Source organism: Propionigenium maris DSM 9537 (assembly GCF_027925155.1).
GTDB lineage: Bacteria > Fusobacteriota > Fusobacteriia > Fusobacteriales > Fusobacteriaceae > Propionigenium > Propionigenium maris.
On record NZ_BSDY01000009.1, the window covers coordinates 115343 to 173013 of the forward strand.

At 41.3% G+C, this 57671-nt stretch carries 59 protein-coding genes and 1 riboswitch (2 of these 60 running past the window's edge); of the genes, 18 read left to right on the top strand and 41 right to left on the bottom strand.

What is annotated here, in order from left to right; translation table 11 throughout:
- Positions 1–758, top strand: partial view of an IS91 family transposase gene (locus QMG11_RS10925; protein ID WP_281835950.1) — the 3' portion only. 403 nt of this gene lie to the left of the window's left edge; 758 of the gene's 1161 nt are visible here — the last part of the coding sequence; its start codon lies beyond the left edge, outside the window; the stop codon is at positions 756–758.
- Between the two features lie 192 nt (positions 759–950).
- Here the strand turns inward: QMG11_RS10925 and QMG11_RS10930 are convergent, their stop codons facing one another.
- Both QMG11_RS10930 and QMG11_RS10935 read right to left on the bottom strand, forming a co-directional pair.
- Positions 951–1448, bottom strand: coding sequence for a PTS sugar transporter subunit IIA (locus tag QMG11_RS10930; protein WP_281835952.1), 498 nt, complete (start codon positions 1446–1448; stop codon positions 951–953).
- Positions 1449–1623: 175 nt separating this feature from the next.
- Positions 1624–2628, bottom strand: a complete 1005-nt coding sequence (locus QMG11_RS10935; RefSeq protein ID WP_281835953.1) for an OmpA family protein — start codon at positions 2626–2628, stop codon at positions 1624–1626.
- A gap of 215 nt (positions 2629–2843) precedes the next feature.
- Here QMG11_RS10935 and QMG11_RS10940 point away from each other — a divergent pair, with 215 nt between their 5' ends.
- Positions 2844–4043 (top strand): radical SAM protein, encoded by a 1200-nt coding sequence (locus QMG11_RS10940; protein ID WP_281835954.1) that lies wholly within the window; start codon positions 2844–2846, stop codon positions 4041–4043.
- Positions 4044–4074: 31 nt separating this feature from the next.
- On the opposite strand, the gene QMG11_RS10945 is transcribed toward QMG11_RS10940, so the two are convergent.
- The 3 genes from QMG11_RS10945 to QMG11_RS10955 all read right to left on the bottom strand — a co-directional run bounded on the left by QMG11_RS10945 (position 4075) and on the right by QMG11_RS10955 (position 6545).
- Entirely contained in the window at positions 4075–4731 is a 657-nt protein-coding gene (locus QMG11_RS10945; RefSeq protein WP_281835955.1) for a Crp/Fnr family transcriptional regulator, read from the bottom strand.
- A 15-nt stretch (positions 4732–4746) separates the two neighbouring features.
- Positions 4747–5910, bottom strand: coding sequence for a hypothetical protein (locus QMG11_RS10950; protein WP_281835956.1), 1164 nt, complete (start codon positions 5908–5910; stop codon positions 4747–4749).
- 197 nt (positions 5911–6107) lie between these two features.
- Complete coding sequence (locus tag QMG11_RS10955) at positions 6108–6545, bottom strand: galactokinase (protein ID WP_281835957.1); 438 nt, start codon at positions 6543–6545, stop codon at positions 6108–6110.
- Between the two features lie 235 nt (positions 6546–6780).
- Between QMG11_RS10955 and QMG11_RS10960 the strand changes: the two genes are divergently transcribed.
- Complete coding sequence (locus tag QMG11_RS10960; RefSeq protein ID WP_281835958.1) at positions 6781–6903, top strand: hypothetical protein; 123 nt, start codon at positions 6781–6783, stop codon at positions 6901–6903.
- Between the two features lie 14 nt (positions 6904–6917).
- Here QMG11_RS10960 and rnmV read toward each other — a convergent pair whose 3' ends face one another.
- From rnmV to QMG11_RS10975, 3 genes are all read right to left on the bottom strand, one after another.
- Positions 6918–7472, bottom strand: a complete 555-nt coding sequence (gene rnmV, locus QMG11_RS10965) for a ribonuclease M5 (protein WP_281835959.1) — start codon at positions 7470–7472, stop codon at positions 6918–6920.
- A gap of 34 nt (positions 7473–7506) precedes the next feature.
- Complete coding sequence (locus tag QMG11_RS10970) at positions 7507–8229, bottom strand: hypothetical protein (protein WP_281835960.1); 723 nt, start codon at positions 8227–8229, stop codon at positions 7507–7509.
- 460 nt (positions 8230–8689) lie between these two features.
- A complete protein-coding gene (locus tag QMG11_RS10975) occupies positions 8690–9334 on the bottom strand; it encodes a YiaD family glycine zipper/OmpA-like lipoprotein (protein WP_281835961.1) in 645 nt (214 codons plus the stop codon).
- A gap of 130 nt (positions 9335–9464) precedes the next feature.
- Here QMG11_RS10975 and trhA point away from each other — a divergent pair, with 130 nt between their 5' ends.
- From trhA to QMG11_RS10990, 3 genes are all read left to right on the top strand, one after another.
- Positions 9465–10094 (top strand): PAQR family membrane homeostasis protein TrhA, encoded by a 630-nt coding sequence (gene trhA / locus QMG11_RS10980; protein ID WP_281835962.1) that lies wholly within the window; start codon positions 9465–9467, stop codon positions 10092–10094.
- A gap of 381 nt (positions 10095–10475) precedes the next feature.
- Entirely contained in the window at positions 10476–10670 is a 195-nt protein-coding gene (locus QMG11_RS10985; RefSeq protein WP_281835963.1) for a hypothetical protein, read from the top strand.
- A 105-nt stretch (positions 10671–10775) separates the two neighbouring features.
- Complete coding sequence (locus QMG11_RS10990; protein ID WP_281835964.1) at positions 10776–11459, top strand: Crp/Fnr family transcriptional regulator; 684 nt, start codon at positions 10776–10778, stop codon at positions 11457–11459.
- A gap of 210 nt (positions 11460–11669) precedes the next feature.
- Here QMG11_RS10990 and adhE read toward each other — a convergent pair whose 3' ends face one another.
- Entirely contained in the window at positions 11670–14318 is a 2649-nt protein-coding gene (gene adhE / locus QMG11_RS10995; RefSeq protein WP_281835965.1) for a bifunctional acetaldehyde-CoA/alcohol dehydrogenase, read from the bottom strand.
- A gap of 505 nt (positions 14319–14823) precedes the next feature.
- Here adhE and QMG11_RS11000 point away from each other — a divergent pair.
- Positions 14824–15600 carry a YdcF family protein gene (locus QMG11_RS11000; RefSeq protein WP_281835966.1) on the top strand — a complete coding sequence of 259 codons (777 nt, stop codon included), beginning with the start codon at positions 14824–14826 and terminating at the stop codon, positions 15598–15600.
- A 146-nt stretch (positions 15601–15746) separates the two neighbouring features.
- On the opposite strand, the gene QMG11_RS11005 is transcribed toward QMG11_RS11000, so the two are convergent.
- The 6 genes from QMG11_RS11005 to QMG11_RS11030 form a co-directional block, all read right to left on the bottom strand.
- Entirely contained in the window at positions 15747–15989 is a 243-nt protein-coding gene (locus QMG11_RS11005; RefSeq protein WP_281835967.1) for a hypothetical protein, read from the bottom strand.
- A gap of 107 nt (positions 15990–16096) precedes the next feature.
- Positions 16097–16339, bottom strand: a complete 243-nt coding sequence (locus QMG11_RS11010; protein ID WP_281835968.1) for a hypothetical protein — start codon at positions 16337–16339, stop codon at positions 16097–16099.
- A gap of 129 nt (positions 16340–16468) precedes the next feature.
- Positions 16469–17281, bottom strand: a complete 813-nt coding sequence (locus tag QMG11_RS11015; protein WP_281835969.1) for an AAC(3) family N-acetyltransferase — start codon at positions 17279–17281, stop codon at positions 16469–16471.
- Between the two features lie 84 nt (positions 17282–17365).
- The gene (locus QMG11_RS11020) at positions 17366–18178 is read right to left on the bottom strand and encodes a TrmB family transcriptional regulator (RefSeq protein WP_281835970.1); all 813 of its coding nucleotides are present in this window, start codon (positions 18176–18178) and stop codon (positions 17366–17368) included.
- Positions 18179–18308: 130 nt separating this feature from the next.
- Positions 18309–19052, bottom strand: a complete 744-nt coding sequence (locus QMG11_RS11025; protein ID WP_281835971.1) for an ABC transporter ATP-binding protein — start codon at positions 19050–19052, stop codon at positions 18309–18311.
- A gap of 582 nt (positions 19053–19634) precedes the next feature.
- Positions 19635–20417: an HAD family hydrolase gene (locus tag QMG11_RS11030; RefSeq protein ID WP_281835972.1), complete on the bottom strand. Its 783-nt coding sequence runs from the start codon at positions 20415–20417 to the stop codon at positions 19635–19637.
- 192 nt (positions 20418–20609) lie between these two features.
- On the opposite strand from QMG11_RS11030, the gene QMG11_RS11035 reads away from it, so the two are divergent.
- Positions 20610–20849 (top strand): hypothetical protein, encoded by a 240-nt coding sequence (locus tag QMG11_RS11035; protein ID WP_281835973.1) that lies wholly within the window; start codon positions 20610–20612, stop codon positions 20847–20849.
- Position 20850: 1 nt separating this feature from the next.
- Positions 20851–21165, top strand: coding sequence for a hypothetical protein (locus tag QMG11_RS11040; protein ID WP_281835974.1), 315 nt, complete (start codon positions 20851–20853; stop codon positions 21163–21165).
- 40 nt (positions 21166–21205) lie between these two features.
- On the opposite strand, the gene QMG11_RS11045 is transcribed toward QMG11_RS11040, so the two are convergent.
- From QMG11_RS11045 to QMG11_RS11080, 8 genes are all read right to left on the bottom strand, one after another.
- Positions 21206–22144, bottom strand: coding sequence for a DMT family transporter (locus QMG11_RS11045; RefSeq protein WP_281835975.1), 939 nt, complete (start codon positions 22142–22144; stop codon positions 21206–21208).
- A gap of 79 nt (positions 22145–22223) precedes the next feature.
- Positions 22224–22343, bottom strand: a riboswitch (FMN riboswitch).
- 90 nt (positions 22344–22433) lie between these two features.
- Entirely contained in the window at positions 22434–23420 is a 987-nt protein-coding gene (locus tag QMG11_RS11050) for a hypothetical protein (protein ID WP_281835976.1), read from the bottom strand.
- Positions 23413–26142, bottom strand: a complete 2730-nt coding sequence (gene pelG, locus QMG11_RS11055; RefSeq protein ID WP_281835977.1) for an exopolysaccharide Pel transporter PelG — start codon at positions 26140–26142, stop codon at positions 23413–23415. Before pelG ends, QMG11_RS11050 begins: the two co-directional genes overlap by 8 nt.
- Positions 26130–27563, bottom strand: a complete 1434-nt coding sequence (gene pelF / locus QMG11_RS11060; protein ID WP_281835978.1) for a GT4 family glycosyltransferase PelF — start codon at positions 27561–27563, stop codon at positions 26130–26132. Before pelF ends, pelG begins: the two co-directional genes overlap by 13 nt.
- 1 nt (position 27564) lies before the next feature.
- The gene (locus QMG11_RS11065; RefSeq protein WP_281835979.1) at positions 27565–28491 is read right to left on the bottom strand and encodes a hypothetical protein; all 927 of its coding nucleotides are present in this window, start codon (positions 28489–28491) and stop codon (positions 27565–27567) included.
- Positions 28491–30314, bottom strand: a complete 1824-nt coding sequence (locus QMG11_RS11070) for a DUF2194 domain-containing protein (RefSeq protein WP_281835980.1) — start codon at positions 30312–30314, stop codon at positions 28491–28493. Before QMG11_RS11070 ends, QMG11_RS11065 begins: the two co-directional genes overlap by 1 nt.
- Positions 30304–31539 (bottom strand): hypothetical protein, encoded by a 1236-nt coding sequence (locus tag QMG11_RS11075; protein ID WP_281835981.1) that lies wholly within the window; start codon positions 31537–31539, stop codon positions 30304–30306. The genes QMG11_RS11070 and QMG11_RS11075 overlap by 11 nt, the downstream gene beginning before the upstream one ends.
- A gap of 47 nt (positions 31540–31586) precedes the next feature.
- Complete coding sequence (locus QMG11_RS11080; RefSeq protein WP_281835982.1) at positions 31587–32552, bottom strand: endo alpha-1,4 polygalactosaminidase; 966 nt, start codon at positions 32550–32552, stop codon at positions 31587–31589.
- 103 nt (positions 32553–32655) lie between these two features.
- Between QMG11_RS11080 and htpX the strand changes: the two genes are divergently transcribed.
- From htpX to QMG11_RS11095, 3 genes are all read left to right on the top strand, one after another.
- Positions 32656–33501: a zinc metalloprotease HtpX gene (gene htpX / locus QMG11_RS11085; RefSeq protein ID WP_281835983.1), complete on the top strand. Its 846-nt coding sequence runs from the start codon at positions 32656–32658 to the stop codon at positions 33499–33501.
- 40 nt (positions 33502–33541) lie between these two features.
- Positions 33542–34249 (top strand): hypothetical protein, encoded by a 708-nt coding sequence (locus QMG11_RS11090; RefSeq protein WP_281835984.1) that lies wholly within the window; start codon positions 33542–33544, stop codon positions 34247–34249.
- A 150-nt stretch (positions 34250–34399) separates the two neighbouring features.
- A complete protein-coding gene (locus QMG11_RS11095) occupies positions 34400–35176 on the top strand; it encodes a hypothetical protein (protein WP_281835985.1) in 777 nt (258 codons plus the stop codon).
- A 44-nt stretch (positions 35177–35220) separates the two neighbouring features.
- Here the strand turns inward: QMG11_RS11095 and QMG11_RS11100 are convergent, their stop codons facing one another.
- On the bottom strand, positions 35221–36273 hold the full coding sequence (locus tag QMG11_RS11100; protein WP_281835986.1) for a LysM peptidoglycan-binding domain-containing protein: 1053 nt from the start codon (positions 36271–36273) through the stop codon (positions 35221–35223).
- 82 nt (positions 36274–36355) lie between these two features.
- Positions 36356–36553: a hypothetical protein gene (locus QMG11_RS11105; protein WP_281835987.1), complete on the bottom strand. Its 198-nt coding sequence runs from the start codon at positions 36551–36553 to the stop codon at positions 36356–36358.
- Between the two features lie 122 nt (positions 36554–36675).
- Here QMG11_RS11105 and QMG11_RS11110 point away from each other — a divergent pair, with 122 nt between their 5' ends.
- The 3 genes from QMG11_RS11110 to QMG11_RS11120 are packed head-to-tail and all read left to right on the top strand — an operon-like array spanning position 36676 to position 38087.
- Complete coding sequence (locus QMG11_RS11110; RefSeq protein WP_281835988.1) at positions 36676–37086, top strand: hypothetical protein; 411 nt, start codon at positions 36676–36678, stop codon at positions 37084–37086.
- Between the two features lies 1 nt (position 37087).
- On the top strand, positions 37088–37249 hold the full coding sequence (locus QMG11_RS11115) for a hypothetical protein (RefSeq protein ID WP_281835989.1): 162 nt from the start codon (positions 37088–37090) through the stop codon (positions 37247–37249).
- A gap of 31 nt (positions 37250–37280) precedes the next feature.
- Positions 37281–38087 carry a hypothetical protein gene (locus tag QMG11_RS11120; RefSeq protein WP_281835991.1) on the top strand — a complete coding sequence of 269 codons (807 nt, stop codon included), beginning with the start codon at positions 37281–37283 and terminating at the stop codon, positions 38085–38087.
- A 555-nt stretch (positions 38088–38642) separates the two neighbouring features.
- Here the strand turns inward: QMG11_RS11120 and QMG11_RS11125 are convergent.
- Entirely contained in the window at positions 38643–38900 is a 258-nt protein-coding gene (locus QMG11_RS11125; protein WP_281835993.1) for a hypothetical protein, read from the bottom strand.
- A 317-nt stretch (positions 38901–39217) separates the two neighbouring features.
- Here QMG11_RS11125 and QMG11_RS11130 point away from each other — a divergent pair, with 317 nt between their 5' ends.
- Complete coding sequence (locus tag QMG11_RS11130; RefSeq protein WP_281835994.1) at positions 39218–39892, top strand: metal-dependent hydrolase; 675 nt, start codon at positions 39218–39220, stop codon at positions 39890–39892.
- 348 nt (positions 39893–40240) lie between these two features.
- Here the strand turns inward: QMG11_RS11130 and QMG11_RS11135 are convergent, their stop codons facing one another.
- Both QMG11_RS11135 and QMG11_RS11140 read right to left on the bottom strand, forming a co-directional pair.
- Complete coding sequence (locus QMG11_RS11135; RefSeq protein ID WP_281835996.1) at positions 40241–40579, bottom strand: arsenate reductase family protein; 339 nt, start codon at positions 40577–40579, stop codon at positions 40241–40243.
- An 11-nt stretch (positions 40580–40590) separates the two neighbouring features.
- Positions 40591–41214, bottom strand: a complete 624-nt coding sequence (locus QMG11_RS11140; protein WP_281835998.1) for a MarC family protein — start codon at positions 41212–41214, stop codon at positions 40591–40593.
- A 271-nt stretch (positions 41215–41485) separates the two neighbouring features.
- Between QMG11_RS11140 and QMG11_RS11145 the strand changes: the two genes are divergently transcribed.
- Complete coding sequence (locus QMG11_RS11145) at positions 41486–42844, top strand: MATE family efflux transporter (protein WP_281836000.1); 1359 nt, start codon at positions 41486–41488, stop codon at positions 42842–42844.
- A gap of 126 nt (positions 42845–42970) precedes the next feature.
- On the opposite strand, the gene QMG11_RS11150 is transcribed toward QMG11_RS11145, so the two are convergent.
- Entirely contained in the window at positions 42971–43624 is a 654-nt protein-coding gene (locus QMG11_RS11150; RefSeq protein WP_281836002.1) for a helix-turn-helix domain-containing protein, read from the bottom strand.
- 215 nt (positions 43625–43839) lie between these two features.
- Between QMG11_RS11150 and kdsB the strand changes: the two genes are divergently transcribed.
- On the top strand, positions 43840–44577 hold the full coding sequence (kdsB, locus tag QMG11_RS11155) for a 3-deoxy-manno-octulosonate cytidylyltransferase (RefSeq protein WP_281836004.1): 738 nt from the start codon (positions 43840–43842) through the stop codon (positions 44575–44577).
- A gap of 28 nt (positions 44578–44605) precedes the next feature.
- On the opposite strand, the gene QMG11_RS11160 is transcribed toward kdsB, so the two are convergent.
- The 12 genes from QMG11_RS11160 to QMG11_RS11215 form a co-directional block, all read right to left on the bottom strand.
- Positions 44606–44935, bottom strand: a complete 330-nt coding sequence (locus tag QMG11_RS11160; RefSeq protein WP_281836006.1) for a DUF1904 domain-containing protein — start codon at positions 44933–44935, stop codon at positions 44606–44608.
- Between the two features lie 8 nt (positions 44936–44943).
- Complete coding sequence (locus QMG11_RS11165; RefSeq protein ID WP_281836007.1) at positions 44944–45588, bottom strand: alpha/beta hydrolase family protein; 645 nt, start codon at positions 45586–45588, stop codon at positions 44944–44946.
- Between the two features lie 12 nt (positions 45589–45600).
- Positions 45601–46194, bottom strand: a complete 594-nt coding sequence (nadD, locus tag QMG11_RS11170) for a nicotinate-nucleotide adenylyltransferase (RefSeq protein WP_281836009.1) — start codon at positions 46192–46194, stop codon at positions 45601–45603.
- Positions 46195–46197: 3 nt separating this feature from the next.
- Complete coding sequence (locus QMG11_RS11175; RefSeq protein WP_281836011.1) at positions 46198–46644, bottom strand: PTS sugar transporter subunit IIA; 447 nt, start codon at positions 46642–46644, stop codon at positions 46198–46200.
- 17 nt (positions 46645–46661) lie between these two features.
- Positions 46662–47468 (bottom strand): hypothetical protein, encoded by an 807-nt coding sequence (locus QMG11_RS11180; protein WP_281836013.1) that lies wholly within the window; start codon positions 47466–47468, stop codon positions 46662–46664.
- The gene (gene lpxK, locus QMG11_RS11185; RefSeq protein WP_281836016.1) at positions 47455–48471 is read right to left on the bottom strand and encodes a tetraacyldisaccharide 4'-kinase; all 1017 of its coding nucleotides are present in this window, start codon (positions 48469–48471) and stop codon (positions 47455–47457) included. Before lpxK ends, QMG11_RS11180 begins: the two co-directional genes overlap by 14 nt.
- 18 nt (positions 48472–48489) lie before the next feature.
- On the bottom strand, positions 48490–50247 hold the full coding sequence (locus tag QMG11_RS11190; protein ID WP_281836018.1) for an ABC-ATPase domain-containing protein: 1758 nt from the start codon (positions 50245–50247) through the stop codon (positions 48490–48492).
- 95 nt (positions 50248–50342) lie between these two features.
- On the bottom strand, positions 50343–53855 hold the full coding sequence (gene smc, locus QMG11_RS11195) for a chromosome segregation protein SMC (RefSeq protein WP_281836020.1): 3513 nt from the start codon (positions 53853–53855) through the stop codon (positions 50343–50345).
- Between the two features lie 9 nt (positions 53856–53864).
- A complete protein-coding gene (gene hslU / locus QMG11_RS11200) occupies positions 53865–55187 on the bottom strand; it encodes an ATP-dependent protease ATPase subunit HslU (RefSeq protein ID WP_281836022.1) in 1323 nt (440 codons plus the stop codon).
- Positions 55188–55493: 306 nt separating this feature from the next.
- The gene (locus QMG11_RS11205) at positions 55494–55706 is read right to left on the bottom strand and encodes a hypothetical protein (RefSeq protein WP_281836025.1); all 213 of its coding nucleotides are present in this window, start codon (positions 55704–55706) and stop codon (positions 55494–55496) included.
- Between the two features lie 13 nt (positions 55707–55719).
- Entirely contained in the window at positions 55720–56727 is a 1008-nt protein-coding gene (locus tag QMG11_RS11210) for an RHS repeat domain-containing protein (RefSeq protein ID WP_281836027.1), read from the bottom strand.
- A 20-nt stretch (positions 56728–56747) separates the two neighbouring features.
- Positions 56748–57671, bottom strand: partial view of an RHS repeat protein gene (locus QMG11_RS11215; protein WP_281836029.1) — the 3' portion only. The gene runs 60 nt beyond the window's last position; only the last 924 of its 984 coding nucleotides appear in the window; its start codon lies beyond the right edge, outside the window; the stop codon is at positions 56748–56750.

The window sequence follows — 57671 nt, forward strand, 5'->3', positions numbered from 1 at the left end:
TAGCAGAAGCTTCGTACCTCGCGCTGAAATATTCCTTTAAAAAGCTTGGTATTATTCATTTTGGTGCTATTGCTACTATCCATACATTCTCTAGAAAAATAGAGTGGAACCCTCATATACATTGTTTAGTTACCTTTGGTGGAATGACTAAAAATAGTCAGTGGAAAAATATAAACAACTTACCATGGCAGGTTTTAAGAAGGTCCTGGCAAAAGTGCGCCCTGGATATCATTGCTGAATATGCCAAAATAAATAATCTTCCTCATCTAAAAAATAAGATTTCTTTATCCTACAAAAGGTATCCTAAAGGTTTCTTTGTTAATGCTGAATCTAGGGTTGGGAATTCTAAAAATATTGCTAAATATCTCGGAAGGTATTTAGCCCGGCCAGCTATAGCTGAGTATCGGATCATTTCCTTTAATGATAAAATCGTCAAATTTTGGTTTAAAGAAACTGATTCCAATAGAAGAAAGCACCTTACCCTAACTATGGATATTTTTCTTGGCAGAATACTTTCCCATATTCCCCCTAAAAACTTCAAGATGGTAAGGCGGTTTGGACTATATTCAAGAAGGTCAAAAAATAAAATCCCCAGGAAGAAGAAGTTATTTAAAACTAAGCCTTCCTGGAGTGAGCGCTTCTTTAAAGCATTTGGTATTAACCCTTTAATTTGTCGTAAGTGCAGTTCTAAACTGCACTTACTTGAAATCTTTCATGTTAAGTACGGCACTATCCAGTACAACGATTACTCTCCATGATGCTACGCGCATATTAAAGTTACAAACCGTACCCGCCTGTACGGTATTTTGTAATGCTTAAATATATGCGACAGATCTATTCTATACTATATTTGAAGATTTTTCCAATTCTATGCCTATAAAATATGAGTTTTTAATTCTATACTTTCCTTAACAATAAAAAGTCCTGTTAATATTAACAGGACTTTTATACTACTTAAGCTTTACTCTCATTAGAAGGTCTCCCACCGATACATCTCCAGTAGCTACAACCTCTAACTTTTCAACATCATCCATATTATTGATGATTACTGGTGTCATAGTTGATTTTGCATTCTTTGAAATGTAAGCCAGGTCATACTTTACAAGCTCGTCTCCCTTGGAAACCTCTGTACCTGCTTCACCTACTCTTTCAAATCCCTGCCCTCCCAGGGCCACTGTATCGATACCAAAGTGAACTATCATCTCAAGCTCATCCTTTGTTTCAAAGCTTACAGCGTGGTTTGTTTCAAAGATGTCAATTTCAGCATCTGCTATTGCATGAATAGATCCCTCATTTGGGTCTATAGCACAACCGTCTCCAATCATCCTTCCAGCAAAAGCCTCATCAGGTACTTCCTCTAGAGGTATTACCTTTCCATTAAGGGGTGAATAGATATTAATCCAGTTTTCCTCTTCTTTTTTCTTCTTAAAAAAATCAAATAATCCCATCTCTTCCTCCACTTTATGTTTAATTTTTGAATTAAAATTTCACCTTTATTTAATTAAAGTGATTTTTATATCCATAGATTAACATTTTTTATTGTCTAAATCAAGTGTTTCTTCCATGAAAAATCTCAAATTAAATTAGGAAGGGAGTTTTTAACTCCCTCCCTCTAAAGTTCATCTACTCCATATCTTTTGCTGGTTCCCAGAATACTTCTACCCTTCTGTTTGCTCTCCTGTTTTCTATAGTATCATTAGGGAATGCCGGGTTGTTCTCTCCGAATCCCTGGGACTCAACAGTGATGTTTTCACCTTCAAGCTGGGTTCTGAATTCCTCAGCAACTGATTCTGCCCTCTTCTCAGATAGGGTCTGGTTATAGGAAGCTGCTCCAGTAGTATCTGTATGTCCCTCTACAGACAGCTTACCGTCAAATCCTCTGAGTTTCTCTGCAACCTCGCCGATCTCCGCTCTACCAGCTTCACTCAACTCAAAACTGTTGAGTTCAAAGACCTCTTGGAACTTGATTCCCTCAAGTGGAATTGGTGGTCCCACAGGTTCCATAACTACTGGTTCTGGTTCAGGCTCCACTACCATAACTGGTTCAGGCTCAGGCTCTGCCATTACCACAGGAGCTGGCGATGGTCCGCCAAACTTATAACCAAACTTGATGGCAAATCCATGGTAGTATCCATCCTCATTGGTATTAAAGTCTGTATCATAGTCATACTCTGCTACTTCATACATAAACTCAACGTTAAATCTCTCATCGTAGAACTCCTTACCTATACCAAGAGCTCCGTAGATTCCTCCATTAGCGTCGTCTACATTATCTGCTCCACCAGAGTAGGCTTCAGCATATCCTAACCTACCTACTGCATATAGGGTGTCTGCAAAGTCATACTTACCTACTGCGTAGATTGGGAATGAGTAGTGACCATCATATCCGCCACTTGCATGGAACTTACTCTTGGCTTCTGCACCAATACCAAATCTGAATGGCGAATCCTCATTGAACAATACCTCAGCACCTATCGATGCACCTGGATAACCCTTTACAGGGTTATGTCCTGTAGCGTCCTTGGTAGCGTTTCTGTAAAGGTCGGCTCCTAACTTCAATTCCAGTTCAGCAGCACTTGCAGCCACTGCAACAAGTATAAATGCTCCTAAAATCATTGCCTTTTTCATATATTTTCCTCCCTTATAGCTAACTAGTTGTATCACTCTTGTGTCTCTTTAATTGATATACTACAAGCGATCATTATTTCCTCCTAAACCTGCAAAAATATACCAATATTCCATATAAAATAGAGGTTTTTATGGTTTTTTATTGTAATAGCCTATTATAAATGTTATTATGTAAGGTAGTATTATTTTTAACAGTCCAATTTAAGGAGAAAATCATGAATATTAGTAAAAAAGATGCAATTGAATGGTTTAAATACCTTGCAGACATCCCTTCAGACAATGAGGAGATATTTAAGAAATATGATGTAATTATACGTTCAACTCTAAGACAGATAGAGAGATCATATATGGATAGGATTAAGAGGATGCAGGAGGAGATCTCTTCCCTTGAAAACTTCAAGGGAAGGACCTTCTTCCTGGGAGACAAGGAGAAGTTTCCCAAGGGATGTATCTCGTGCCTTTTCGGAGATGGTTTAGGAGGTGTTAGAAAGACTCATACCTGCAACCTTACCTGTAAGTTCTGCTACTACCACGACACAATGGATGAGGTGGAAGTAATTCCCGATGGAATGTGGGATATTGGAGATACCCTCTATGAGGAGGAGGATATAGACCTTCTTCTCTCCACTCAGAAGAAACCTTCAGGTATTGCCTATGTATACCTAGAGCCCTTTATGGAGATCGAAAAGTACTATGGAATAGTAAAAAAATTCAGTGATGCAGGAGTCCACCAGCATATGTATACCAATGGTACTCTCTCCACCGAGGAAAATCTCAAAGCCCTTGCTGAAGCAGGCTTAGACGAGCTTAGGTTCAACCTGGGAGCCACTAACTGCAGCGACAAGGTTATAGAGGCTATGAAAATTGCCAGAAAATACTTTAAATCTGTTGGTATCGAAACTCCTATGACACCGGAGTTCTATGAGGCCTTTATGAAAAAGAAGGATGAGATACTTGCTATCGGTCTGGATTTCATCAACTGTGCTGAGTTCCACCTGGGGCCGGACAATATAAATAACTACAGTGGTGAAAAGTTCTATACATATAGAAATGGATACCTTTCTCCTACTTGGTCTAGAGAGATTACATATAAGATTATGAAGATGGCAGCTGAGGAGGGATGGGAGATGCTTGTCCACGACTGCTCAAACCACACCAAGTATGCTAGGGAGATCAACAAGGCTTCCAAACAGGGTAATCCCTTTGGAGCTCACAACTATGTTTCTGAGTTCGAGAGAACCCTCCCCCACCTGTTCCTTCCAATCCTTGAGGATGAGGAGTTTATCTTCCTGAAGGAGGAGGAGCTACCGGCAGACCTAAAGCTGGAAAACTGCAAGGAGCATATACAGGAACTTATAGAGGACTACAACAACGACGACTTCTATGAGGACTTTGAGGAATATTTAGAGGATTAAAAAAAGGAGCTGATATCAGCTCCTTTTTTATTTAAAACTTTTCCGTCTGGCTTATGAGGGCTGCTTCAAACTTTTCCTTATCCACTACCCATATTTCATTTCTGCTCTTTTCGATAACCCCATCTTCCCTTAGCTTTCTTATTATCCTCTGAAGTGTACGAAGATTGGTATTTAAAAGCTCAGATAGCTCTCTTGTATTTGTAAACCTTATCCTCATATTATTTTGGGACAGATACTTGAGGAAGTACCCCTCATTGGAGAGCACTGCCTTAGCAAGGGTTCCTCCCAGTACTCTTACAAACTCAAGGGCCGATCCCTTGGCTATCTTCTCCCACAGATGTTGCATAACTTCTGGATGATTTCTTATCATCTCCGTTAATGGAATAACAATAACCTTTGTTTTCTTCTTTGCCTCTATATCCACTGTCCCCACAAGATCTATGAGGCAGGCGGCAACTCCCATCCACTCTCCAGTGGTAAAATCACCGTAATACTCTCCTCCGTGCTCCATGTAGATAGTCATCTTGGCCTGCCCCTCCAAGATCTTCCACACCTTTCCGCTCTGAAAGGCCTCCATCTCCATGATATCTCCCTTTTCATACTCCTCTACCTTTATCTTCCTTACGAGGTCATCTGAAAGTATATCATCAAGTCCTATATCCCTTAAGTAATCTAATTTCGTTTTCATAAACTCCCGCTCCTGTTAAATATTATTTCTTATATCTCTTCCAAGCTTATCGGTGGCTTCAACGATTGCCTCACTTATAATGGTCTCTCCGCTTTTTATCTCCCTTTCTACACCGCTCATAACACCAGCTGGAGCTCTTCCCCTTATGACGCTCCACCTGTAACGATCTCCAGAGTTCCCTTCAAATACTCCGCTTCCAATGGTACGCCCATCTTCAAGGTCTATCATCTCATATGACAACACTATCCTGCTGCTGTTTCTCTTATCAAATACTATCTCTGTGTAGGATCTCTCCCTGTACTTAGCCACCTTTACATTGTTTTCAATAACATAGTATTTTTCCGTCCAGTATCTGGTATAGTAGTCCCTTGTTACCCTTGTTGGATTGTAGGTGAAGGAATCTATATTTATCTTCACCACTGTATTCAGGTCCTTGAGACTTTCCTCCGATAGATTCCCTGCCCCTCTCAGAGCCTCACGCAGCTCTCCCTGAGGGATATCCTTAAAGATAGTTATCTTAGACAGCTTCGGGTCCTCCAATACACGATTTTTTATCCTTCCTATTCCCTCCCTTTCTATCTGGTGTTTTCTGGAGGGATCCCCTGTTACCTCTGTGAAAGCTGCAACAACCCTAGCTTCCTCCAGAGATCTCGCAGTCCGCTCACCAATATCCCTATACCTGGGATAGAGCTCCTGCCCCCTGTCATAGAGGAAGAACTTCTCCCTTCTCCTATATCTGTCAAGTTTCAACCCCTCAAAGGTATTTCCTGCATTGTAGTAGGAGACCCCTGCATCCATCTTCAGCTCCTCTATCTCATTGTACTGGGGAATATTCAGGCTGAGCCCAAGCTTATTGTGAACTATGGGATCCATGGTGTAGAGACCTTTCTTTAGGGAAAGCATATTTTCATAGGTAGAAGCTTCCCTCACATAGTCCTCATTTTGATTGTAGAGATCTATCTTGGACTGGGTATCATCTACAGCCCTTGGATAGACATTCCTGTAGTTCACCATCCCCTCCAGGTAATCTGGGTTCAGTTTTACTGCCTCCTGCAATAATAGAGCAGCCTGGGTAAATCTTCCCCTCTCTATCTCCTCCATTGCCTGGGTATTTATCTTCTCTTCAGCAGAGCTGCACCCTGCCAAGATCAAGAGGACAATCAGTAGTAACTTCTTCATCTTCTATCAACTCCTTCCCATTAATTCTATACTAAAATCTGGTCAAGTTGAAGTCATTTTATACTTTGTTGGTGTCAAAGATAGGATAACATTGATCATTGGATATATTCAACCATTTTTTAAGTATATTCCTTAACAAGGAATTATTTTTAAGGACTATAAATAAAAGGGAGAGGTGTCTTCCTCTCCCTAATTCTCTAAGATGCCATTCTGAATATCTTCAGTGTATCAGCCTGGAATCCCTCTATCCTGTTAAATGCCTGAGCTGTTGCATATTTCAGAGACCCTATTGCTGAATAACCCTCCTCATTGGGTACATCCAACTGATATACAATATCTAATCCCTTCTTTATTGAGTAACCACACGACTTATATGCTTCCACCACGCTGGCTATAAACTCAAGGTCCACTTCCTTATCCAGGTTATCCAGTGGCAGGGTCCATTTATTCTCTCCCATACTCACAGATATCATCCCGTCATTTCTGGCTCTGGCAGCTGCATATGTTCCGTAAGCTTCGGTATTCTCTATGACTCTCTCCTCTGAAAGACGGCACGTTCTGGCTGTTGCAAAAAAACTTTCTCTACTTTCTTCCCCAAAAATTTTCTTGAAATTCTCGTGTAACTTTCTTAACATCTCCATCCCCCCTAAAAACTATGTTGTATTTTCTAATAAGGATTATAGTCTATATTTACCAATAAATCCATAGGTTTAAAGGTGAATTTCTGTTGTTTTTTTTATACATCATTAATTTTTATAGTTTTTTAACAGTTAGCTTAAAGAAAATTTTCCTTTACTTCCCCTAACTTTTATAAATCCCAGAAAGGAATCTCTTCACCCTTTGCAAATAATATTAATATGGAGGTGTTCTATGAGTAAAAGAGGAATCATGAGCAAAAGAGAGATGAAGGATATTATGGATGATTTAAAGGAAACTAAGGAGAAGCCCCCTAAGGATGAGAAGGAGTCACCTAAGGAGGAAAATAAAAAATAGGCTGATTACCCAGCCTATTTTTTATCTACTTTCTCTATAGCTTTCAGAAACTCTTCCCTGCTTATTCCAAAGTGGTTCAGCTTAGACAGGAACTGCTTGGCATTGGCATAGCCTATTCCCAAGATAACTCCTACCTCCTGCCTTCTTACCTTGGATTCTCCCCCACCGCTAAGACCATACTCTATCATATCCCCAGAGGTAAAGTTTTCAATTCTATCCACCATCTTGCACTTGGCTTTGGCAAGGGCTTCTATGATAACCTCCGGCTTGGCATTTTCTATCCCTACATTTCCGTCACGGGCCCTTGTCCCGTCCTTTCTTCCAATATAGGCATGCTTCACCCCTGGAACATAGTCCTCTATAGTTTTTCTTATCTTTTCACCGGCAAAATCCGGGTCTGTAAATACTATTACCCCGGTTCTCTCCTGGGCAACTCTTATCTTTTCTAGGGTAGTTCTCTTTCTTACAGCAAATCCATTTACTATAATTAGCTCTGCGTCAACTGCAGCCTTTACTGCAGTTACATCGTCTCTTCCCTCTACCACTATGGTTTCCATTATCTTCTTCATCTGTCCAATCTCCTGCCTGTATTTTTATAGTTGTCTATTCATACAACTCTTTCATCGTCATATCTGGGCTGTACTTGGTCCCTGCCATGAGAAGTTCATTGTAGTCCTTCTTGGCCAGAAACTCTCCATATCCCCTGTCATAGTAGATAAACTTTACTTCCTCAAAGAGATAGCTCTCCATGGAGCTCTTGAATCTTTCCTGAGTTTCCTCATCTCCACCAGACACCTTGTATCTGAACTTTTCTACTCCAACCTCCTTAAGTATCTCAAACTTATTCAGCAAGGGATAGAATATTTCCATAAACTCCCTTACATTCTTGTCCTCCTTGAGGTCAGTTGCAATATACCCCTTGGCAAACTTTGGAAAGAGGCTGTATTCCAGAGCCTTGAGTTTCTCCTCAGGAAGCACTCCCAGTCTCTTTACCTCTGTAAAGGTAAGAGCTTCAAGCATACTGTTTCCTCTCATGGAAAGGTGTAGCTCCACGTCCTCTCCCAGCTCAAGAACCTCTCCCTCTAAATAACCGTCTAGGTTAAGGTGGGTAATATAGTTTCCTTTAGTATCTGCCACATACTCTGTATCTATCTCTTCCTCTTCATCCTCTACATAGAAGGTTGCTTCCCAGTTTAGCCTGGTCTGCCCCTTAATGGTATTGGATCTGATTGCTGCCTTATATGAATTGTCGTAAAATTTTTCGAAATCCTTGGTTTCCTTCCCAGGATCATCTTCTAATCTTACTTCCTTTAATCTTATCTCCATAAAACCATCCTTTCATAACATAATAGCTTTATATTATAGCATTTATTTTATCTTTTTAAAAGATTTTATATCAATAAATTATAGGTCTTTTTGATTAGGTGTTTGATTTTTTATATTGCTAGATTGCATAATTAAATATAGCTATTTATTCTTTTTTTTAGCTAATTTCTCCTACTATAATTTATTTGATATTTTTAAAGGGAATGATCTAATGATCAGAGTGTTTCTTTTACTTTACTTCTTAATTATTTATAACTCTTGTTATTAGTAAACTCACAAAAATAGAAACTGCTAATAAAGCCTCTTTAATAGTTTCTTCACTCTTTACTGCAGCACTCCTCATGGTAGTTACTTTTCTTATTAATTCTCTTTGGATTGTTCAATGAATTAGATTTATTTTTTAACAACAAAAATCCAGGAGGCAACTCCTGGATTTTTATATACCTTAATAACAATTATATTAATTCCCCACTATCTGAATCTCAACCCTCCTGTTTTGTGCCCTTCCATCCTTAGTGGAGTTGTCTGCTATAGGTTGAGCCGATCCATATCCCCTAGAAGACATCCTTGCTTTAGCTACTCCCCTTCCATTTAGGTAGTAGTATACTGCATCTGCCCTCTCCTGTGAAAGGGCATCATTTATATTGTCGCTTCCTGTGTTGTCTGTATGTCCTCCAATTGCAATACTTGTCTCATCAAACTCCTCCAGTACCTTTGAGATGGAGTTTAGCACCTCATAGGATCCTGGAGCTATAGCTGAGCTTCCAGATTTAAAGGTAAGGTTTCCAGGCATAATAAGCTCCAGTCTGTCCTCTCCCACCCTTCGCACTCCTACACCTGTTCTTGCAAGCTCCTCCCTTAGAGCTGCCTCCTGCCTGTCAAAGTAGTATCCAATCCCAGCTCCAGCTGCTGATCCAGCTGCTGCCCCTATGAGGGTACTCTTGGTGTCCTTACCTGCCAGCTGACCAACCACAGCCCCTGCCACTGCTCCCCCCACAGCCCCCTTAGTAGTACTGCTCACCTTCTCCTCTCCAGTATAGGGGTCTGTACTCCTGCAGGATATTAGCACCAGCATAAGACTTGATAAAGCTATAATTTTTTTCATAATCTACCTCCTGATCCTTTATTAAAAAGCTTCTACATAATTCTTTATAAAAAAAGTAAAGTTTTTTACATAAAAAATAGATATATTATTACAACTGTGATATAATTATTCTATAAAGGAGGTATCACAGATGAAAAAATATTCGCATATGGAAGAATACCTGAACTCAATTAGTCACTACCTTGGAGCAGGAATGGCAGTTGTTGGACTAGGATTTCTTGTTATGAGAGCTGTACGTCTGGGAGATATAAACCATGTGGTCAGCTTCACTATCTTTGGTAGCGCACTTATTCTATTATATACTATGTCTGGAACCTATCACCTTCTATATCCTGGAAGAACTAAGGACATATTTAAAATATTGGATCATTCAGCTATATATATATTAATATCGGGATCATATACCCCCTACCTGCTAACTGTTGTAGAGGGAAGATCCGCTATTATTCTCTTGGTTATACAGTGGGGACTTACCCTTGCCGGAATTATCTTTAAGTTAAAGTTTACAGGAAGGTTTACCCTTGTTTCCACCCTGATCTATCTCTTTATGGGTTGGATGGTAATGTTTATCTTCAAGAACCTTAAGATGAACCTGGATCCCCTGTCACTTAAACTGCTTATTGCAAGTGGAATAACCTACACTGTGGGAGCTGTATTTTATCTTATGAAGAATGTAAGGTATACCCATGTAGTTTGGCACCTATTTGTAGTGGGAGGAAGTGTTCTAAACTACCTTTCCATCTACTATTCAGTATCTTAAAAAAATAACTTTAGAGGAACCTATAGAGGTTCCTCTTTTTTTATCCCCACTTCTTTCCATATGCGAACTCAAGACTTTTATTTGCGATCACAGACCGTTTAAGAGACTATAACTCCCCCTCTACTTCCGTACTAATATAAAGTTATTATAAGCTCATTAGTGCTATTTTATTAGAATCGATATGACCTCATTCTTCAGAATTTTAGATTAAAATTCAGTATTATATTTTTACTACTAACTTAAAAAATGGTGCATAAAAAAAGTATTGTTTTTTTATAAAAATATGTTGTTTTTTTCTTCACAATATGTTATAAATCCATATAACTTAATTTAAGAGGAGGGATCAGGATGATTACAGCTGCTGTTGTTCTAGTTGTGTTTATGGCTGCTTCGTATTGTGCAAAAAATTGTGACGGGATTGGATACCAGAGTAGAGGTATTGGAATATTAGAGGACATCAAGCTGATGTATTGCTTTGATTCCAATGGATACAATGCCAAAGGGTATGACAAGAACGGATACGACAAAGACGGATACAATGAGTTCGGTTATGACAAGTTCGGATATCAGAGATAAGTGATTTTTTAAGACTGCCTATGGCAGTCTTTTTATTTTATTAAGAAGAAAATCATCTCAGGTGGAGTATAGAGAAAGAGAACGCTACTGAAAGGGGGAAAAATCATGAAGTTAAAGGAGGCTCTCACAGAAGCTGGCATATACGATTCCTTTTTAGAAATCTCAAAAGCTACTTCCCATAAGGAGTTGGAGAAGCTCTTTGAAATAAAGGATTTCAGAAAGGGGGAGGTCATAAGCTTCTCAGAGGAAGCTGGAGGGAAGAATGGATATGTATGGAATATCTTAAAGGGAGAGGGAAAGCAGATATTTTACCCCTCTGGAGGGAAGGAATATATATTTAAGTTAACTGTAGGAGAGTGGATAGGAGTGCCCGGTGCAGTCTCCAACCTCTACATCCTTACAGATATTGAGTTTCTTGAGGATACACAGGTACTCATCTTCCCTCTGGGAAAGATGATAAGGGAGCGGTCAGATATAATGGGGGAAATCTGGGAGAGAATTGCCAGAATGATGGTAAACAAGTTTGTATGGGCTGCAGAGCAGTTTATGGACAAGAGCAGTATGAGTAATGAAGCTTATTTTTTAAAAGCTCTAGCCAATAACAATTACTCCTTTGAGGACACAACTACCAAATCTCTCTCTGAGTCACTGGGAATCAACCTGAGAACCCTCCAGAGGATAATAAGCAGCCTGGAGAAGAGGGAACTTATCAAGCGGGATAAATCCAAGGGTAGGGTATGGGTTGAGGATTTTGAGGTCTTTGACACCTATCTGGATTCCTTAGACTAAAAGGGAGCGTGACGCTCCCCCCACTCTAATCTCATACAATGAAATTTTGTCCATGGCAGCACTCTATAATTTTATACTTCCTTAACAATAAAAAACAACGTGACGTCGCATCCCAATAATCACTGGGAACACAAATTGGTTCAAGTAGAATTTCTATAAATTCTAAATTTTCCATAACAAATGAAAAGGGACTCCTAGGAGTCCCTTTTCTTACTTAGCTTTTTTTTCTTCAGTTTTTGCGCTCTTTACCTTCTTTACTTCCTTAGCTTCCTTCTGCATAGCTACGTACTTCTCTGCTCCATAGTAAGCTCTTAAGTACATCTCTCTAAGCTCTGCCATTAGTGGATATCTAGGGTTAGCACCTGTACACTGATCATCAAATGCTGCCTCTACCATCTCATCTAATTTAGACATGAACTCCTCTTCAGAAATTCCATACTCTGCAATTGTAGCCTTAATTCCAATTCTTGTCTTAAGCTTTGCTACCTCTGCTCTAAGAATCTTTGCCTTCTCCTCATCGCTTTCACTTCCCTTAGTGAATCCCATGAAGTCTGCAACCTTTGCATATCTAGCCTTGGCATTTGGATACTTATACTGAGCAAATCCTGCCATCTTAGTCGGCTTATCTGTAGCGTTAAATCTGATTACTTCATCAAGAAGTAGTGCATTAGCTACTCCATGTGGTAGGTGGAATGCAGCTCCAAGTTTGTGAGCCATCGAGTGACAAATACCTAGGAATGCGTTTGAGAATGCCATTCCTGCGATACAAGATGCGTTAGCCATCTTCTCCTTTGCTTTCTTAGCTGTTGCTCCTCCCTCTACCGATTCTGGAAGGTACTTAAATGTAAGTCTTACAGCCTCTAGTGCTAGTGGGTTTGTATAGTCCGATGCCACAACTGAAGCATATGCTTCCAGTGCGTGAGTCATTACGTCGATTCCAGATGCTGCTGTTAGCCCTGCTGGCATTGTAAGCATTAACTGAGGGTCAACGATAGCTACGTCTGGAGTCAGCTCATAGTCAGCTAGGGGATACTTGATTCCAGTTGCATCATCTGTGATTACAGCAAATGGAGTTACCTCGGATCCAGTTCCTGCAGATGTTGCAACAGCCCAGAACTCAGCTTTTCCACCCATCTTAGGGAACTCTACGATTCTCTTCTTTATGTCCATGAATGTCATTGCAAGATCCTTGAAGTTTACCTCTGGGTGCTCATATAGTACCCACATGATCTTAGCTGCGTCCATTGGTGATCCTCCACCAAGGGCAATGATTGTATCTGGCTGGTAGTTTCTCATTAGTTCAGCACCTTTTTCTACGATAGATAGAGTAGGGTCTGCCTGTACATCAGAGAATATTCTGTAGTCGATTCCTAGAGAATCTAGTACAGTTGTTACATGATCTGTATATCCTAGAGACGCCAGTACAGAGTCTGTAACGATTACTGCTTTCTTCTTTCCCTTTAACTCAGTAAGAGCTACAGGAAGTGATCCAAACTTAAAGTATACTTTCTCAGGAACTCTGAACCAAAGCATGTTTTCTCTCCTCTCAGCTACAGTTTTAATATTAAGTAGGTGCTTAACTCCTACGTTTTCAGAAACTGCGTTTCCTCCCCAAGATCCGCAACCAAGTGTTAGTGATGGTGCTAGCTTGAAGTTGAATACATCTCCGATTGCTCCCTGAGCTGCTGGCATGTTGATTAGTGTTCTACCAGTCTTCATTCTCTTAGCGAATGCTTCGATCTTATCTGTAGCTTCTAACTCATCAGCATATAATACAGATGTATGCCCCATTCCACCAAGTTCAATCAGTCTGTCTGCCTTATCTACCGACTCTTCAAATGACTTTGTCTTGTACAGTGCCAGCACTGGAGAAAGCTTCTCGTGAGAGAATGGCTCAGATAGCTCTACCGATTCTACCTCTCCTATAAGTACCTTAGTCTCAACTGGTACATCTACTCCTGCCATCTTAGCGATCTTGTGTGCAGGCTGTCCTACGATCTCTCCGTTTAGGTGACCATCTATTACAATTGTCTTTCTTACCTTATCTAGCTCATCTCCCTTTAGGATATAAGCATTTCTTGCTGCAAACTCCGCTCTAACTGCATCGTAAGTCTTTTCTGTAGCAATTACAGACTGCTCAGATGCACAGATTACTCCGTTATCAAATGTCTTAGATAGTAGGATAGAGTTTACTGCCATCTTGATGTGTGCTGAGTCATCTATTACTACAGGAGTATTTCCTGCTCCTACACCGATTGCAGGTTTTCCAGATGAGTAAGCTGCCTTAACCATTCCTGGTCCACCAGTTGCAAGGATAATGTCAGCTGATCTCATAAGTGTGTTTGAAGCTTCGATTGAAGGCTCCTCTACCCATCCGATGATATCCTCTGGAGCTCCAGCTTTTACAGCTGCATCACGTATGATTCTAGCTGCTTCTATAGTAGATTTCTTTGCTCTTGGGTGTGGAGAAAAGATAATTGCGTTTCTTGTCTTAAGTGAGATTAACGCCTTAAAGATTGCTGTTGAAGTCGGGTTAGTTGTTGGTACGATACCTGCAACTACACCGATAGGCTCAGCTATCTTAGTCATTCCAAATGACTTATCCTCTTCTAATACTCCACAAGTTTTAGTGTTTTTATATTGGTTATAAACAATCTCAGATGCAAAGTGGTTTTTGATTACCTTATCCTCTGCGATTCCCATACCAGTTTCTGAAGCCGCCATCTTAGCCAGCTTAATTCTATTGTTATTTGCTGCAAGTGCTGCTTCTCTAAAGATAACATCTACCTGCTCCTGAGTATAAGTTGCATATTTTTTCTGTGCTTCTCTTACTCTTTGGATCATTTGTTCAATTGCCATTTTGAAATCACCCCTGTAAAAATTTTAATCCCGACTGAAGTTGCCATCCCCGTAATGAGGTTTCCGTCAGATTCAATTTTTTTGTTTTATTTACCGTCTCCCTGCGACAGCTAGAGTCGTTTGTCCTCTATGTGCACACTTTACACCTTGTGAAAAAATATGTCAATTACTTTTTAGATATTTTTTTCACTAATATTACAGGTCATTTTTTCACCACTTTTATAAAAACTTTGTTTTAAAGGGCTAGAGCCTATTTACACTAATTTCCAATGGATTGATGCGATCATTTTTTTTACTTTTTCTACACTTCAACAATAAAGCACCTTTTCAAAGAAATGCTTATTTTTAGAACTCTAAACGATCTAAAATAGATCAAATTTATTTTTTCACTAATTTTTAATAGGATTAGCTCTACAGATGATCAAAATCAAAATTCTATTTGTTTCTTTCATCTTAAGGGCTTATACTAATAATATAAATTTTATAGTAATGGGAGGTTTGAAAATTGTTTTTACTGGAAAAATTCATCAGCAACTTATTGATTTCGCCTGCACTATTTATAATTATTGTATTAATAGGCGCTATCCTTATGGATAGGTTCAATTATGCTAAATTTAAAAGGATCTTTATTATTATCTCTGTCGGGTTCTATCTCATCTCCATAAGGCCTACCAAGGAGCTGCTAGTTAGAGTTATAGAGCCTAAAAAGGTCTCCTCTCCTGCGGAGATAAGATCGTCAGAGGCATATGTACTTCTGGGAGGAGGTATCACCGAGGGAACACCAATAGGTAGTATCCCTACCGATACAGCTTACTCCAGGATTGTAGAGGCAGCTATCCTCTATAAAGAATACCCTAAAAAAATAATTGTCACCGGGGGAAGGGGATATGACAGTGAGAGTCCAAGTGAGAGCTCTGTGTACAGAGATGTTCTTGTAGCCCTAGGAGTTCCCAAGGAGGACATTGTTTTAGAGGAGGAGAGCAGAAACACCCTGGAAAATGCCCTCTATACTAAAGAGATATTAGATGAGATGGAGGTTTCATCTATTACTCTCATCACTTCAGCTACCCACATGTTCAGAGCCAAAAATACATTTGCCTCTACAGGAGTTCAGGTAGCAATTGCTCCAAGTGGATACCTTGCAAATAATAGTAGTTATAAGGTTCTGGACTTTATCCCCAACTCCCAAAACCTAGATCACTTCCTGAGAGCCCTCTGGGAATATGTTGGAATTGCAGTTTATCAGGTTAAACTTCTTATAATAAAGTATAGCTCCCAATAAAAAGCAGTGTGACGTTGCATCCTATGAATCAATTGGAGCATTAATGACTTCAAGTAAACATTTTATAAATTCTATATTCCACTTAATAATAAAAAAGGTATCCGGATATCTGGATACCTTCTTATTATCTGAGTCTTATTTAAATACTATCTTTGTGATTCCTCACCCTTGTCTGCTCTCTCTAATTCCTTGTGGAAATCCTCATACTTCTTAAAGTTCATCTCTGTAGCTTCCTTATCCATTTGCCACTCTTGAGGTGTGAATCTGCTTAATCTATCTATGTTTTCTTCCATAGGCTTCACTATATCTCTTTTTTCATTATATTCAAAATCTCTAGCAAATGAAGTCACACCTAAGATTACCATTGTTAATAATAATAATTTTTTCATCTCTCTACCTCCTTTAATATGTCAGAGTAATATTTCTTAACCCGCTTATGAAGTAAAATACTTCTTTTTTTTTAATTCTCATTATATGTTTCATTAACATCTTTTAATTATCTTTCTGAGTTTTCACCCTTATCGGATCTTTCAAGTTCCCAATGAAACTTCTCATACTTCTCTATATTGAGTCTCATTAATTCCTTTTCTATTGCCCACTCTTCAGGGGTTAACTCTTTAAGCTTGTTCCACTGCTCCTCCATAGGGATTAAGATATCTCTTCTTTCATTATACTCATAGTCCCTTCCAAGAGCTGTAAAAGTAAGTACTGACATCAAGATAAAAATTAAGGTTTTCATACCTTCACCCCCTTAATCCACCCTTTATTTAAATTACCTCTATACTTTTAAATGCAATTGTAGTTCTTCTTAACTTCTTTTAATTAAATCTCTTTAAAAAGAAAAAGCAGCATTTCTGCTGCTCCCTTCCTACTTTTTCCCTCTATTTCTCTCCATCCATTTAACTGCCCACTCTACAAGTGGTCTCTGACGCATAAAGAGTGTCTCTGCTCCTCCCACCCATTGAGTTGAAATATTCTTCTCCCTATTATACTCCTCTCCCATCTGGATAAAGTCCTCATCATCTACAGCCAGTGTTTCATAGGTTACCCACTGACGCTTTCCCTCCACCATCATGGCGCTGCTCTCCCTGCTACAATGCTTTCCCGGATACTCAGCTCTTGTCTCTGCCAGGTGAAGGGATGTATTTTTGTTGTGCCCCACCCCCAGCAATAAAACATAACCATCAAGCTTATACAGTTTATCTAGGGGGGAATCCTCTCCGAAGATATTCTCCAGATCATGGTTATTCACCAGGTACTCTGCATGAGGCCCCAAAGCAGCAAAGGATCTTGCAGGGTGGCTGCTCCTCTTGGCTCCAGGCCATTTCCTAAACATCTCAGCCGTACTTCCCATTCCAATTGCAGGGGTCACCTCTGGATCATAGGCTGGCCAGTTCTCCCGAATTGCCGGCCACCACTCTTCAGGCTGCTCCCAGTGGACTCCGGTGGATGGATCCAGATTCTTCCAGGTCTGAGACGGCATCATTATAGTACCTGTATCCCCTACAACGTAAAGTAGTGCCCTTATAAGGGTTTCAGATCCTCCTACTATCCATCCAATCTTACTCATGGATATATGAACAGATATAGTCTGTCCCTCCTCTATACCTATCTTCTTAAACTCCCCTACCAAGTCATCATAGGTAATTAATCTCTTCTTTGGTTTTATTGCTTCCTGCATAGCTCCCCCTCTGTCCTTTTGACTATCCACATCTGCTAAAACTTTCTATAACCTCTATCTCCTTTATACACCCTTAAACTTTACTTATTCCGCCTCCCCCAACTTCTTTTCCAGTATACTGTCTATCCTTATATCCTCTCCTATGAGATCCTCTCCGTATTTTTCCCTTAGCTTCAAGAGGTAGATATCGTGATGGATGTGTTCCGATGCTATGGAAACTAGGAGGGAGTTTTCAGTGAATGTTCCTATAATATCCTCGTCCCTCCCCTGACTGCTCCCTATAAGGGTTGTGGTAAGGTCTACAACGAGCATTAAACGCACATCCTCACTGTCACACCCTTCTATATACTCTGTTTCTGTGGAGTGAGAGTACAGTTCAATAGGTAGGCCCTCTATATTCATCTTGTCATATGAAAAAACAATTACCCTCACCCCTCTTCTACCAAGCTCCACCAACTCCTCCCTGAAGGTTTGAAGATCGATGCAGGTATTAATATAGACCTCCCTCTGTGCAGTAAGGAGGAGTTCCCTTGCTTTTTCAATAAAGTTATTGGTTCCCTTTATATTGATGTAGTTCCTCTCCTTTTTATCTGTGTTCAGCTGGGACATCTTCTCCTTCAATATATCCGTAGTTTTTATAAAGTTATTCTTCAGTTTTTCAACTAGTATTTCCGGCCTTTCTCCTCTATAGATATTTGTATCCCCAGGTACAGAATATACCACCCCCCTTTTATAGAGGTTATTCAAAGCTGCATATACCGATGAACGGGATGCCCCTAAAAGCTTTGCTATCTGCGACCCATTCAGTTCCCCCTCCTTAATCAGGGTTATATATACCTGAGCCTCCATCTTGGAAAAGTTTAACTTTTCCAGCTCCTGAATAATAAAATCACTCATCAAATCTCTCCCTTCTATCTTAGAACTTCTCTCACTGATATTTTCTCAATATTTTCATCTGCATATAACTCATAGTATTTTTTTGCTGCCTTCTCTTTCCCTATAGAAGGCAATCTTCTCCTCTTTCCCTCTAAAGTCTTTCAGTGGAGAAATTCACAAGGTCCTCTGTAGATCCACTTAATGGATAGTTATAGAGGTTTGAAGGAGTATCCAGCTGCACTATATTCCCCTGATCAAGGAAGCATATTCTATCCCCCATCTTCATAGCTTCAAACCGTTCCTGTGTTGCATAGATCATTGTAACCCCCTGTCCACTCTCTTTCAATTCCTGGTGAAGAACCTTGATCCTTGTTCCCACTCTCCCCCTCACCCTGACATCAAGGTTTGATAGGGGGTCATCAAAGAGAACTACCTTAGCTCCTGTCACAAGGGCTTTCCCTATAGCTGCCAGCTGCCTTTCCTCCCCAGTTACACCCTTGGGCTTTTCTGAAAGGATTCCCTCTATGCCCAGTTTTTCAGAGAACTCTTTTACCCTTCCCTCAATCTCATCCTTGGATATTCCCTTCATCTTAAGGGGAAAGGCAATATTTTCATATATAGTCATATGGGGATAGAGCTCATGGTTTTGGGATACCAGTGATATCTCCCTTTTTTTGGGAGCAAGCTTATTAACCCTTCTCTTTCCTATCCATATCTCTCCTCTGGTCGGTTCCTCCAGCCCGCTGATCATCCTTAAAATTGTTGTTTTCCCGCAACCTGAGGGCCCTATAAGAACCATAAACTCTCCCTGATCAATTTCCAGATCCAATCCCTTAACCGCTGTAAATCCATTGGAATACATCTTTTCTGTTTTTATTAAACTAACTCCTGCCATCTCATCTCCCCCTTGCTCAACTCCCCCTCATTTTATATGAAATTAAGGGGATTATCTCTCCCTTTAACCTTATCTCTTATTATCAATAAAAGTTTGATTTCAAAGTTTCAGTCTATCCCTTCACTAGCCGTGGTTTTAGATAATCAACTAATCACATACCTCACCCTCTAAATCTGTCGTACAGAGTGTACAACGAAATTTTTGAGTTGTAAAATGTTTTATTTTTTGTACAATTTAGATAAAACCACCGTTATCCCGTCCTTCTAAGGTTGTAAGGGGATTAAGCTTCAAGAAATACTTTAACTATAAATCTTAAAATAAAGTGTGTTCAAAGGCAAAGAACAGACTCTTTGAGCCCTTTATTTTTAACTCCAAATATCTTCGGAAGGTCTATAGAGAAAAGGTAACCGATGAAATTTATAGTTACCTTTGTACCTTTGGAGATTCTACTTTTCCAATAAAAGTAGCGTGTTTCTCCACACTTTTTAATCTTGTGCAATTCCTTTTTATAGTGGAGCTAACCTCTAATCCTATCTTCTTAACAATAAAAAAAGGAAGCCCTTAGAAGCTTCCTCTTAATCTCTATAGTATCATCTCTTTTATCTTCTCCACTACACCATTTTCATTGTTGCTCTTAGCTGTATATCTGGCCTTCTTCTTCAGCTCTGGATGGGCATTTTCCATAGCATAACTGTAGTAAGCATCCTCTAGCATCTCCACATCATTTAAGTAGTCTCCAAAGGCCATGGTCTCCTCTGGCTTAATCCCAAGCATCTCCTGAAGCTTTTCCACTGCCACACCCTTATTGGCATCTTTATTTACTATATCTAGCCATATCCTTCCAGATACCGTTACCTTATACTTGATCTCATACTCTGTAAAATGGGGATGGCTGTTTTCCTCAGCTCCTGTAAAGTCACACAGGGTAACCTTTAAGATATCATCCTCTACCTTCAGCAGGTCCTCCACCACTTCATAGACCTCATAGTATTTTTCCACTTCCTGAATAAACTGGGGGTTTCTGCTCTCCACATAGGCCGCTCTCTTTCCGCACAGCACTATATCAGCTTCCTCTACCTTCCTCGCCTTGACAATGAGCTTCCCTGCATCTTCAGCTGGAAGGGCATTTAGAAACAACTCCTCCCCCCTGTGCACCACATAGGTTCCGTTTTCTGCCACAAAGTAAACATCATCCTCTATCTGCTTGAGGTTCTTTACCAGGTTGTAGTACTGCCTTCCACTGGCACTGGCAAAAAGAACACCCTTCTCCTTGAGCTTGTCAAAGACTTCCCAAAACTCCTCATTGATCATATGGTTATCATCTAAAAGAGTTCCATCCATATCTGTGATTACTAGTTTTATCATGCTGCCTCCCTATCTTCAAAGCTAATCTGCGACCTATTATCAGACATTAGCCTGTTCTCTCTATTCATATTCCGATAAAAACATTATACCATATATCCTTTTTAGATTAAAATAACTGTGGAGGTTAAAAAAGGATTTATGAATACTTTAAAGTAAATTCATATTAAGAAAATGTAGTAGAGGAGGATTGAAATGGCTTTTTACACCTTTGAATATACCCTGCCAAGGGGCTATTATCTAAAAGTTATCGATCACTATGAAGATACTAATCTGACCAGGGCTTATCTCTACAGGGGAAGGCGCTACCTGCAAAAGCTTATAAATGTAACTGAGTTTGAGGAAAACACTCCCAAGCTGGAGATTATAGCAAAATCTATTGAATTTATAGAACAGTTGGAAGAACAGATGAATTCCAGAATCGAGGTAAGATAATATGAGTGGATATAGCTTTTCATACAAGATATATAAGAAGTATATTGTAGATATTCTAGAGCACTATGAGGAGACAGATTATACCAGAGTCTTTATCTACAGAAAAAATGTCATCGGAAGGGATCTCATCGAGATAATGGACTTTCCCACCCATACTGAAAAGTCGGTGATCCTTGATGCTGCATCGAAATTTATAAATGAACTGGAAAAACTCATCTCCCCAGCCAGGTTCTCTCAAAAATTCGGCAAAAAAAGAAGGGGAACCTCCAGTAAGACCCCAGAAAAAACTTCTGAAAAATCCATAGAGGATCTATAATAAAAAAAGACCTTCCTACGAAAAGAAGGTCTTTTTTTAATTAAGCGGCTTTTACCTCCAGCTCCTGGGACTGATTCTTACTCAGTCTGTAGATGGAACCTATCATGAGAAATACACTGATCCACTGAATAGGACTCAGTACACTTCCGTTGAACACATAGTCGAAGATTATACTGGAGATTGGGAAGGCCAGCTCACATATAGTTGCAACATTGGCCTTTATATATCTAAGTCCATAGTAGTAGAGGAGAATAGCCCCGCTTCCACTTGTAAGACCTATTATAAGGAATATCGCCCACTGTTCCCTTCCTACACTGGTAAGCTCTCCCAGGCTTCCTGTGTAGACAGAGATAAAGAGCATTATAGTAGTTGTAAAGGTGTATCTCAGATAAACAGCAGTCCTAAACGCAGCATTTCTTAAGGCTCTCTTCCCAAAGACAGTACCGCTTCCAAAGGAAAAAGCTGCAAACATAGAAAGCATACAGGCCTTGAGCAGATTTCCATTATTTATAACCACTGGAAGGTTGAACTCAAAGGTTAAAAAATATCCTCCTACCAGGGCCAGTAACGCCCATCCAATGAAATTCTTCCCCACTCTTTCTCCAAGTATGACCCTCGAAAGAAGTATTGCAAATACTGGCTGAAGCTTCTGAAGAAGGGTAACTATAGTCAGGTGGTGAAAATCCATCAGAAACAGTGCTTTAACAATTGAAAGGGTTCCCAGTGCTCCCCCAAAGAGTGCTACCAGAAAGAAGTAGAAAAGATCGCTCTTGGGAAGCTTTCTGGCATTTTCTATCTCTGTCCTTCCAAATAACAGACTCATCCCCAGGAATGGTATGAAGTGAACCATAAATACCACAAAGGGAACCTTAAAGTGAAAGAGTCTAGGAATAAGAGCCACTCCCTCTAATCCCCAGAGGGCAGCAGCCATACATACAAATGTAGCTCCCTTCATCTCCTTGCTTTTAAATATATCCATCTTTACCTCCAATAATTTTGTAATAAAAAAGCCCTCATAGGGGCCCAAAAAACAAGTAATCAAAGTAAAGATTCAATTCATTGTCTCTATCTCATCCAGACTATCACTGTCGGTTCTGGAATTTCACCAGATCAGGAGAAGAATCTCCTCACGGACTATCACCGTCGGTGGGGAATTACACCCCGCCCCTAAAGACATCTATTTTTTCTCAATTATATCACTCCTATAGTTCTTTGTCAAAGCTAAAAGACAGCTAAGGTGCATAGTTGCTAACCTCAACTGTCATTTCCTACCAGATATACTGTATTCCTATGAGGGCCACAAAGTAGATCCCTGAGCTCGAGTCCGACTGAAACTCATCCTCAAACTTTGCATACCTGTATCCTGGGAGACCCAGCTCACCAAAGATTCGCAGGTCTGGAAGTATCTCCCTGTTATAGAGAAGATAGGGATATAGAGTAAGCTCCATAGTATAGTCTGCTGGGGTACCGCCTGAATACTTATCTGTGTCTATACCAGCCTCTATAGCAAAGGCCCAGCTCCTTGTAAGTTCATGTGTCCACCTGGTATAACTTTCAAGACCCAGTAGGTGGGTTCCGTTATATCCTCCATAGTCATAGTACTCATTGTATAAGGTGTTGAAGGTCTGGAACCCATATCCCCAATTGGTTGCAGATATCAGGTTGGCTTCCAGGGAGTATCCGTCATCCCCTGTGGTGAATACCTTGGCTCCCCAGAAATCAAATCCCCAGTAGGTTCCTCCCCTACCTATGTCTGCATTGGTTCTTATCCTGTACCTGAGTGCCAGCTCACTCTTTTCATAGTTTCCTCCGGCACTGCTGGGAATATCCAGCTGATCATACTCCCACATAAATCCAAGATCTGTGCTCCATACCCTGTTAAAAACCTCATGCTTCCCCATGTTTCTCACAAAGCCCGTAAGGTTATCCCAGCCAGTGAGGTTTCTTTCTCCATTTCCCAGATCTCTGTCATAGTAGAACTCCCTCTCTATGTCGTACTCAAAGTCCCACTTCTCATTTAGTGAAAGGTAACCCTCAGCGAGCTTCCACTCTATGAGGGAGTAGTCGTCATTATACTCATACCTTCCATAGTGCTTTATACTATTTTGCTCTGGGACCTCCTCATAGAAGTTCAGAACCTCTATCCCCCTGGTTTTCCCCACCACAGTTCTTTTCTGAAAATCCTCATAGTCCCTCGAATATATCACAGTTGAAAGAAGAAGCATCGTCATCAGTATTCTTAATCGCCTATTCACCTATGTATACCCCCTCTCTGTTAAATCCCTCTCTGTCCAAACCATCTATCGTATAACCCCTTCTGTCATACTTACTTCCTGTTTCCAGATTATTTCCCTCTATATCCCACTCAGCACTTTCTGCAGCAGATAATGAATTTACTGAATTCTCGGTGGTATTTTCTCTTCTTCCACTTCTGTCTAGGCCATCCCTGTCGTATCCCTCTCTGTTGTACTTGGTTTTAGTTTCAATATTTATTCCTGCCCTGTTGAAACCATACTCATCATACCTTGTGTGGGTACCTTTATGGTTTCCCCTCACATCGAAACCATAGAAGTCATACTTTTCACCGGTGAACTTAAAGATCCCCCTCCTGTTCCATCCAGATCTGCTGTAACCCTCCCTGTCATACCCATATTTATTGTAACCATCGTTATTGTAGCCATCCCTATCATAGCCCCTTCTGTCATAGCCTTCCCTGTTATACCCCTCAGCACTATATCCAGAAACATCATAGTAATCCTGAGTTTTCTCATTTAAGCCGTAGTAGGTCCAGCTACCTTCATTGTACTCCCTTCCAGTTACTCGATGAATTCCCTCTACACTCCAGCCCCTTTCATCGAACCTGGTTCCAGTGACTTTGTTATATCCCTCTGCATCAAAGCCCCTTTCATCATATCTGCTCTGGGTCTGTATATTTAATCCATTTACATCAAATCCCCTAAGGTTGGTCTTACCACCGGTTTCCCTGGAGATTCCATCTCTGCTCCATCCCTTCCTGTTATAGCCTTCAGAGTCGTATCCCATGGGGTCATAACCAGCAGAATCGTAACCAACCACATCATAACCATCTCTGTCATAGTAACCCTGAGTTTCCTTATTTAAACCATAGTAGGTCCACCCCTCCCCGTTGTACTCTGTTCCTGTATCTCTGTGGATCCCCAACTGGTCAAATCCATCCCTATCAAATCTATCGCCACTCTCTGAATAAATTCCATCTACATCAAAACCTCTCTCATCGGTATTTAAGCCTGTGTTCCCATGGGTTCCTCCTGCATCAAACCCAAGGTAGTCATAAGAGGAATCCGTGTATCTATTCCATCCATAGGTATCAAATCCCCTTCTGCTTATTCCTTCTGAACTATAGCCGACTACACTATAACCCTCCTCATCATAGAGGGACATGGTATGCCAGTTATGTCTTGTTACACTGTTAAAACCATCCTCAGCGTACCGGGTACATCCCGATAGTATTCCCGTGATAATAATTACCAGAAGAATGGGAATATATCCCTTTCTGTTAAAAAAGGCTTCCAATTTGCTTAATCCCGCTGACCCAATATGCTTGATGAAGTTCTGCCTGTAAAATGTGGTGTAGTTAAGGTTTTCAAAGGCTCGCAGCAAAAGTCCCCTGGCCACTATAAGGGTCAGAAATGAAGCTAAGAAAAACCCTATTCCTGTATATTCCTCCCCCTTAAGGGTGAAGAAAAATGTAAATACAGAGTTAGTCAGAAAGAATAGCACGCTTATCAAAAGGGCTTCCATCCTGGCATCCAGATAAAGGAATACAGTTATAAAGATTGAGATAAAAACCGTACAGAAGGCTGCAAATATAAATATTCTAAAGAGCTCCAACAGATATAGATCCATCTCAAAGTAATGAAATATTGTCTTTGCCATAAGAGCAAAGGAGAGACATATGAAAAATTGAAACTCCATGCAGTAGAATATCTCCCTCTTTAAAATGAACATCATATTTTCCAAGCTCCTGTTTATCTCATCCATAGTCCCCTTATATGAAATATGTGCATAATAGGTCTTATAGTCTGGAAAAAATTTAGTTTCTAAAAATACAATGAAATAAACCATACTGGGTATAGTTATAAAAAAAGCATAGAAGAGAGCTACCTCATAGAATGGGGCTGTCCTGAATGTACTTGATATTATATAGCTGTCCCCTATAAACCAATTTATAAAGATATGTACCCATACTCCCAGGGTATAAAATAAACCTGTAAAAAACAGTGAGGTATACCCCTTGAGATACCTCAAAAATGCAAACTCACTGCTCTCCCTCTCCTTGAATGTAGAGAGAAGGTGATAGGATAACATCAAAAATGTCAGAAACATTCCCACTGTATATGCAAGAAGAAGGTTTGTTGAAGGAATATTATCGGTTACCCTTATGGGCATCCTTCCCAGAAATACTCCCAGAAGAACAGCTAGAGTATTCCCCGCTATATAGGAGTAGGCAACAAACCGGTAGTTTTTAAGCACACTGACAAAACTCATACATATCCATGACGCCCCTAGAAGGGTAAATAGTGTTGTCGCTACTCCCTTGTAAAATAAGTTTAGGGGAGAGGACTGAAAGTAAAACTTAGCTACCAGGAAGGAAACTATTATCACCAGCTTCATTATCCCTATATAGGCTCCCCTCAGTTCATGGGTCTTTTTCTCATATATACAGTCGGAGATATACCTTGTGACTATATACTGCCATGGGCTCACAAGGATCTGGGAAAAGATAAAGGAGTAAACCACAGTAGCCATAAAAAGTATCCTTTCACTTCTGAGAACAATATATCCCTTGGCTATAAACAGCATCAGATTAAGACTGATTGCAGTTATTATCCAAGGGCCCACACTTATCAGTGTGGAATAAGCTATTGCTTTTAGATCTCCAAAGGTACTTTCACTCTCTGAAAACATCTTTCTAAGTTCAAATCCTATTCCTGCCATGTGTCCTCACCCAGCCTCTCATAGATCCTCTTATACCTGTTTACACTTTTTTCCCGAGGGTAGTGTGCTTTAACGATCTTTCTTCCGTTTTCCCCCAGTATCCTTAATCTGTCCCTATTTTGGTAAAGTTTTACAATCGCTTCAGCAAAGGTCGTATACGATGTTGGCGGGACTACTATCCCCGCTTCACCTATCTTCCTTTTTTCAGTAAGTATCTCCCTGCAGTTCCCCACATCTGTTGCTATCACAGGAATACCTGCGGCCAGCCCCTCAAGGATACATAGAGGCTGCCCCTCTGAGATAGAAGTCAAAAGGAGAAGGTCCAAGAAGGAGTAGTAGTTATCTACATCTGCCTCCCCTGTAAACTCCACATAATCCTCCATTCCCAGCCCTCTTACAAGGAGCATACACTCCCTGTAGTAATCTTTATTTTCATCTGTGGGACCAATGAGATAAAATCTTGCATTATGAACCTTTCTCTTGGCTACCTTTATAGCCTTTAGCATCATCTTTACATCCTTTATGGGAACAACCCTCAGCACTGCTCCCACATTAAACCCCACTCTCTCCTCCCGTTTTATCCTTTCAAACCTTCTAATATCCACACCATTGGGAATAACCTCACACTTCTCTGGAAGGGCTCCAAACTCTATCTGAAATCTTTTATTATAGTCAAAGAGCGAGATTACATTATGAGAATAATAATATGCCACCCTGGAAAGGTAGTAAAAGAACTCTACCCATATCTCCTTGAAGTCCTTTTCTATCCACGGGGCATTGAGGATCTCCTCCTCCCTCTCCCTTGGATATATTCCGTGTTCTGTAAGGATAACCTTCCCCATCCCCCTGTATCCTGCCACAGAAGCTATGAATCCAGCATATCCTGTGGCCACTGAATGATAGATCTCTGCCTCTGGTATCTCTATCTCCATCAGGGCAAAAAGATTTAAAAATATATTACGGTAGGTCCAGTAAAATATATTATAGTTCGTATTTTCATACCCTTTTTTATAGTGGTTCTCAAGAGCCTTCCAAAATAACTTACTAGCAACAATTTCAAAGGGATTTCCAAAGCCTTCCCCTACAACTCTATCCATAATCTCAAGGGATCTTCTGGGATCTATACTCTTAAAATCCATCGCCTCCTCTATCTCATCCTCCCAGGCCTCCCTCTTAGAAAGGTTATTTCTCATAATCCTCATAGAGGATGCGTCCATCTGAGGATTTAACAGGATATTCTTTACCTCTACTACATTTTTAGGAAGCTCATACCTCCTAACTGCAAACTCTTCCTTGGGTATAAGACAAAGTAGAGTAAACTCATGCTCCCCGTTGGTCCTTATAAAATCATCCACCCATGAGGAAACTCCTCCTACAACATAGGGATAGGCCCCTTCACAGATCATACACACCTTAGCCATCTTAGGCCACCCCCTCTCCATACTGAAGAAGCCCCTGAGATATCTCCTCTGCTTCCTCTGGAAATTTATTTTTTAGCTCCAAAACTCTTCCATAGTGATTTCTTTCATGGTAAAACCTCATTGCAAACTCAATTATTTCAAGGGAAGGGTCTGCATCAAGTAACCTTTCCACCTTTACCTGGCATGCCTCTAACCTGAAGGTGTCCTTTAACAGGTTCAGTTCCTCCAGAAGAAACTTCCCCTCTGAAAATTTTTCTAAGAGTTCCAGTGCCCCCTCCTGGTAGAACTTTAATATCTCTCCCTCTAAAAGTCCCGACCTGATATACTTCATATAGGAGTGAAAGACCTCTTCAAACTTCCCTTCCATTTCTCCCAGAAATATCTCCTCTTGAAGGGTCTCATCTATTCTATTTAGCTCTGTGGCAGCATAGTGAATAACATCTATGTCCTCATCTAGAAGAGCCTTCTTCAGCACCTCTACCTTAAAGGACAGTTCCGGGGGATTGAAGCTCATAAGAAACTTCTTCTTCTCCCTGGAACTCCCTGTGTAGAGCCTGTCGTAGGCACCTATCATTCCCAGCTCTGCTGACACATCTATATACTCAAGCTCCCTTCTGCCCTTAATATAGTTCCTAAGCTCCAACGTTTCCTCTACCTCGCTGTAGTGGCTTTCCCTTTCTGGAAGGATATCCAGAAAAAACAGCCCGCTAAACCCTACCCCTGGAAAGAGTATTATAAGTACATCAAAATAATTTATATCCCTTTTAAAGAATATCTCATTTATAATCCAAAATCCTCCTGTGAGTATCAGGTGATATACCCAAAAAGCCTTTAAGGGCATATCACGATAGTAGGCAACCTTTAATATGAGGTAGATATCCATAATAACTATTACTGCCAAGATTATTTTATACATTGTCCTTTTCATTATGCACCTCCCAGAAGTATTTCTCCCTCTTCCCTGTGGAACTTTATTAGATAGAGATTATACTCATTGGTAGAATCTATCAGGTAGAACTCTCCTCCCCTGACATCCTTTATCCTTTCCCTTCTGATTCTCATAAGGGTATCGATACCACCTTTAAATCCCTTAAAGTTAACCCTGATCCACTCCCCGAACCTTCCATACTCCATCTCTACATCCTCCAGTCCCATATACCTCTTAGTTGCTTCCACCTGTAGCTGAGGCTCCAAAAGAGGGAAGTGAGTATTGATGTCCTTAAAGATAGATTCATAGTTTACTTTTAACCTTTCCCAGGGCATACCTCCTCCCCTTCCTTCATCCAGAATATCATCTGGATGGAAGAAGTGGGAAACCATTCCATAGGTTGCTATTCCGTTATATATATTCCACATTACATCATCGTTGTAGAAGAGTCCCCAGGAAAACCTTGGGAGGGAGTAAAGTGTAGGATAATCGGGATCTCTTCCTATCTCCTGTAACAACACTCCCCTTTCATCTCCTGCAGTATATACTCCGCTGAGACTTTTGAGGTCTGGAAGACTTTTTATTAAAGCAGCCTTTCCCTCTCTTGTGAGAAGATTGGTGGGAGGAACATAGGAGTAGATCCTTACATCCTCTCCATAGAGGTTATCTAGTAACTTCCTCAGCCTCTTGAAGGATGAGATTATGTTTTCCTCGTTCCCCCAGGACTTATAACCGTGCATTTCAAAATCTATCCCTCCATCCAGGGCAAGAGAGAGATGGTTATACCCGTGGATTCCTAACTCTCCTCCATTCTGAAAGAGCTTTCGTCCAAGGTATCCCTGATCCTCTCTGTGTATCTGAAAGAACTTTTCCATCTTCTCCTTTTCCACCACATCATTGTACTGTCCTATTAAAAAACCGGTATATTTGATATTCTGTCTCCTCCCAATACCCTCCATATCCTTCCACCAGATATTTTTAAAGAAGCTACGGGTCTTCATTCGATACTCCCTGTAGAGATCTTCATCTCTTCCATCTGGAAGAGGTGCTGGAAAATCATCCAGATGGACCACCTTGGAGTTGAATATCGGCATTATGAAGTAATCATTTCCATAGGCGATTAGTTGGGAAAGTACTCCTCTGGTTATCTTACTTTCTAAAAGTGTGGTATTAGCACTTATCACTCTTCCCTTCCCTACTTCTCTCTCCCAGATTATCGGGGTATCGTAGTTATCCATTGCAAGAATTCTAACATCTGGCAGTAAGTCTACATCTAGAGAGGTCCCTGGCATCATCTCCCCACTGGGCTTTATATCCTCAAGTCCCGGAAAAAACTTCTCCTGAAAAATTATTCCCTCTGTCTCTATATAACTTCTGCTTCCTGTTACTCCCATGGATGAATTAAAGGGGCTCAGGGGAAGGGTAGACAGAAATATCAGATTTCCTCCCCTCTCTAAATAATTCTCTAAGAGATCAAAGTTGTCCCTGGACATTTCTCTGTAGGAGTTGCATATCACAATGATGCTGGCATACTCCTCTACCTCCTTCAGCTCCTCCAGGATACTCCTCTCGTCGTAGTCAACCTTGGAAAACTTAAATGATTCCCTCAGGCTTTCATATATCTCCCCTTTGCTTTCTGCATCTCTATAGAGGATTAGGTGTTTTTGGGGAGCCTGTATCTCCAGTGTCCCATCCCGTCCCTCCTCCAGCTGAAACTCCTCTACCTGCTTCAGGGAGTAGTGCTCACTCATCTCCGTAGTTCTCATATACTGAAATGCTCCGACTATAATTAGTATCACTACCATAAAGTAACTAAATCTCATAAAAATCAATCCCCTCTATGACCTCTCCCAATTTATCCAGTAGCAGCCCCTTGTTATGAACTTCCGTAGCAGGAAAGATGAATCTTACCATCCTGTCATCCATTCCCACAACATCCTCATCCCTTACTCTGCCCTCTATCATCCTGTGGAGCTCATGGGGAGCAGCTCCTCTGTGATTCCCCTCAAAGGCTAGAAACTCCATCTTGAAGAGTTTTTTTCTGTTGTTTTCCTCCTCCAGTCGCTTATTGAAGTAATCCATCTTCAAGATTCTGGTGCCCTCATAGATATTTTCCACCTCCTCACTATGCTGTCTCTTAATAGCCCTTACAAGGGATCTGTTCAGCCAGTGGGATATTACCTTAAACATCTCAAAGGTATACCTCTCCTGGATACTGAAGCTCAGCCTCTCTACATTGATAAAACCAATTATCTTCCCCTCAGTTACTACAGGGGCTATATATACCGGTGTGTCTCCTTCTATATCCAGAGGAAAGGCCATTGCTTCTCTTGCATCTATAACCTGTTTATGCGCCTCCCCCTCTTCGATCTGGAAGAAACTGGGAAGCCTTCCATTTCCAACCTTTAACTTCAGTCTGGCAAAGTTTTTTTCTGAGTTGTAGGTGTAGATGGAGATTACATCACAGTCTATAAACTGCTTAATATTCAAGATAGTTTTGGTAAATATCTCCTCTACTCCCATCTTATCCAATGATGATGTCAGGTGGTGGAGGGTGAGTATACTCTCCTTACTGTTTATAATCTGATTTTTTAACCTGCTGTTGGTGAAGGTAAGTTTTATATTATTTCTCTTCTGTCTTGTGAACCCCTTCTTGAGCCTGCTTATCTCATTTTCCATATGAATAATCTTTTCATCGGTGGAATCCCTCAGCTTACCTATAAATAGAGCTGTAAAGAAGAACATGAGAATAAACTTAGAGTACTCAAAGGAAGCAAAGAAGATTATGGGATCCCTCTCTACATTGAGGTAGGCCAGGAAGTAGAAGAAGGTTGCAAAGATCACCCCAAAGGTACTGAGATATGTCCCGTACCTCATAGATATTACTGCTACAACTATCAGCAGTGGGTGGAGGTTTAGCTCCAGAAAACCATGCTTAAATGGAGACAGATAAAAAAAGATAAAGTAAACTAACCCAGTATAGATAAAGCTCTCTGCAAAGCAGTAGAAGGACCTACCTTTAATCTCTCCTTTAGTTTTTATATTCATAACCTTCACCATCTCCTTCAGTTAAAGGAAGCCTTATAGGCCTCCACCTAATCATAATTTATATAGTAGTAGTATGTATCCACTGTATCTAAAAATACACCGTCAAAACCCGCTTCAGTTATCCTGTCTATATAACCCTCTATAATCTCTTGCCACTCTCTGTGCCAGTATTTAACAACATAGTTCCCCTCCCACCTGGGGTTTTCCTCCCCCAGCCACTCTGGAGGGTTATCGTTCCACCTCTTCTTCCAGTAGTGCCTGTAGTCCTCTGCCTCACCTATGCTCAGGTAGGAGACCACCAGTCTCCTTCCTCCGTTCCACTTATACCTTATCCTCTCGATATCCTTTTCTGTAAGAGCTTTTCCTTTAAAGAAGGCATCTATTACAAGAAGATCAAAGTTTGTTTTGGCAAGAGTATCTATATACTCCCTCTTGCTCCTGTATCTCTCAGGGTTTAAGAGGTAGAGAAAGTTTTTTACATCCTTCAGTTCTTCTATGTCCTCTGTATTTTCATAGGGTATCTTGCTATTTATCTGGGTGACCTCCCTGTTGGGAACATTGTAGTTTATGAATCCGGACTTTTTTGCCTCCCTGTCTGAGGTCCAGCTATTCCACAAGGTTTTTGTATAGTTGGTTGTAAATACAGCTAACCCCTCGCCCCTTACTTCCTTCAGTCTCTTCTCCAGAAGATTTCTATAGCTCTGGGGGCTTCTGCTGTTATACTCTGGATTCCCGTAGTAGATGGATTCCTGGGATATGCCGTCTATCCCAACAAGCCAATCTCTCATAAGCTCCCCATTCTTATAGTAGAGGTCCACAGCATTTTGCTGAATTACTATATATTCCTCTGGAAGTTGAGCATCTATATGTCTAATTAACCTCCTCATCTCACCTCTATAGTCCACTTCTCCTCCAAACACCTTAAAACTTCCTAAAAAAAACATGATGATTACCAGTATAACCTCTCTTTTTCCCCCCATAAACACTTCCTCCTCTATTATTACTTCATACATAAATAACCACCACTTTCCTTTTTCAAGGTGCGCCAATAAACATTTACACAATGCCCTTTCTGTGCTATCTTATAGTATAGAAAAATCAAGGATGGTGATAATTTTGAAAACTATAAAAACCTTTATGTTGATGTCTGTAATGACACTTATACTCCTCTTCTTTGGTAACCTCCTGGGAGGAAGAAGCGGAATGACCATTGCTCTTATCTTCTCCTTTGGAATGAACTTCTTTTCATACTGGTTCAGTGACAGGATGGTACTAGCTATGTACAGAGCACAACCCCTGGAAAGGGACAATAAGGTATACCAGATAACTGAGAGGATAGCCCGTAATGTGGACCTTCCAATGCCTAAGGTATATATAATTAACCAGAGTCAGCCAAATGCCTTTGCCACTGGTAGAAATCCCAAGAATGCAGCTGTTGCTGTGACAAGGGGACTTCTTGAGATATTAGATGACAATGAGCTGGCTGGAGTAATCGGCCATGAGCTCGGCCATGTGAACAACAGAGATATTCTTATAGGTACTATCGCAGCTTCCATGGCTGGAGCTATCTCCTACTTGGCAAGTATGGCCAGGTGGGCTGCGATCTTTGGAGGTGGAAGAAGAGATGACGATGAGGGTGGAAACCCTATAGCTCTTATTGCCACTGCAATCCTGGCTCCCCTGGCAGCAGCACTGGTACAGATGGCCATCTCCAGAACCAGGGAGTACAAGGCCGATGAGTATGGGGCAAAAGCTGCCGGAAATGCCCTCTACCTGGCAAGAGCCCTTAGAAAGCTTGAGATGTGGAGTAAGAATATACCTTTCAAAGCCAACCCGGCTACATCTCACATGTTTATTGTGAGTCCCCTTTCTGGTGAGGGAATGGCAAACCTCTTCAGCACCCACCCAAGTACTGCAGAGAGAATAAAAAGACTGGAAGAGATGGCTGAAAGAGGATTTTAACTTTCATCTTTTAAGGCAAAAACAATAACAGGAGGATTACATGAAGACTTTTAAGATTATACTTACCCTTTTAATGACACTGGTAGTCTTGAGCGGATGCTCTAGCACGAAAACAAGCAGATTATACTTTGACTCCAAGCCCTACCACTACCTGACTGGTAAGAGCAGCGACGGAAACTACGACCTTCTTCTCTACAAGGTAGACGGGGAGCAGCGTTTCTACCTTCAAGAGAAGAACAGCGACTACTCCGAGATCACTGAGGAGATCTGGGGAGCATGGGAGGATAGAAATGGTATCCTAAACCTGCTCACAGAGGACAAGAGGTCTGTAAGGATCTCTGGTTACAAGAGCACCCCTCATGTAATATACACAGATATTCCTAAATTAGGTAATACTACCTTCCAGGTATCCAAGAAGATCTACCTTTATAAGGGAATGGAGGAGAAGGACGGGTATACCTATAACTTCACCCTGAGACTTTTTGAGAAGGGAAAGACTATTCCTATCTACCTCATTCCTCCAAAGCACCAGGAGAATACCTTTATCCTTGACGTAGAGGAAGTTAAGGATGGAGAGGTTATCTCCCAGGAGGAGTTTATAGGATACTGGAATATCAAGGAAAGGATTATGTTCCTGAAGATGGAGGATGACCTTATGCACTTTAAAACCCAGAGAGATAAACTGGAGTTAATAAGCTATGAAAACAGATATGATCTTGACGGGATAAACCTGGAAAAGGTCAGATAGAAGCAACGTGACGTTGTATCCTTATAATCAAAAGGATCACTGATTACTTCAGGCAACTTTTAATAAATTCTATACTTTCATTGGTAATAAAAAAGGGGCAGAGTCGATGACTTTGCCCCTTTATATAAATCAACTTAAAAGGAGACCTACATGAAAAACTTTAAAGCTATAACAATCTCTGCTCTACTACTTCTTCTCTCCCTCACCTCATACTCCATTACCCTTTCCACTGAGGAGCTGAGAGAAGCCGGGGAGAGGATCTATCAAAATGAAACCGGGGGTATCAGAGAGAAGTTAATCCACTGGAATGTAGGGGAGGAGTTTGCTTCCCTGGGAATAGGGCACTTTATCTGGTATCCGGAAAACTTCGATGGGCCCTTTGATGAAAGCTTCCCAGGGCTCCTGGCTTACTATAGAAGAAATAACATTCCGCTCCCTGAACTTTTCAGAGACACTGTCTACTGTCCATGGGATACAAGGGAGGAGTTTTTAAAGGCGACCTCCTCTAAGAAGGTGACAGAGGCCATAGTCTTCCTGGAGAACACAAAGGATATTCAGGTGGCCTTTATCTATGAGAGGCTCCAGGGCTCCTTAGAGGGTATGCTTGCTGCCACAGATAGGAAGGAACATGTCAAAGAGCAGTTCTACAGGGTGGCTCACTCCCCTGGAGGACTCTATCCCCTTATCGACTACGTGAACTTCAAGGGAGAGGGAGTAAAGGAAAGCGAAAGGTATATGGATAAGGGCTGGGGGCTTCTTCAGATCCTGGAAGGAATGGAGGGAACCTCCAAGGGAAGGGAGGCCTTGGAGGAGTTCAGAAAAGAAGCAAAGTTTGTGTTGAAGAGAAGGGTGGACAACTCTCCCAAGGAGAGGGGAGAGGAGAGATGGCTCCCTGGATGGTATAGAAGAATAGATACCTATAGATAGAAGAGGACGACCGATGGTCGTCCTCTTTTAATTTTATGTTGAAGTTAACCCCTGTATCTGATGGGATCCACACTCTTATTATTTATCCTTACCTCAAAGTGCAGGTGGGGTCCCGTAACGTTGCCGGTCTGGCCGCTCTCAGCTATCTTTGTAGCCCTATCAACCTTCTGCCCTGCCCTTACATCTATCTTATCCAGGTGGGCATACCAGGTGCTGTACCCATTGGGGTGGTCTATTACCACTGTTTTCCCATATCCCCTGAGCCATCCTGCAATACGTACTGTTCCTCCCTCTGCTGACTTAACAGGGGTGTTCATTGCGGCCTTCAGATCCACCCCAGTATGAAAGGATCCCCTCTTACCGCTCACTGGATGGGTTCTGTATCCCCAGCTGCTGTTTACGCCTCTCCACTGTACCGGCCAGTAGAAATCAAGGTTTCCAGTTGACGCCACGGCACCTACCTTAGGGGTAAGGGTGGACCCAGTTATCTTCAGCTCCTGCCCCGGATAGATCCTGCTGTCCTTGAGGTTATTTATCCTTCTAAGTTCCCCTGTTGTGGTACTGTATTTTTTCGCTATTAACCCGAGGTTTTCACCACTCTTCACCTTATGGGTCCTTATCTGCCCTACCTTCAGTGTCTGTCCAACCCTTATAACATCACCGTTTAGGTCGTTTAGGTCCCTCAGATCCTCTATCTTCATATTGTACCTTCCAGCTATGGAGACAAGGCTCTCACCCCTTGCAACTATGTGCTCACTGAAGTCATATATATTCAGCTTCTGTCCGGGATAAATCCTGTCGTTCTTCAGGGAGTTTATCCTCTTAAGCTCATCCACTCCTATACCATACTTCTTGGCAATCAGTGCGAGATTTTCACCATTTCTCACTATGTGGTTTCTGTAGTCTCCCACATATAATTTTTGTCCTATCCTAATCCTATCTCCATCAAGGTCATTTATCTCCTTAAGCTTCTCCAGACTTATATTGTGGATTGCAGCAATACCTGAAAGGGTATCCCCGTGTCTCACCATATAATCTTCGGCGAATACCAGTTTAGATAGAAAAATAACCGGAATAAATAACTTCTTAAACTTCAAACCCTAACCTCCGCTGTCTTTAATTTGCTCTAAATAATACCTTAGCAGAGTTTTGTGTCTAAAGTGTGAAAATTCAGATAATTTATTTTTCCTTTACCGTTTCAAGGTATCTCTTGCACTGGGTACACTGTACCTTGTTATTTTTCTTTATAAACTGTGAGGAGGAACACCTTATCCTCTCCCTGCATACCCTGCACTCCTCGGTACCATAAACCCTGTAAAAAAGTGCCTCAAGCCTCTCAATTATCTCCACTATATCCAAGTTCTCAAATATCTTCATACTTATCCCTCCCCTAAACCCTTACACTTTTTGGAGTTTAATTCCTTTAAGTCTAAAGATATTTATTTTAAAAGGAAATCTCCCTCTTTTATCAAATTATCTAGTAGGGAGGAGGGATAAATATGAAAAAAATTATTTTGATACTCTTTATAGCACTATCCTTGAATGTAGTATCGGCCACCCCGTCATATATGGATGAGAGGGGATTTATGGAAAAAACTCTTATAAAACTCAGGTTGAGAAAGGATATCTCCAAGTCCTTTAAGTATTCCAAGCTGAAAGTTTATTCAAAGAGAAGCGGAGGCTACAGAAGGATTCAGGGACGGATAAAAAACCAGGCTGATGGCGACTTCCAGTGGGCTACCTTCAAGGTTATGCTGGGAGAGAAGAAGAACAAGCTGGAGGAGGTATACAGATTTACCATACATAACTTTGAGAAGAATAAAACCTACTTTTTGGATTCCAATGTATATGTAGGAGACACCAAGGGAAAAGAGATGCAGATAGTCTATGTTAACAGTGAGGAGAAATAGTGTGGAGGGACTTGCCTTAGAGGGGAGTCCTTTTTCTATGGCAAAAGAAAGCTTGAAGAAGAGAGACTTTTCAACTGAAATATTATACAGCTTATTTGAAGGGATTTCCTCTACCATAAAGTATAGTGATATTAGGGACTTTGTGTTAAGTGGCAATGGTTAATCTTATATTTTTATTCTCAAGGAGTGGTTCTATGATAAATAAAGAGTCCATTATGGATACTGTACTCCCCCAAAAAGAAAAGTATTATAAAACCGATGACATAATATTTTTAGCTAAGTTTAATGAGATGCTTTTAACAGCAGATACAGAGGAGGTCTTCGATAAGTTGTGTCTACTGATCTCCAAGTACATCAAAGTTGATGAGCTTCAGATCTATCACTTTAACCTGAGGAATAAAACCTTCAGGTTGAAGATATATCTAGGAAGGGAGGAGAACCTTGAGCGTGATTTCTACCTTGAGAGAAAACCACTACTGGCTCATGCCCTCTTCCACTCTCAGGCTGTGAGACCCCCTGGAGATAACTCTACTCTCTACATGTTTATAAAGGTAAACAATGTCCCTATAGGCTTCATTCAGCTGAAGGTGGATAAAACCCCCGGAGTTACCTGGGATACTGTAAGGCTCCTTGAAAGCCTGGTTAACTTTGCAGGAAAAACCCTTGAACAAAACCATCCGGTAGCCCACCTGCACTCTACATGTCCTGGATGCAGGATCTTGGACAGAGCTTCCTTTGAAAAGAAGGTAAATATAGAAAGGAGGCGGGGTAAGATCTTTGGAATGAAGCACACTATCCTAAGATATCACCTGGAGCACAAGGAGTTTGAGTTCTTCAGGGATGTAATTGCCAGCTGCGTAAGGGAGACCGACTACATTTCCTACGACTACCACGAGAGACTACTGCTCTTGCTATTCCCTTGCAGTTCACCGGAAAATATTGAGAATATCGAGAGAAGGGTTACTGGACACTTTAAAGCATTTAAGATTCAATACAGATAGAAAAAATAAGGGGTATTACCCCTTATTTTTTTATACACCTTTCCACATCAATATAAGAGTTTTGCACCTTTCTCTTGAAAAAAAGGTGCCCAAAGTTCAAGACTTCCGGTAATTGTCTTTTTTAGCATAACAGATTTTTCGTTTCTTTTATGGGCTCTAGATAGAACCTATACTGTTTAACGAAACGACGTAATCTATTCTGTGTAGCTCGACGACTACCTGTAGTCGGCTTTTTAAATTATAAGTTCTAAAGGTGTCCGAAGTAGTCGATATAACTTTCTACTTTAAAAGTCAACTAGACCGTCATGCCACTTAAGTTTATCATAACGTTTCACACAATTATTTTCTTACAGAGTTATAATTGTATCTTGAAAAGGTCGGATATTAATAATTAAAGTGTAAACATTACGTAGGACTAGATCTTCTTTGGATACTTTCTTACATCATGGTAAGAAAGTTCCTCGCTCTCTTGAGAAAGTGAAATAATTTTTTCATACCTCTATAGGACGACATCTATAAACAATAAAAAAGCAGAGTACCCTCTACTCCGCTTCTTTACTTAAATATCAGGTCCTTTCGACCCTCATAGACCGTTCTTCCCAAGCCCGTAAGCTCCGGCTTGGCACAAAGAAGTCCTTCCCCTTTAATGGTTAATCCTGTAATACAATTAGAGGATTCTCCCCAGACAACGAGCTTATAAAATCTCATTCTATCCTCTATACTCTCAAGATTATTAAAGTAACTTAGAACTGCGTCTTCCCCTTCACTGACCATCTGCAAAAAATCGATCTTTCTCTTGATATCAGCTCCCATCTCATTTACCTCCTCTACTTTAAATCTTCCCCACCACTGTAGAAGAAACAAAAACCTTTCTCTTTCTAAACATTACATTCAGTTTTAGGCCTTGATTAGAATTTACCTCATTTTTAGGAAAAAAGAAACCCCCTTTAAGTAATTTTTAATAAAAAATTTTCAATCGTTCTTTTAAAAAGGCATGTTTAGCCTAAGTTTAAATATAACCTTAATTATATTTTTAGCCATATAACAAGCCATTCTCTAAGTACGAATCCTGGGATTACTCCAGATGAAAAAATAGAGTATAATAAAAAGAAAAGTAAAGGAGGTATCATATGAAATTAAAGTTTTTAGGGCATTCAGCCTTTTATGTGGAGGAGGGGAGCTTTAAGGCTCTTATAGACCCCTTTATCACCGGGAATCCTCAGGCAGCTGTAAAGGTAGAGGATTTCAAGGATCTCACCCACATCTTTGTAACCCACGGTCATGGGGATCACCTGGGGGATGCTGTACCCCTGGCCAAGGCTACTGGTGCCACTATCGTAACAAACTTTGAGATAGCAGATTACCTGGGACAGTACAATGTAAATATCCACCCCATGCATATAGGGGGAAGGGTAAAGCTCGATTTCGGAGTAGTAAGGATGACCAATGCCCTCCACGGGTCTGGAATATCTACCGACAAGGGTATGATCTACGGAGGAAATCCCGGAGGCTTTGTTATAGAGGTAGAGGGGAAGAAGGTCTACCATGCCGGAGATACAGGGCTTACCCTGGATATGAAGCTTCTGGAGGATGAGAATATAGATGTTGCCCTCCTTCCCATTGGAGGAAACTTCACCATGGACGCTGTAGATGCTGCAAAGGCTGTAAACTTTATAAAGCCTAAGGTAACCATTCCCATGCACTATAAGACATTCCCAGTTATAGATGCAGATCCAGAATCCTTCAAGAAGATGGTAGAGGGTGAGGTGGTCATCTTAAGTCCTGGTGAGGAGTACATATTTTAAATTTAAATGGCTGTCTGCAGGCAGTCGTCCAGCTTCAGATGAATAACCTCCTTCATTGCGTTTAACAAACCTAGAGCCATTCGGAGCCATAGAGAGCAATGAATACCTTGTTCTGACACGTAAAGGCAATTGTCGGAGCACTTTTACAGAGTTCTTAGTTTCTCGAATAAACTTTAGAACTCTGGGAATACCCTTGCGGGTAGAACTTTTGTGTACCTTTTGTTTCAAGACAAAAAGTATAAAATAGTTTTATAATGTTTGCTTTTATAAAAGAGATTTTCCTAAATATTAAGATGTGTGCTTTATACAAAAAAAGAATGGTCTTAGGACCATTCTTTTTTACTAACTCTATTTTTTGAGCCACTTACTCCACTCCTCTGGCTGGTATCCCAGGGTAGCCTTTCCGCTACACCTGACTATAGGAGTTTTATATAGATCCGGGCTCTCCTCTAGGAGTTCCTCCACATCATAGTACATATACTGGAGGTTTCTCTTCCTATACTCCTTTCCATCTGTATCCAGAAGCTCCTCTAGGGTATACTTGTTCAGTATCTCCCTTAGCTCTCCCTTGGATATCCCCTTCTTCTTCATATCTATGAACTGCACCTTTATTCCTCTCTCCTTGAAGTACCTCTCGGCCTTCCTTGTGTCGCTGCATCCCTTCTTACCAAAGATCTGTATTATCATCGTCCTCTCCTCTATATCACTCTCTTTACTACTTCTGAGATTCCTGTTACCAGCAGCCTCACTCCCACTGCCATTATAAATATCTGCATTATTCTGGAAAGAAGATAGAGCACCAGTTTTCCAAGGATCTTCTCCAGATACTTACCACTCATGAGAAGGACCTTTATAATAGCAAAGGTAATAATAGTTCCTAGAACGGTAACTACAAGTCCGTCCTGCTGCTTTAGTATCATGGCAGTGGCCATGGTTCCAGGTCCTACAAGCATGGGAAAGGCCAGGGGAGTCACTCCCATCTTCATGGCGTCCTCCTCAGTTGTAGTTTCTATCTCCGCCCTGCTCCTCTTCTTGGAGAAGAGGAGGTTGTTAAAGGCCACAACAATAAGGATCATTCCTCCTGCTATCCTTACCTCTTCCATTCCCACCTTAAAGAAATACTCCATAAAGACATGTCCAATGAGTCCAAAACCAAGGACTATCCCAAATCCAGCTGCTACAATGGTATTATATATCTTCTCCCGGGTACCTTCTGAAAACTCCTCTGTGAGTCCCATAAAAAGAGGCACATTACCAAAGGGGTTCATTACTGCAATAAGTGTCAATGCGCTGTTAAACACCGCATATAAAAATTCTTCCATCTATCTCTCCTTTATAAAATTACTACTGCTAATTATATGACTTTTTCCCCGCTATTACCACTTTTTTTTATTTTTTTAGGATCACAGTGCCAATAATAAACTATTCCTACTATCATTCCTTTTTTCCTTGCTGGTATCTCATAGGCTAACTAAAGAGAAATAAAGTTCTTTTTTTAACTCTTGTATTGCAAGATTTCAAATGTCATCTGTCATTGATTTTTCATGGAAAGGACTATATAATATAGTATAAATTTTTAGGAGGATACTTGATATGAATAAAAGCAACTCTTTAGGGGAAGAAAAGGTACTAAAACTCCTTTTTAGACTCTCCACTCCTGCAATAATTGCCATGCTGGTAAGTGCTGTCTACAACCTGGTGGACACCTTCTTTGTGGGAATGTTAAATGATAACGGAGCAATGGGAGCTGTTTCCATAGCCTTTCCAATCTTCATGGTTGTGGTAGCGGTAGGGCAGACCATGGGTGTAGGTTCCGGAGCATATATCTCCCGTCTTCTGGGGAGCAAGAATATAGATGAAGCTAAGAGGGTGGCTATGACCTCCATTATTACTTCAGCAGTTGTGGGACTATTGATTACCCTTACGGGACTTGTCTTCATAGATGAGATCCTTACCCTTACGGGAGCATCTGGATCTCTCTTTGATCAGTCAAAGGCTTATCTGCTCTACATACTCATGGCTTCGGTCTTTACTATCCTGAATATGAATATGAATAACCTTATAAGAGCTGAGGGAAATGCCATGTACAGCATGATAGCTATCTCCCTTGGAGCCCTTGTAAATGTGCTACTAGATCCCCTTCTTATCTTTACATTTAATATGGGGGTGGCAGGAGCATCCATGGCCACAGCTATAGCGCAGGGGGTATCCACTCTCTTCCTCTTCTCCTATTATTTCACAGGAAGAAGCAGTGTAGGACTTAATCTTGGTTTCTTTACTCCAAAGTGGTCCATCTACAGGGAGATCCTCATTACGGGACTTCCCTCCTTTGCCAGGCAGTTTCTTTCAAGCCTTGCCCTGGCCCTTGTTAATGTAGCTGTTATACCCTTTGGAGACGCAGCTGTGGCATCCATCGGTATCATCCTGAGGGTGACCTCTCTGGGGACCTACGTTCTCTTTGGAATAGCCCAGGGATTCCAGCCTATAGTGGCCTACAACTTTGGAGCAAAGCAGGTAGAGAGAGTCAAGGAAGCTATTAAGTATGCAGTTATCTTGAGCTCAGGCTTCTGTCTCCTTCTTTCAGGTACCTTTATTGTCTTTGCCAGACATATAATCGGAGTGTTCAGCTCTCACCCTGAGGTTGTTGAGATGGGATCCAGATCTCTTATAATTATGATTACTCTCTTTGTAGCCAATGGGTTCCAGATAATTATAACCACCCTCTTCCAGTCCCTGGGACATGGAAAGCAGGCCTTTATCCTGGCTGTTTCCAGGCAGGGGTTATTCTTTGCTCCGGCAGTACTGATACTTCCAAGGTTTCTGGGATTCTACGGAGTTTCATACAGTCTGGTAATAGCAGATATGCTTGCCTTCCTTCTCACCTTTGGAATGTATAAAAAACTTCAGAGGGATTTCAGGGAAGCCAGAGAGAAAGGTCTTCAGTTTGCATAATAAAAAGCAACGCGACGTTGCATCCCGATAATCTATTGGAACCTTGTTCCTTCATATGACTTTTTTATAAATTCTATACTTTCCTTAAATAATAAAAAAACCAGCCATTAGGCTGGTTTTTCTTTTCTATGAGATCTTTTCCCTCTTGCACATCTCCATCTGGAAACAGAGCTTAGTGACAAAGAGAGTTATATAGAATGGATTTTCCACCGGCGGAAGATTCAGACAGCAGTAGAAGATTCCTTCCAGTACCTTTAGATCCTCCTCCTTGGCTTCACTGGCTATATCAAATAACTTTCTGTTTACATATACAATTGTTTCCTCCCTGTTGAAGATATCGTTGACTCCCCCCTCGATAATGTCTGTCATATCAAAGTCGATCCCCTCCGACTCTTGTCTGGCAAGAGCTTCTAGGGCATAGTCATTGAATACCTTGTTGGGTACATGGAACTGAAAGTGAACTATATTCCTGCTGATAAAGTCCTTTATATCTAAGATAACATTATCTAGGTCATCCACCGTCATAAACTCCAGGAGTTTATCGTGGGTTTTTTCAAAGTGAAGGTCCACCCTGTCATCGGCGTTTTCAAGGACCTGCACCAGGCCGTCCTCCTGAAGCTTCCCCAGGAAGGAAGAGATGATCTGCTTATCCATACTCATCTTTTCCTTTAGATCCTCAACTGATATACTGTATTCCAGCACTTCATTCTTTATATTTGGTGAAATAAGGCTTTTTAAAAGATTAAAAAAAGCTACTTCCTTGGATTTCCCTCTATTCATAATACCACCATACCTTCCGCTTATTTAATTTAGTTGGTTACTTGATCCCTAAACTTTATATTAATACGATTATACTTTCATAGATTGCCTGTGTCAATTTTTATTGTACATTTATTGGAAGTTGTTCCAGCTTAAATTTCAGATAATTTTTTTACACAAGAAAAAGTATTTGATGTATAATTTAAATAGTCACAATAAAGATCGAGGAGGATTGTATGAAATTTTTAGGAGTAATCCCAGCAAGATATGCTTCTACCAGATTAGAGGGGAAGCCCTTAAAGGATATACATGGTCACACAATGATACAGTGGGTATATGAGAGGTCTAAGATGTCTGCCCTAGACGAGGTGGTAGTTGCCACAGACAATAAAGCCATCTACGACGAGGTAGTAGCCTTTGGCGGAAAGGCTGTTATGACCAGAGAGGACCACCCCAACGGAACAAGCAGAATAGCAGAGGTGGCTGAGAAGTACACCGACTACGATGTTATTATAAATATACAGGGGGATGAACCCCTTATAGAGGGAGATATGATAGACTCCCTTATAGCTCCATTTAAGGAGGAGAGGGACCTTGTTATGGCCACTCTGAAGCACAGGGTGGATAGCATAGAGGAGGTTGAGAACCCAAATAACGTTAAGGTGGTTACAGATAGGAATGACTATGCCATCTACTTCTCCAGAAGCCCTATCCCATATCCCAGAAAGCTTAATATGGGCAACTACTATAAGCACGTAGGGATCTACGGATATAAGAGAGACTTTGTGATGGAGTACTCCACTATGGACTCCACTCCCCTGGAGGTATCTGAGTCCCTTGAGCAGCTGAGAGTTCTGGAAAACGGCTACAGGATAAAGGTATTGGAGACTCCCTATAAGATAGTAGGGGTAGATACTCCTGAAGATCTTGAGAGGGTAAGAAATATTATTGCAGAAAAAAACATTACTCTATAAGAAAGGGAAGGCATTTAGCCTTCCCTTTTTAAAAGTGATTTCCGTTTTCATAGTAATCCTTCTCATTTAAGTTGGTAAAGATTACACATATATCCTCTGTAGGATGTTTCCTCTTAATTGCATCGGTTACTGCTGTGGCAGCCCTATTCTTAGCTTCCTGCCCCCTGTCAAACCAGAGAACCTCAACAAAGGGATAACCCTTGCTCTCCTGGCCGTCAAAGATAAACTCTGTATCTATACACTCAAGGGTAAACCAGTCTCTTGGGCACTCAACTATCTCTGCCAGCTGATCCACCAGTTCCCTGCTGATCTCCTTAACTTCTTCCTTCTCTACACCTCTAAATCTCAAGTGCGGCATAACTCCTCCTAAACTTCTCTCTCTATTATTTTTATCAGTTCATCCTTCTTGTCGTAGAAGAGGTTGTGTCCCCCCTCTACCTTTATTACCCTCACATCTGGATAGAGCCCCTCTACCTCCTTGGAGTTTTCAAGGGGAATCACCCTGTCCTCAGTACCTACAATTATAAGGGGAGATATCCTTCTCTCCTCCCTGCTCTCTATCTTCTTACTCATGAGCTTCTCCAGGCCTTCTATAAGGAGATCCTCTGGTATCTCCATTATCTCCTCGTGGTAGTCCCTCCAGTACCTCTCAGCTTCCTCGGTACTGTCGAAGCAGAGCCCTGTGAAGTCCTTCAGACACCCCTCTTTGTCTGTTCCAAGCCTCTTTATCATCTTCTTGAGAATAATCGGTCTTATAGTGGATGTAAAGTCCAGAGTAGGTGAGATGAGTATCATCTCATCTATCTTATGGCTCATCTCATACTCGATTGCATCCAGTGTTCCCATAGACCATGCTATGAGGGTTACCCTGCTGTAGTCCGAGAGTTTTATTTGTGGCCACTCCACTTCATCGCTGTAGTGCACCTCTGCATCCTTATATAGCTTCTCTATATCCCTGTAGAGGGATGTGGTACTAGACCACCCCTTAAATATCAATACAAGTTCCTTCAAATCCAGCCCTCCTTAGTCCATACTTTTATAGAGTCTGTATTTCCTTATTATTGCAGCCACCTCTGGGCTTATCATAGAGGAGATATCCCTGCCATCCCTTATGGCGTTCCTTACCTCTGTGGAGCTGTAGGGGAAGATGGGGCTATCCAATACCTCTATATTTGGATGGGTAGGGGTGTACTCCCACCCTCCTCTCCTGAGGACGATAAACTTGGCTTCCTCTATGAGCTTGTGGTACTCCTTCCACTCATGGAGGTAGTCAGCTGAATCCTCCCCGATTATTTCGTAGAACTCTCCATCTGGATAGATCTCCTTGAGCTTCATCAGGGTCTCATAGGTATAGGAGGTCCCCTCCTCCCTTATCTCTATATCGGACACCTCTGCCCCCTCTATCTTCTTGCACGCTGCCTCGGCCATCTCCAGTCTCATCCTGCTAGAAATTAATCCCTCTCTATGAGAGGGATTTCCTACAGGAACCACTATTAACTTATCTAACTTTTTTTGGGAAAGAACATACTTTATTATCCCTATATGTCCCAGATGGATGGGATCAAAACTCCCCCCATAGACACCTATCTTCTCTGTCTTCTTAACTGTCTGGGTCATATCCTACAGCTCCGACATTGCCTCGATAAGCTCCTCTTCATTGGTAGCTTCAAAGACACTTTTTCTGTAATCCTTATTTCTGAATATTCTGGCTATCCTTGCAAGAAGGTTTAGATACTCCTTGTTCTTTGTTTTTGGAGCTCCAACCAGTATTACAAGCTGAGCGTCCTCTCCGTCTGGAGTATTGAACTCTATTGGGTGCTTTAGTAGAGCTATGGATACAATTATATCCTCTACACTTTCAGATCTTGCATGGGGTACTACTACTCCCATACCTATTCCCGTAGTTCCTACCTCTTCCCTCTGGAATACCTTCTCCAGAAAAGCTCCCTTATCCTTTACCACCTTAGTATTCTGAGCCATCCTTTCTGCAAGAAGCTCCACCACCTCTTCCTTAGTGAGCTTCTCCTCTACCACAGTAAGAAGTTTGTTAGTAAGATAATTTATCATCGTATGACCTCCCTGATTTATAAGCCCTTTATAATCTCAATTTCATAGTAGTTCGCTTCTGTCTTTCTTCCCTGAGATATCTCCTCCAGCCTCTTCTGGGCTATCTCTATAAACTTTCCTTCATTGGTGTAGCTGTACTCCCCAAGAACTCTTAGGTATGCCAAAAGGTTTAACTCCTCCTTAGACCCTCCTGCCTTAAGGTTCTCTATTGCAGCAAGAACTTTCTCCTTGGAAACTCCAGATGTTCCTTTAACCTCTTCATAGACACGGAAGTCCGATCTTACAGTGGCAAGATAAGTCATTGCTGCGTTCATTATATTATCGTCATATTCATCCCAGATAAGCTTCTTAAGGGCCAGAGCCATCAGTGCTTTCTGGCTATCCATCTCCTCCATAAGAGTATAGTGGAAGAGCTTCTTGAAGAATCCCTCCCTGTCTCTCAGGTAGAGCTCCTTGGCATATCTCTTAGCAAAATCTACATTGCCGTTTGCTAATATTTTAAAGAAGTTTCTGTTCAGCTTCCCCAGGTCCTCCCTGGATAACCTTTCGATCTTCTTGTGCTTGACTCTCTCCACTGGATTAGCCAGTTCAAAGAACATATCTCCCAGCTTCTCCTGGTTTCTGCTAAAGGCTCCAAGGAGAAGGGTATAGTTCATAGGCTTTCTTTTTATATTCCCCTCGCCGTCTATTGTGAAGTAAGCTCTGCAGCCTATGATCTCAGAGAGGGAGGAAAGGCTCTTCCTTATCCCCTCCTCTGCTACCATCTCTCTGAATACTTCTCTTCTGTCATCCTTTATTGCTTCTATCAAATTAATTACTTCCATCTAATCCTCCCACTGGTTTTAGAGTGTTGTCCTCTAACATTGTAAACTTGATCTTTAGTACATAGGTATTTTCCAATTTAAAATTTCTTGGGAGTTTTACCAGATCTTTTTCAGTTGTTATTATGTAGTCTGCGTCCATCATCTCTGCACGCTTTCTTATATTTTTAAAATCCTTCTCCTTGAAGTGGTGGTGGTCTAAAAAGTCCACCCTCTCGATATATTCAGGATCCAGGGATATTACAGTTTTCTCAAAATTTAATGGATTGGCAAGTCCCGAAAAGAGCAGTACTCTCTTCCCCTTCACCCAAAACAGAGGTTTCATATTCCCCTTAAGGTCACAGAATGAGGATACACCATGCTTTGCAATGGATACCTCCTTCTTGTATCTTCTCAGATACTTTCTGATCTTCTCTACTTCCCTCTCTCCTACAAGGTCGGATTTTGTTATTATAAACTCTGTAGCCCTTTCAAGTCCCTTTTTAAGGTCCTCACGAAGAGTTCCCTTGGGAAGAAGTGCCCTTCCCCCAAAGGGGTTTGTTGCATCTACAAGGATTACATCCCTGTCCCTCTTAAGCTTTCTATGCTGAAACCCGTCATCCAAAATTATTGTATCCACATCAAAGTGCTTCTTTACAAAGCTGCAGGCTTTAAATCTATTGGCACCAACCACCACAGGAACTTTAGCATTCAGTGCATGTAGGAATGGTTCATCCCCACTCTCTTTTGGCGACGCAAATATCTCTCTTCCGTCACTGACCAGAAAGGGATCCCTCTTTCTCTTCCCTTTATATCCCCTTGAAACGATGGCAACCTTTCTTCCCTGATCCAGAAGCTTCTTTGTGAAGTATTGCACACCTGGAGTTTTTCCAGTTCCACCTACAGTGATATTTCCCACACAAATTATCTCTACTCCAGGGACCTCCTTGGGTTTGAGTATTCCCTTGTCATAGAGACGATTCTTTATAGATGTTACTAGATAGTATATATACGCTAAAATTTCCATTATTACCTCTCATCCCATTTAAAGAAAGAGCTCTCTTCTTATCCTGTTAATTACTGCCCCAACTTCATATTTTCTTGTAAATACAAGACTTCCCTGTTCTGCCCTTAAGTAGTTGCAGATATTCTCATCCTTCATCTCATCTTCAACCCTGTCAAGTAGATCCCTCAGATCGGGATTACCATTGGATTTAGTAAACAATCTCTTAAGAAGCTCTCCTACAAATGGTACCTGACCATTTTCTACAAACTGCTCAAGGGATCTGATATCCACCACATCTTTATTTATAGAAAGTTCGTCTAAATCTCTACCCCTTATTTTACATTTTTTATCGTTGAAAAGTAAAGGAATTTTTTTGCCGTTGAGCTTTTTTCTCCCTGGGACAATGCTTGTTTCATCCTCAATTATCTTACTCTCTCTGTACTTTTCATCTATCTCCTTGGCCCTTTTGGTTATATCTGTCACCCTGTACTCATCCAGCATAAGAACGTTGTCCGATACACTGAAGTAATCCCCCAGACCTCCGACTACTATAATTGTAGATACATCCAGCTGCTTTCTCAGAGATCCTACCTTCTCTATAAATGGGGTGATAGGCTCCTTGTCATGGCTTATGAGCTCCTGTATCTTTCTGTCACGTACCATGAAGTTAGTTGCTGAGGTATCCTCATCTATAAGAAGGAGCTTGGCACCAAGCTCTATAGCCTCCATTATATTACAAGCCTGAGAGGTTGATCCGCTGGCATTTTCACTTGTGAAGGACTTAGTATCCTTCTTGTGGGGAAGGTTATTTATAAAGGTACTGATGTCAGCTTTCTCTATGCTTCTTCCATCCTCTGCCCTTATCTTTACAGCATCGTAAGTTGTAATCACAAGCTCCCTTCCGTCTCCAGGGATGTGGTTGTATACTCCCTTCTCGATGGCATTTAGAAGGGTAGATTTACCGTGAAATCCTCCTCCTGTTATGGTGGTTATTCCCCTCTTTATTCCCATTCCTTCCACTGTGGTCCCATCCTCCAGCTTCAGCTTTACAAGCATGTTGCCAGGGGATTTAAACCTAACTGCATCTGTCATAGGCCTGTCATCTACAGAGTTCTTTCTCGCAAGAATACTTCCCTCTCCGATAAATGAGATAAGCCCCTCCCCAGCCATGGCTCTTCTTACCATGTCTGATCTCTCATTTACCTTCACATGTCTCTCAAGCTTATCCAGGTGGATGTTTTTTGCAGTTATCCCCTCGTAGATTCCCTTTACCTTATCAAATAGCAGGGTCTTGGCTTCTCTTCCCAGAACAGTTCTTCCCCTGGCTGGAAGTCCCAGGTAAAATCTGAAGGTAAGCTTGTCTCCAGAGATCTCCACAGCACTTCTCTTGATTATCTCCTGACCTACCTTAAGGATGCTTATATTTCCGCTCTTACCGCTTCCCATTCCCCTTCCAGGTCTGCCATATCTGTTTCCTCTCTGCTCTCCCCCTTCTCTGCTTCCTCTTTCCTCTTTAACTCCTCTTCCTGCGCTGCTTCTTATAGCCTGTCCCAATTTTCTCAGGAAGTAGTCCTCAAAGGCAAGCTTCTTTGAGGGAGTATCATAGAGTTTCTTGGAGTACCCCTCCTTTATCAGGTCTATCTCACATGAAAGGAGGGAGGGAGATGCAAAGGGATCTCCCTGTACCTTGATTATATTCAGGATGTAGCTTCCAAAGTTATAGCTTCCCTTAATATCCTTGTATGCTTTATATCCCCTTCCATCTATATCTCTTAAGAGTCTCTCTAATCTTCTCATTATTCCACCTCGTTATCTTTATTTTAAGTTCTTCCACAGTGTCTGGAGGTCTTTCTTGCTTATTTTATTCAGTTGATAGCTTCTAAGCCGACAACCTACATCCTTACCGACAGTATCTTAGATTCCCCTATCTCCTTGTTCATAGTTACTCCATACAGGGTATCCGATTCCCTCATAGTTTCCTTGTTGTGAGTTATAAGGATAAACTGGGATCTGTCTGTAAACTCCTTTAGCTTTCCAATAAGTCTCTTGGTGTTGGCTTCATCCAGGGCTGCCTCTATCTCATCGAAGAATGTAAATGGACTTGGCTTATACATGAATATTCCCATGATAAAGGCCACAGCCACCATGGACTTCTCTCCCCCTGAAAGAAGGGTAATGGACTGTCTCTTCTTGTTTTTGAACTTAACCATGAGCTCTATTCCAGTCTCCAGGATATTGGTGCTGTCGCTCAGCTCCAGCCTCCCCTCGGAGTTGCTGAGGATCTCACGGCACATATATCCAAAGTTCTCATTTATGGATTCATAGGCCTCTAAGAATCTCATCTCCACAACATTTTCTATATCCTTAATGAGCTCCCTCAGAGCCTTTTCACTCTCCATAAGGTCCCTTCTCTGGTTCCCTATAAACTCAAACTTCTTCTTAACCTCTTCAAACTCCTCTATGGCAAGGAGGTTTACAACTCCCAGGTTCTTTATCCTTGCCTCCAGCTTAAGGAGCTCCTCCTTGGATGCAGCCAGGTCCTCTATCTGGGCTCCCTGCTCCACATCCTTCAGCTCCTCTCTCACAGCTTCCAGCTTTCCTCTTCTGAGGCTCTGCTTCTCATGGTTTTCCAGCTGGTTTCCAAGTTTGTTGTTTCCAAGGACTATCTTATTCTCAATATCCTTGACCCTCTTGATGGTTTCCCTCTCCTCCTTCTCTATGAGGGAGTACTCGTTTCTCTTTTCCTTTATCTCAAGAAACTCCTTCTGATATCTTACATTTTCATCTGTATAAGACTCCTCCAGGGCTTTCAGCTTCCCTTCAAGCTCCTCTATACCTCCTGTGAGCTCCTCTATCCTCTTTTCTACAGCCTTTCTTCCAGACTCTACTTCCTTCAGTTCCTCCCTCTGTCTCTCTGCTTCCCTCTCGGTCTGCTTGAGGGTCTCCCTGTTGTTCAGGAACCTGATCCTCTTATCACTAAAGTCATCCTTTAGAGCCTCTACTTCCTCCCTGCACTTGGTGATCTGTTCTCCACCCTGCTGGATCTCCTGTCTCAGCTCCTCCATGAGGTCTTCCACCTTGGCCCTGTTGTCCTTGGCATTCTTTTCAAGCTCCATATACTCGCTTATGTAGAGGTTTTCCTCCCTCTCCTCCAGTTCCACAGTTCTGAGGTTCTTCAGGAGCTTATCTCCAGCTCTGGATATGTCTTCCAGAAGTTCCTTGTCTCTCTTTACCTGGGTCTTAAGGGTTTCCTTGAGATCATCTAGGGCTACCAGCTTCTCCTCGGTAGCTTCCATCTTCTGGCTCAGTTCCCCGTATTTTTTTTCAGAGATACTATGCTTCTTTTTATGTTCAGCCACTATGGCCTCCAGCTTCTTTATCTCCTTTTTTCTTTCAAATATCTGAGAACTTACAGATCTGAGGTTTTCTCCCCCTGTTATCCTTCCTCTAGAGGACACCAGCTCTCCGTGGAGGGTAACTATGTTACCCCTGTGAAGGTTCCTCTTAGATATCCTTACAGCGGTGTCCATCTTATCTACAATAAGAAGGTTTCCAAGAAGCATATCTACAACCCTTTCATACTGGGGATCGAACTCCAGCAGGTCGCTTCCCATCCCCACAACTCCAGGTTCATTGGGTTTAACAGCCTTCTTACCGGATCTCACTGTATCCAGCGCCAGGAAGGAAGCCCTTCCCGCCCTTTTCTCCTTTAGGAGGCCGATACACCTCTTGGCTACATTACTGTCTTTAACTATGATATCCTGAAGGTTTCCGGGGATTGCAGCCTCTATGGCTCTCTCATACTCCTCTGGAATAGTTACCAGGCTGATAAAGGCTCCCTCTACTCCCTCTATATTTGAGTTAAGAACCTCCTTTACTCCCTTGTAGAACCCTTCATTGTTAGCTTCCAGCTTCATAAGGTTTTCAAGCTTTCCCCCGTGTCTCTTAAGGTTGTAATCAGCTTCCCTCATTACCTCATAGGCACGGTTCATCTCCTGGCTGATACTTCCCACTGCTTCCTCCAACACTTCAAGCCTGCCGTCTATTCCGTTATACTCCTCCTCCCTCTGGGATAGGAGCTTAACCTGCTTCTCCTGCTCTGCCTTGTTTTCATCTATCTTCTTTTTGTACTCCTCTACCTCTCCCTGGAGCTCAGATATCTTGGAACGGCTGCTCTTCATCCTCTTGACATTGTTTTCCATGTCCGTCATGTACTTCAGCCTGTCCACCTCATAGGTCATGAGCTTGTCCTTCTTTATATTCAGCTCTATCTCAAGATCCCTTTTTTCCTTGGACTTTTCCTCAATAACGGTATCAAAGGTTCTATTCTCCTTCTCCTGATCCACTATCTCCTCTGTTAGGAGCTCTATCTTTATCTCTATCTCATCTATGAGCTTTCTCTTGAGGGCAGTTCTTTCCCCAGCAGCTGCAAGGACCTCCCTCTTCTCCTCCAGCTCCCTTCCATAGGATTTTTTTCTCTCGGTAAAGAGGGTCCTGTCATTTACTATCTTATCTATATCCCTCTTGAGGTCTACATTACTCTGGGAAAGGGTCTCGATCTCCTCGCTGAGCCTTTCCCTTGAATTATTCAGCTCCTCCAGCCTCTTCTCAGCTTCCTCAAAGGCTTCCTGATCTGAGGCAATATCCTCCCTCAGCTTAGCTATCCTTCCCTCCAGTTCTCCAATGGATCTCACAGCCTGGGCGAGCTCTATCTCATTTATCCCCTTGGCAAGGACATTCTTTTCCTCGCTGAGCTCCCTGTACTTAAGGGCTTTTCCAGCCTGTCTCTCTATCTTTACCTTGTTGTCCTCAAGCTCTCCCAGGATGAGGTCTATCTTCTCCACCTCAGCCTCTACCTTCTCAAGTTTCTTTTCAGCTTCAGCCTTTCTTACCTTTACCTTCTTGATCCCGGCAGCTTCCTCTATTATTCCCCTTATCTCCTTACTGGAGGAGGAGATTATCCTCTCTACCTTACCCTGACCGATAACCGAGTAGGCACTCTTACCTACCCCCGTATCCATAAAGAGCTCGTTTATATCCTTGAGCCTGGCCTTGGAGTTGTTTATAAGATACTCATTCTCACCGGTTCTGTGAAGTTTTCTGGTTATCTTTACGTTGTCCTCCTCCATAGGAAGGGTTCTGTCGCTGTTATCTATGTAAAGGGATACCTCTGCACTGTTCTTGGGTTTTCTGTTCTTTCCCCCGGAAAATATTACATCGGTACTCTCCCTGGCTCTTATATTTTTATAGGACTGCTCTCCCAGTACCCAGAGGGTGGCATCCAGTATATTGGATTTTCCACTTCCATTGGGTCCCACTATGGAGGTTATTCCCGTGTCGAAATCGACCTTAACTTTTTCTGCAAAGGATTTGAATCCATTTACTTCTACAGATTTTAAATACATGTATCACTCCTAAAGTATATAATTATCTAAATTTTCCTCTTCTGTCTCTTCCTTGTAGATATTATCTACTTCCCTCTTTCCAATCTTTATAACCTGCAGCTTCTCGTAGGGAGCCTCATACATTATCTCCTTAAGGACAGTTTCTACTACTGTAGCCAGTCTTCTTGCTCCGATGTTCTCCACATTTTCATTGAGGTCCATAGATACCTCAGCTATCCTCTCTATGGCACCCTTAGTAAAACTGATATCTACATTATCTACCTTAAGGAGGGACTTGTACTGCTCTAGAAGATTGTACTCCACCTGGGTAAGGATCTTGATAAAATCCTCCTCCTCTAGGTTTTTAAGTCTTACCTTTACAGGGAATCTTCCCTGGAGCTCCGGCATAAGATCTGAAGGGCTTGACAGGGTAAAGGCCCCTGCTGCAATAAATAGTATGTGGTCCGTCTTTACCGCTCCATACTTTGTCATTACAGTTGTTCCCTCAACTATTGGAAGGATATCCCTCTGTACCCCCTGTCTGGATACCTCGCTTCTGCCTCCTCCCTCTCTCTCGGCTATCTTATCTATCTCATCGATGAAGATTATTCCGTCCTGCTCAGTTGTTCTTATGGCCTCTGGAATAATGGCCTCCATATCTATATTCTTTTCCACCTCTTCATTTAATAGGTAGTCTATAGCGTCCACAACATTCATAAGGATGCTCTTACTCTTACCCCTTCCTGGGAAGCTGGATACGATATTATCTATTATCCCCTGCACTCCCTCTTCTGGTGCGTTCCCAGCTGAAACCACCTCTACAAAGGGAAGATCACCCTTGGGACTCTTCTCTACCTCTACCTCATAGTCATCATACTTTCCAGCCAGGATATCCTCTACAAGCTCCTTCTTTACATCCAGGTTCACTGTGTCATAGGGTTTTATCAGCTTGGCAACCTTCTCTATAACACCCTCCCTGTACTTCTCCTTGAGCTCCTCCACCTTGTCGCTCTTCAGCTTTCTGATGGTGATCCCCAGAAGGTCCTTTATCATAGACTCTACATCCTTACCTACATATCCCACCTCTGTATACTTGGTAGCCTCTACCTTGATAAAGGGAGCATCAGCAAGCTTGGCCAGCCTTCTGGCTATCTCCGTCTTCCCCACTCCTGTTGATCCGATAAGGATGATGTTTTTAGGGGTAATCTCCCTTCTCATGTCACTATTTTCTATTGCTTTTCTTCTATACCTGTTCCTCAGAGATATGGCTACATTCTTCTTTGCCTCATCCTGTGAGATTATATATTTATCTAGTTCTTCCACTATTTTTTTAGGCGTCAGTTTATTTTTCATCTTCGATACTCTCCCGAATAAAGTTTTTACCATATTATATAATATTTGCTCATCTATTACAAGGAAACTAAGGGTTTGAAGGGGTAGATAAGGAACCTTTCCAAAAAAAACAAAAAACCCGCAGTGGGTTTTCTGTCTCTCTATTTAATATAATCATTTCTTATAACAAAATTAACTTATGACTTTTGAGTAATTAAGTCTTAAGAGGATACACCTCAGGTGCTACGTCCCTCTCTTTTCCTTAGTCAAGTTCTATCTTCTATGCTATTGAACTTGGTTTTTTGTCTTTAAATCTTTGCCCTTTATCTATAACCTAAACTCGACTGATCTATGATTATACGTTAGGCTGCTCCTTACCCTATTCGGAACCTCCCCATTTCTAATTAGCAAGTAATTAATCTGGTTGTTATCCCCCATTATCTCCACCATCCCGCTCTCATCAAATATATTCATTCTGACCTCTCTACCTTCATCTGTCTCTATCAGTGGCAGACTTCCTAATCCATGAATATATCTCATTTCTCTCCCCTTTCTATAAGACTTCTACAAATCCAATTTCTTCTAATGGCCCCCTTACCCTTGAACTTATAGGTTCAAGAATAACTTCAGTGGCACCATTGCTAAAACTATAATTTATCATTTCTGCTCCTATTTGAGCTCCAACGTTTCCTACAACACCTTCTTGCCTAATCTCTCGATTTACAAGTGCCCGAGGATCTCTTAACCCCAAAAATAAGCTATATCCTACACTCCTATCTAAGACACCAATACTTAATAATTCACCACTCCCGTCTCTTGCCACAAAACTATTAAAACTACTTGCATTTAAAGAAAGCTTGGTTAGCTCCCAGACCTCATACCAAGTATCAAAAGCATGATCATCAATTCTGTCTTTATTTTTTGAAAAATACGCCTCCCATTCATCTAACTCTTTAGAAAGCCTTTCCATTTCTGCTTTGTCTGATTTCTCATGTCTTGAAATAGACATCTCTTCTTTGACGCCAGTAGCTGGATCTATATAATCTGAATATCTTTGATTCTTGGAATCCCATCTCTTTATTGTCTTGTCTACTTGAAAAATTTCAGCAGAATATCTATCTCTCGACAAAACATAAACTTCTCCATCAGGATCTACAAAATTAATTGGATTATTCCCTACATAAACATAGGGGCTAAACCCTTGTTTTGCAGGATCAGGGCTGTTAAATCTTCCTGTTGCAGGATCATACTCCCTTGCCAGGTAGTTGTACTCCTCTACCTCCTCATCCCACTCCTGCCCCGTATATCTGTACCTTATATTCCCTACTTCCCCTGATGTTGTTGTCTCTCCAAAGTCGGAATAGTTGAGTTCTCCTCTCTTTTCACCATACTCATCTGCCGCAACCCTCGTTGAGCCCAGGTGATCTTTCAATAGGTAATTGACCTTATTTCCTTCCATTACTCCTACCATTCCGCTTTCATCGAATATGTTTATCCTGGTGTTTCCAGTTTCATCTATTTCAACCAACGGTAGTCTTCCTAATCCATTAATATATTTCATTTTTTCTACCTCCCCTTATACTATAACCTAATTTTTACATAAAATTCTTCCCAATTCCCTGCATTATCTAGAGGTGTATGCTTTTTTGAAAAAAAAAGTTTCTTTTCTTTAAATTCGCCCTGTGCAAATGGAACAGCATAACCTGAGGTTGCTCTTCCTACTCCCTCAAGCCGCACATCCACAGTCTTCAATTCCAAATGAGTTAATTCGTGAAATATAGTGTACTCAAGGCTTACAGGTCCTACATTTGACATGTTTACTCTTATAACTTCATCCATATTTTTTCTTACATACGCTTCTGCATTGGGCCTATCTGTAGGTTTAAAAGTAACTACATTCTCATTTAAATATCTGTTAATGATTTCAAATCCCTCTTGAACCCTCCTTAAAGTGTCAGGAGTATCACTACCAAAAACCTCTTTAGAAGTGGTTTTAAATTTTTCATTTTCAAAACTTGAAAGCTCATTAGTTAAAAGTCCACTTACAGTTGATTCGATATTCAATACTGATGATTCAATTTGTTTTCTATCTTGCATTTCAAATGATACCCCTTTCTTGTTTATTAAATATCTAACCCTCACTTTTCCATCGGAATCCACAAAGTTAATTGGATTATTCCCCACATACACATAGGGGCTAAATCCTTCCCTTGCTGGATCTGGGCTGTTAAATCTTCCTGTTGCAGGATCATACTCCCTTGCCAGGTAGTTGTACTCCTCTACCTCCTCATCCCACTCCTCCCCCGTATATCTGTACCTTATATTCCCTACTTCCCCTGATGTTGTTGTCTCTCCAAAGTCGGAATAGTTGAGTTCTCCTCTCTTTTCACCATACTCATCTGCCGCAACCCTCGTTGAGCCCAGGTGATCTTTCAATAGGTAATTGACCTTATTTCCTTCCATTACTCCTACCATTCCGCTTTCATCGAATATGTTTATCCTGGT

Coding starts and splice junctions, on each gene's coding strand:
- QMG11_RS11045 (WP_281835975.1), bottom strand. CDS start 22,144: ATGGATATATTTAAAAGCAAGGAGATGAAGGGAGCTACATTTGTATGT.
- pelG (WP_281835977.1), bottom strand. CDS start 26,142: ATGGCAGGAATAGGATTTGAACTTAGAAAGATGTTTTCAGAGAGTGAA.
- QMG11_RS11010 (WP_281835968.1), bottom strand. CDS start 16,339: ATGAAAACCTTAATTTTTATCTTGATGTCAGTACTTACTTTTACAGCT.
- QMG11_RS10975 (WP_281835961.1), bottom strand. CDS start 9,334: ATGAAAAAAATTATAGCTTTATCAAGTCTTATGCTGGTGCTAATATCC.
- pelF (WP_281835978.1), bottom strand. CDS start 27,563: ATGGCTAAGGTGTGTATGATCTGTGAAGGGGCCTATCCCTATGTTGTA.
- QMG11_RS10990 (WP_281835964.1), top strand. CDS start 10,776: ATGAAGTTAAAGGAGGCTCTCACAGAAGCTGGCATATACGATTCCTTT.
- QMG11_RS11180 (WP_281836013.1), bottom strand. CDS start 47,468: ATGGAAGTAATTAATTTGATAGAAGCAATAAAGGATGACAGAAGAGAA.
- QMG11_RS11075 (WP_281835981.1), bottom strand. CDS start 31,539: ATGAATATAAAAACTAAAGGAGAGATTAAAGGTAGGTCCTTCTACTGC.
- hslU (WP_281836022.1), bottom strand. CDS start 55,187: ATGAAAAATAAACTGACGCCTAAAAAAATAGTGGAAGAACTAGATAAA.
- QMG11_RS11025 (WP_281835971.1), bottom strand. CDS start 19,052: ATGGCAGGAGTTAGTTTAATAAAAACAGAAAAGATGTATTCCAATGGA.
- smc (WP_281836020.1), bottom strand. CDS start 53,855: ATGTATTTAAAATCTGTAGAAGTAAATGGATTCAAATCCTTTGCAGAA.
- QMG11_RS11035 (WP_281835973.1), top strand. CDS start 20,610: ATGGCTTTTTACACCTTTGAATATACCCTGCCAAGGGGCTATTATCTA.
- QMG11_RS11090 (WP_281835984.1), top strand. CDS start 33,542: ATGAAGACTTTTAAGATTATACTTACCCTTTTAATGACACTGGTAGTC.
- QMG11_RS10945 (WP_281835955.1), bottom strand. CDS start 4,731: ATGAAAACGAAATTAGATTACTTAAGGGATATAGGACTTGATGATATA.
- QMG11_RS11210 (WP_281836027.1), bottom strand. CDS start 56,727: ATGAAATATATTAATGGATTAGGAAGACTACCGTTGGTTGAAATAGAT.
- QMG11_RS10955 (WP_281835957.1), bottom strand. CDS start 6,545: ATGTTAAGAAAGTTACACGAGAATTTCAAGAAAATTTTTGGGGAAGAA.
- QMG11_RS11030 (WP_281835972.1), bottom strand. CDS start 20,417: ATGATAAAACTAGTAATCACAGATATGGATGGAACTCTTTTAGATGAT.
- QMG11_RS11125 (WP_281835993.1), bottom strand. CDS start 38,900: ATGGGAGCTGATATCAAGAGAAAGATCGATTTTTTGCAGATGGTCAGT.
- QMG11_RS11040 (WP_281835974.1), top strand. CDS start 20,851: ATGAGTGGATATAGCTTTTCATACAAGATATATAAGAAGTATATTGTA.
- QMG11_RS11015 (WP_281835969.1), bottom strand. CDS start 17,281: ATGCAGGAAGCAATAAAACCAAAGAAGAGATTAATTACCTATGATGAC.
- QMG11_RS11120 (WP_281835991.1), top strand. CDS start 37,281: ATGATAAATAAAGAGTCCATTATGGATACTGTACTCCCCCAAAAAGAA.
- QMG11_RS11135 (WP_281835996.1), bottom strand. CDS start 40,579: ATGATAATACAGATCTTTGGTAAGAAGGGATGCAGCGACACAAGGAAG.
- QMG11_RS11065 (WP_281835979.1), bottom strand. CDS start 28,491: ATGAAAAGGACAATGTATAAAATAATCTTGGCAGTAATAGTTATTATG.
- QMG11_RS11145 (WP_281836000.1), top strand. CDS start 41,486: ATGAATAAAAGCAACTCTTTAGGGGAAGAAAAGGTACTAAAACTCCTT.
- nadD (WP_281836009.1), bottom strand. CDS start 46,194: ATGACCCAGACAGTTAAGAAGACAGAGAAGATAGGTGTCTATGGGGGG.
- QMG11_RS11190 (WP_281836018.1), bottom strand. CDS start 50,247: ATGAGAAGATTAGAGAGACTCTTAAGAGATATAGATGGAAGGGGATAT.
- QMG11_RS11070 (WP_281835980.1), bottom strand. CDS start 30,314: ATGAGATTTAGTTACTTTATGGTAGTGATACTAATTATAGTCGGAGCA.
- QMG11_RS10930 (WP_281835952.1), bottom strand. CDS start 1,448: ATGGGATTATTTGATTTTTTTAAGAAGAAAAAAGAAGAGGAAAACTGG.
- QMG11_RS11020 (WP_281835970.1), bottom strand. CDS start 18,178: ATGAGTGATTTTATTATTCAGGAGCTGGAAAAGTTAAACTTTTCCAAG.
- QMG11_RS11140 (WP_281835998.1), bottom strand. CDS start 41,214: ATGGAAGAATTTTTATATGCGGTGTTTAACAGCGCATTGACACTTATT.
- QMG11_RS11205 (WP_281836025.1), bottom strand. CDS start 55,706: ATGAGATATATTCATGGATTAGGAAGTCTGCCACTGATAGAGACAGAT.
- QMG11_RS10985 (WP_281835963.1), top strand. CDS start 10,476: ATGGCTGCTTCGTATTGTGCAAAAAATTGTGACGGGATTGGATACCAG.
- adhE (WP_281835965.1), bottom strand. CDS start 14,318: ATGGCAATTGAACAAATGATCCAAAGAGTAAGAGAAGCACAGAAAAAA.
- QMG11_RS11080 (WP_281835982.1), bottom strand. CDS start 32,552: ATGTATGAAGTAATAATAGAGGAGGAAGTGTTTATGGGGGGAAAAAGA.
- trhA (WP_281835962.1), top strand. CDS start 9,465: ATGAAAAAATATTCGCATATGGAAGAATACCTGAACTCAATTAGTCAC.
- QMG11_RS11095 (WP_281835985.1), top strand. CDS start 34,400: ATGAAAAACTTTAAAGCTATAACAATCTCTGCTCTACTACTTCTTCTC.
- lpxK (WP_281836016.1), bottom strand. CDS start 48,471: ATGGAAATTTTAGCGTATATATACTATCTAGTAACATCTATAAAGAAT.
- QMG11_RS10950 (WP_281835956.1), bottom strand. CDS start 5,910: ATGAAGAAGTTACTACTGATTGTCCTCTTGATCTTGGCAGGGTGCAGC.
- QMG11_RS11105 (WP_281835987.1), bottom strand. CDS start 36,553: ATGAAGATATTTGAGAACTTGGATATAGTGGAGATAATTGAGAGGCTT.
- QMG11_RS11130 (WP_281835994.1), top strand. CDS start 39,218: ATGAAATTAAAGTTTTTAGGGCATTCAGCCTTTTATGTGGAGGAGGGG.
- QMG11_RS11160 (WP_281836006.1), bottom strand. CDS start 44,935: ATGCCGCACTTGAGATTTAGAGGTGTAGAGAAGGAAGAAGTTAAGGAG.
- QMG11_RS10970 (WP_281835960.1), bottom strand. CDS start 8,229: ATGGAGATAAGATTAAAGGAAGTAAGATTAGAAGATGATCCTGGGAAG.
- QMG11_RS11005 (WP_281835967.1), bottom strand. CDS start 15,989: ATGAAAAAATTATTATTATTAACAATGGTAATCTTAGGTGTGACTTCA.
- QMG11_RS10960 (WP_281835958.1), top strand. CDS start 6,781: ATGAGTAAAAGAGGAATCATGAGCAAAAGAGAGATGAAGGATATTATG.
- QMG11_RS11175 (WP_281836011.1), bottom strand. CDS start 46,644: ATGATAAATTATCTTACTAACAAACTTCTTACTGTGGTAGAGGAGAAG.
- QMG11_RS11150 (WP_281836002.1), bottom strand. CDS start 43,624: ATGAATAGAGGGAAATCCAAGGAAGTAGCTTTTTTTAATCTTTTAAAA.
- kdsB (WP_281836004.1), top strand. CDS start 43,840: ATGAAATTTTTAGGAGTAATCCCAGCAAGATATGCTTCTACCAGATTA.
- QMG11_RS10940 (WP_281835954.1), top strand. CDS start 2,844: ATGAATATTAGTAAAAAAGATGCAATTGAATGGTTTAAATACCTTGCA.
- QMG11_RS11110 (WP_281835988.1), top strand. CDS start 36,676: ATGAAAAAAATTATTTTGATACTCTTTATAGCACTATCCTTGAATGTA.
- QMG11_RS10935 (WP_281835953.1), bottom strand. CDS start 2,628: ATGAAAAAGGCAATGATTTTAGGAGCATTTATACTTGTTGCAGTGGCT.
- rnmV (WP_281835959.1), bottom strand. CDS start 7,472: ATGAAGAAGATAATGGAAACCATAGTGGTAGAGGGAAGAGACGATGTA.